At 70.4% G+C, this 51,391-nt stretch carries 50 protein-coding genes and 1 pseudogene; 33 read left to right on the top strand and 18 right to left on the bottom strand.

The genetic code is table 11. The features are described from left to right. The coding region (locus ON30_RS14120; protein WP_040707352.1) for an ATP-binding protein at positions 1-2,570 on the bottom strand (2,570 nt) is incomplete at its 3' end. A gap of 50 nt (positions 2,571-2,620) precedes the next feature. On the opposite strand from ON30_RS14120, the gene ON30_RS14115 reads away from it, so the two are divergent. The 9 genes from ON30_RS14115 to rox all read left to right on the top strand — a co-directional run bounded on the left by ON30_RS14115 (position 2,621) and on the right by rox (position 11,686). Further along, positions 2,621-3,235, top strand: coding sequence for a TetR/AcrR family transcriptional regulator (locus ON30_RS14115; protein ID WP_157183725.1), 615 nt, complete (start codon positions 2,621-2,623; stop codon positions 3,233-3,235). A 110-nt stretch (positions 3,236-3,345) separates the two neighbouring features. After that, positions 3,346-4,491 (top strand): LLM class flavin-dependent oxidoreductase, encoded by a 1,146-nt coding sequence (locus ON30_RS14110; RefSeq protein ID WP_040707348.1) that lies wholly within the window; start codon positions 3,346-3,348, stop codon positions 4,489-4,491. Positions 4,492-4,645: 154 nt separating this feature from the next. Further along, positions 4,646-5,053 (top strand): nuclear transport factor 2 family protein, encoded by a 408-nt coding sequence (locus tag ON30_RS14105; protein WP_040707347.1) that lies wholly within the window; start codon positions 4,646-4,648, stop codon positions 5,051-5,053. A gap of 576 nt (positions 5,054-5,629) precedes the next feature. Beyond that, positions 5,630-5,803: a hypothetical protein gene (locus ON30_RS40125; protein WP_169334913.1), complete on the top strand. Its 174-nt coding sequence runs from the start codon at positions 5,630-5,632 to the stop codon at positions 5,801-5,803. An 82-nt stretch (positions 5,804-5,885) separates the two neighbouring features. Continuing rightward, positions 5,886-7,535, top strand: a complete 1,650-nt coding sequence (locus ON30_RS14100; RefSeq protein ID WP_051029311.1) for an alkaline phosphatase D family protein — start codon at positions 5,886-5,888, stop codon at positions 7,533-7,535. Between the two features lie 26 nt (positions 7,536-7,561). After that, positions 7,562-8,179 (top strand): HAD family hydrolase, encoded by a 618-nt coding sequence (locus ON30_RS14095; RefSeq protein WP_040707345.1) that lies wholly within the window; start codon positions 7,562-7,564, stop codon positions 8,177-8,179. Between the two features lie 72 nt (positions 8,180-8,251). Further along, a complete protein-coding gene (locus ON30_RS14090; protein WP_051029310.1) occupies positions 8,252-8,917 on the top strand; it encodes a hypothetical protein in 666 nt (221 codons plus the stop codon). Further along, entirely contained in the window at positions 8,914-10,110 is a 1,197-nt protein-coding gene (locus ON30_RS14085) for a PrsW family intramembrane metalloprotease (RefSeq protein ID WP_040707343.1), read from the top strand. Before ON30_RS14090 ends, ON30_RS14085 begins: the two co-directional genes overlap by 4 nt. A 157-nt stretch (positions 10,111-10,267) precedes the next feature. Continuing rightward, positions 10,268-11,686 carry a rifampin monooxygenase gene (gene rox / locus ON30_RS14080; protein WP_040707341.1) on the top strand — a complete coding sequence of 473 codons (1,419 nt, stop codon included), beginning with the start codon at positions 10,268-10,270 and terminating at the stop codon, positions 11,684-11,686. A 54-nt stretch (positions 11,687-11,740) separates the two neighbouring features. On the opposite strand, the gene ON30_RS14075 is transcribed toward rox, so the two are convergent. Next, positions 11,741-12,994: an FAD-dependent oxidoreductase gene (locus ON30_RS14075; RefSeq protein ID WP_051029309.1), complete on the bottom strand. Its 1,254-nt coding sequence runs from the start codon at positions 12,992-12,994 to the stop codon at positions 11,741-11,743. Between the two features lie 60 nt (positions 12,995-13,054). On the opposite strand from ON30_RS14075, the gene ON30_RS14070 reads away from it, so the two are divergent. Further along, complete coding sequence (locus tag ON30_RS14070) at positions 13,055-13,663, top strand: TetR/AcrR family transcriptional regulator (protein ID WP_040707395.1); 609 nt, start codon at positions 13,055-13,057, stop codon at positions 13,661-13,663. Here the strand turns inward: ON30_RS14070 and ON30_RS14065 are convergent. The 5 genes and pseudogenes from ON30_RS14065 to ON30_RS14045 form a co-directional block, all read right to left on the bottom strand. Continuing rightward, positions 13,660-15,972 carry an ATP-binding cassette domain-containing protein gene (locus ON30_RS14065; RefSeq protein WP_051029307.1) on the bottom strand — a complete coding sequence of 771 codons (2,313 nt, stop codon included), beginning with the start codon at positions 15,970-15,972 and terminating at the stop codon, positions 13,660-13,662. The two genes, ON30_RS14070 and ON30_RS14065, sit on opposite strands and share 4 nt — an antisense overlap. A 136-nt stretch (positions 15,973-16,108) precedes the next feature. After that, a complete protein-coding gene (locus tag ON30_RS14060; RefSeq protein WP_051029321.1) occupies positions 16,109-17,620 on the bottom strand; it encodes a long-chain-fatty-acid--CoA ligase in 1,512 nt (503 codons plus the stop codon). A 220-nt stretch (positions 17,621-17,840) separates the two neighbouring features. Continuing rightward, entirely contained in the window at positions 17,841-19,121 is a 1,281-nt protein-coding gene (locus ON30_RS39150) for a GDSL-type esterase/lipase family protein (RefSeq protein WP_040707390.1), read from the bottom strand. 441 nt (positions 19,122-19,562) lie between these two features. Continuing rightward, a pseudogene (locus ON30_RS40120) lies at positions 19,563-19,963 on the bottom strand (SDR family NAD(P)-dependent oxidoreductase); the annotation flags it as partial. A gap of 279 nt (positions 19,964-20,242) precedes the next feature. Next, the gene (locus ON30_RS14045; RefSeq protein ID WP_040707340.1) at positions 20,243-21,124 is read right to left on the bottom strand and encodes a TIGR03621 family F420-dependent LLM class oxidoreductase; all 882 of its coding nucleotides are present in this window, start codon (positions 21,122-21,124) and stop codon (positions 20,243-20,245) included. Between the two features lie 89 nt (positions 21,125-21,213). On the opposite strand from ON30_RS14045, the gene ON30_RS14040 reads away from it, so the two are divergent. Further along, positions 21,214-21,936 (top strand): bleomycin resistance protein, encoded by a 723-nt coding sequence (locus ON30_RS14040; protein WP_040707338.1) that lies wholly within the window; start codon positions 21,214-21,216, stop codon positions 21,934-21,936. Between the two features lie 92 nt (positions 21,937-22,028). Here the strand turns inward: ON30_RS14040 and ON30_RS14035 are convergent, their stop codons facing one another. Beyond that, positions 22,029-23,084, bottom strand: coding sequence for an SDR family oxidoreductase (locus tag ON30_RS14035; protein ID WP_040707336.1), 1,056 nt, complete (start codon positions 23,082-23,084; stop codon positions 22,029-22,031). A gap of 98 nt (positions 23,085-23,182) precedes the next feature. Here ON30_RS14035 and ON30_RS14030 point away from each other — a divergent pair, with 98 nt between their 5' ends. The 10 genes from ON30_RS14030 to ON30_RS13985 all read left to right on the top strand — a co-directional run bounded on the left by ON30_RS14030 (position 23,183) and on the right by ON30_RS13985 (position 31,647). Beyond that, positions 23,183-23,824, top strand: a complete 642-nt coding sequence (locus ON30_RS14030) for a TetR/AcrR family transcriptional regulator (protein WP_040707335.1) — start codon at positions 23,183-23,185, stop codon at positions 23,822-23,824. A 97-nt stretch (positions 23,825-23,921) separates the two neighbouring features. Further along, on the top strand, positions 23,922-24,233 hold the full coding sequence (locus ON30_RS14025) for a nuclear transport factor 2 family protein (RefSeq protein WP_040707334.1): 312 nt from the start codon (positions 23,922-23,924) through the stop codon (positions 24,231-24,233). A 40-nt stretch (positions 24,234-24,273) separates the two neighbouring features. After that, complete coding sequence (locus ON30_RS14020) at positions 24,274-25,416, top strand: alkaline phosphatase family protein (RefSeq protein WP_174387491.1); 1,143 nt, start codon at positions 24,274-24,276, stop codon at positions 25,414-25,416. 91 nt (positions 25,417-25,507) lie between these two features. Continuing rightward, on the top strand, positions 25,508-25,822 hold the full coding sequence (locus ON30_RS14015) for a hypothetical protein (RefSeq protein ID WP_040707332.1): 315 nt from the start codon (positions 25,508-25,510) through the stop codon (positions 25,820-25,822). A gap of 80 nt (positions 25,823-25,902) precedes the next feature. After that, positions 25,903-27,126 (top strand): sigma-54-dependent transcriptional regulator family protein, encoded by a 1,224-nt coding sequence (locus tag ON30_RS14010; protein ID WP_174387490.1) that lies wholly within the window; start codon positions 25,903-25,905, stop codon positions 27,124-27,126. A 184-nt stretch (positions 27,127-27,310) separates the two neighbouring features. Next, entirely contained in the window at positions 27,311-27,715 is a 405-nt protein-coding gene (locus ON30_RS14005; protein ID WP_040707331.1) for a DUF779 domain-containing protein, read from the top strand. A 250-nt stretch (positions 27,716-27,965) separates the two neighbouring features. After that, positions 27,966-30,314 carry a sensor histidine kinase gene (locus ON30_RS14000; protein ID WP_245554039.1) on the top strand — a complete coding sequence of 783 codons (2,349 nt, stop codon included), beginning with the start codon at positions 27,966-27,968 and terminating at the stop codon, positions 30,312-30,314. Continuing rightward, positions 30,292-30,687, top strand: a complete 396-nt coding sequence (locus ON30_RS13995) for a roadblock/LC7 domain-containing protein (protein WP_040707329.1) — start codon at positions 30,292-30,294, stop codon at positions 30,685-30,687. Before ON30_RS14000 ends, ON30_RS13995 begins: the two co-directional genes overlap by 23 nt. Then, positions 30,684-31,058: a DUF742 domain-containing protein gene (locus ON30_RS13990; RefSeq protein ID WP_040707327.1), complete on the top strand. Its 375-nt coding sequence runs from the start codon at positions 30,684-30,686 to the stop codon at positions 31,056-31,058. Before ON30_RS13995 ends, ON30_RS13990 begins: the two co-directional genes overlap by 4 nt. Further along, entirely contained in the window at positions 31,039-31,647 is a 609-nt protein-coding gene (locus ON30_RS13985) for a GTP-binding protein (RefSeq protein WP_040707325.1), read from the top strand. Before ON30_RS13990 ends, ON30_RS13985 begins: the two co-directional genes overlap by 20 nt. 67 nt (positions 31,648-31,714) lie before the next feature. Here the strand turns inward: ON30_RS13985 and ON30_RS13980 are convergent, their stop codons facing one another. Genes ON30_RS13980 through ON30_RS13970 form a run of 3 tightly spaced genes read right to left on the bottom strand, consistent with a single transcriptional unit; the run spans position 31,715 to position 33,937 of the window. Next, positions 31,715-32,098 carry an NUDIX hydrolase gene (locus tag ON30_RS13980; protein WP_040707323.1) on the bottom strand — a complete coding sequence of 128 codons (384 nt, stop codon included), beginning with the start codon at positions 32,096-32,098 and terminating at the stop codon, positions 31,715-31,717. A 58-nt stretch (positions 32,099-32,156) separates the two neighbouring features. Beyond that, positions 32,157-32,975: an ABC transporter permease gene (locus ON30_RS13975; RefSeq protein ID WP_040707320.1), complete on the bottom strand. Its 819-nt coding sequence runs from the start codon at positions 32,973-32,975 to the stop codon at positions 32,157-32,159. Next, positions 32,975-33,937: a daunorubicin resistance protein DrrA family ABC transporter ATP-binding protein gene (locus tag ON30_RS13970; protein WP_040707317.1), complete on the bottom strand. Its 963-nt coding sequence runs from the start codon at positions 33,935-33,937 to the stop codon at positions 32,975-32,977. Before ON30_RS13970 ends, ON30_RS13975 begins: the two co-directional genes overlap by 1 nt. 92 nt (positions 33,938-34,029) lie before the next feature. Here ON30_RS13970 and ON30_RS13965 point away from each other — a divergent pair, with 92 nt between their 5' ends. Continuing rightward, a complete protein-coding gene (locus ON30_RS13965) occupies positions 34,030-34,782 on the top strand; it encodes a TetR/AcrR family transcriptional regulator (RefSeq protein ID WP_040707315.1) in 753 nt (250 codons plus the stop codon). 53 nt (positions 34,783-34,835) lie between these two features. Next, complete coding sequence (locus tag ON30_RS13960; protein ID WP_083911386.1) at positions 34,836-35,213, top strand: glyoxalase superfamily protein; 378 nt, start codon at positions 34,836-34,838, stop codon at positions 35,211-35,213. Between the two features lie 2 nt (positions 35,214-35,215). Here the strand turns inward: ON30_RS13960 and ON30_RS13955 are convergent, their stop codons facing one another. The 4 genes from ON30_RS13955 to ON30_RS13940 form a co-directional block, all read right to left on the bottom strand. After that, a complete protein-coding gene (locus ON30_RS13955; protein ID WP_218006264.1) occupies positions 35,216-36,751 on the bottom strand; it encodes a DUF8426 domain-containing protein in 1,536 nt (511 codons plus the stop codon). A gap of 204 nt (positions 36,752-36,955) precedes the next feature. Continuing rightward, positions 36,956-38,080, bottom strand: coding sequence for a winged helix DNA-binding domain-containing protein (locus ON30_RS13950; protein WP_040707313.1), 1,125 nt, complete (start codon positions 38,078-38,080; stop codon positions 36,956-36,958). A 15-nt stretch (positions 38,081-38,095) separates the two neighbouring features. After that, the gene (locus ON30_RS13945) at positions 38,096-39,049 is read right to left on the bottom strand and encodes a M56 family metallopeptidase (protein WP_040707311.1); all 954 of its coding nucleotides are present in this window, start codon (positions 39,047-39,049) and stop codon (positions 38,096-38,098) included. Then, the gene (locus ON30_RS13940) at positions 39,046-39,426 is read right to left on the bottom strand and encodes a BlaI/MecI/CopY family transcriptional regulator (RefSeq protein WP_040707310.1); all 381 of its coding nucleotides are present in this window, start codon (positions 39,424-39,426) and stop codon (positions 39,046-39,048) included. The genes ON30_RS13945 and ON30_RS13940 overlap by 4 nt, the downstream gene beginning before the upstream one ends. Before the next feature lie 126 nt (positions 39,427-39,552). Between ON30_RS13940 and dinB the strand changes: the two genes are divergently transcribed. Together dinB and ON30_RS13930 are read left to right on the top strand one after the other, a co-directional pair. Continuing rightward, entirely contained in the window at positions 39,553-40,827 is a 1,275-nt protein-coding gene (gene dinB, locus ON30_RS13935; RefSeq protein WP_083911385.1) for a DNA polymerase IV, read from the top strand. Positions 40,828-40,891: 64 nt separating this feature from the next. Continuing rightward, on the top strand, positions 40,892-41,881 hold the full coding sequence (locus ON30_RS13930; RefSeq protein WP_040707308.1) for an aldo/keto reductase: 990 nt from the start codon (positions 40,892-40,894) through the stop codon (positions 41,879-41,881). 27 nt (positions 41,882-41,908) lie between these two features. On the opposite strand, the gene ON30_RS13925 is transcribed toward ON30_RS13930, so the two are convergent. Both ON30_RS13925 and ON30_RS13920 read right to left on the bottom strand, forming a co-directional pair. After that, positions 41,909-42,670 (bottom strand): IclR family transcriptional regulator, encoded by a 762-nt coding sequence (locus ON30_RS13925; RefSeq protein ID WP_040707384.1) that lies wholly within the window; start codon positions 42,668-42,670, stop codon positions 41,909-41,911. A gap of 5 nt (positions 42,671-42,675) precedes the next feature. Then, positions 42,676-44,160 carry an APC family permease gene (locus tag ON30_RS13920; protein WP_083911384.1) on the bottom strand — a complete coding sequence of 495 codons (1,485 nt, stop codon included), beginning with the start codon at positions 44,158-44,160 and terminating at the stop codon, positions 42,676-42,678. Positions 44,161-44,460: 300 nt separating this feature from the next. On the opposite strand from ON30_RS13920, the gene ON30_RS13915 reads away from it, so the two are divergent. Genes ON30_RS13915 through ON30_RS13880 form a run of 8 tightly spaced genes read left to right on the top strand, consistent with a single transcriptional unit; the run spans position 44,461 to position 50,750 of the window. After that, positions 44,461-45,054, top strand: a complete 594-nt coding sequence (locus ON30_RS13915) for a MauE/DoxX family redox-associated membrane protein (RefSeq protein ID WP_306307384.1) — start codon at positions 44,461-44,463, stop codon at positions 45,052-45,054. Between the two features lie 17 nt (positions 45,055-45,071). After that, entirely contained in the window at positions 45,072-45,680 is a 609-nt protein-coding gene (locus tag ON30_RS13910) for a thioredoxin domain-containing protein (RefSeq protein ID WP_040707296.1), read from the top strand. A gap of 29 nt (positions 45,681-45,709) precedes the next feature. After that, a complete protein-coding gene (locus ON30_RS13905; RefSeq protein WP_040707294.1) occupies positions 45,710-46,390 on the top strand; it encodes a methylamine dehydrogenase light chain in 681 nt (226 codons plus the stop codon). Continuing rightward, positions 46,387-47,691 carry a hypothetical protein gene (locus ON30_RS13900; protein WP_040707292.1) on the top strand — a complete coding sequence of 435 codons (1,305 nt, stop codon included), beginning with the start codon at positions 46,387-46,389 and terminating at the stop codon, positions 47,689-47,691. The genes ON30_RS13905 and ON30_RS13900 overlap by 4 nt, the downstream gene beginning before the upstream one ends. After that, positions 47,688-49,247 carry a multicopper oxidase family protein gene (locus tag ON30_RS13895; RefSeq protein ID WP_040707290.1) on the top strand — a complete coding sequence of 520 codons (1,560 nt, stop codon included), beginning with the start codon at positions 47,688-47,690 and terminating at the stop codon, positions 49,245-49,247. Before ON30_RS13900 ends, ON30_RS13895 begins: the two co-directional genes overlap by 4 nt. A gap of 9 nt (positions 49,248-49,256) precedes the next feature. Then, complete coding sequence (locus tag ON30_RS13890; protein ID WP_040707288.1) at positions 49,257-49,589, top strand: plastocyanin/azurin family copper-binding protein; 333 nt, start codon at positions 49,257-49,259, stop codon at positions 49,587-49,589. Between the two features lie 2 nt (positions 49,590-49,591). Continuing rightward, on the top strand, positions 49,592-49,891 hold the full coding sequence (locus ON30_RS13885; protein WP_040707286.1) for a cupredoxin domain-containing protein: 300 nt from the start codon (positions 49,592-49,594) through the stop codon (positions 49,889-49,891). Positions 49,892-49,916: 25 nt separating this feature from the next. Further along, positions 49,917-50,750 carry a hypothetical protein gene (locus ON30_RS13880; protein WP_040707284.1) on the top strand — a complete coding sequence of 278 codons (834 nt, stop codon included), beginning with the start codon at positions 49,917-49,919 and terminating at the stop codon, positions 50,748-50,750. A gap of 133 nt (positions 50,751-50,883) precedes the next feature. Here ON30_RS13880 and ON30_RS13875 read toward each other — a convergent pair whose 3' ends face one another. Next, positions 50,884-51,285 carry an Rv0313 family protein gene (locus tag ON30_RS13875; protein ID WP_040707283.1) on the bottom strand — a complete coding sequence of 134 codons (402 nt, stop codon included), beginning with the start codon at positions 51,283-51,285 and terminating at the stop codon, positions 50,884-50,886. Positions 51,286-51,391: the final 106 nt, after the last annotated feature.

The raw sequence follows: 51,391 nt of genomic DNA, 5'->3' as shown, positions 1-51,391 counted from the left end.
AGCACCGAGTCGAGGTCGACCACGGACTCGATCGCGGCGCGGATGTCGAAGGCGCGCAACCGGTCCTCGGGCACCACGTGCCGGGCCAGACGCGGATCGGGGGCCTCCCACCGCGCGGCCTCGCCCTGGAAATAGGTCAGGTAGCGGCGCGCCAGAGCCACCGCGTCGGCTTCGTCGGCGGCCGCGAGGTGCACCACGCCGTTGCGGCGCTGCACCTGGATCGGGCCGATGTCCTCGGGACGGAAGACGCCGAGTCCGCCGCCTTCGATCATCGCCGGACCACCCATGCCGATAGTGGCCTCCGGGGTCGCGATGACCACGTCGCACATGCCCAGCAGCGCGGCGTTGCCCGCGAAACAGCGGCCCGAGGCGATCCCGATCAGCGGGACCCGGCCGGAGAGTTCGGCCATCGCACGGAAGGTGGTGATGTCCAGACCGGAGATGCCGCCGTGGTCGGTGTCGCCCGGTCGGCCGCCGCCGCCCTCGGTGAAGAACACCACCGGCAGTCGCTGCTCGCGGGCCAGGTGCAGCATGCGGTCGGTCTTGACGTGGTTGCGCATGCCCTGTGTGCCCGCCAGCACCGAATAGTCGTAGGACAGCACCACCGCGCGGGTCGCCTCCGCGCCGAAGCGGTCGGCGTTGATCGTGGCCACGCCCGCGATCAGACCGTCGGCGGGCGTGTTGGCGATCAGGTCGTCCAGGCCGCGGCGCGAACGCTGGGCGGCCACGGCCAGCCGCCCGTATTCGACGAAACTGTCCGCGTCGATCAGGTCCTCGACGTTCTCGCGGGCCGTGCGCCGACCCAGGCGGTGGCGTTTGGCGACCGCTTCCGGGCGCGCCGCGTCGGCGGCCAACCCCTGCCTGCGCAGCACCTCGGTCAGGTCGGGGCGCAGCGCGTCGAGGTCGACCGCCGTGACGTCGACCTCGACGTTCTCGGTGTCGGCGGGCTCCCAGATCAGCACCGGCTGCCGGGGATCGACGGTGTCACCGGGACCGACCAGGGTCCGCCTCACCCGCAGCGACCGCTCGGCGCGCAGTACGTGCTGCATCTTCATCGCCTCGAGCACCGCGAGTTCCGCGCCCGCCGCGATCACCGCGCCCGCCGCGGCGACGGTGACGACCGTGCCGCCCATCGGGGACCGGTGCGCGTATTCGTCCTCGGCGAGATCGACCGACGGGGCGGGCGCGGGCGCCGGGAGTTCGTCGCTGTCACGTTCGGCGGCGGCCACCAACTCGCCCACCCGGGACTCGAACCAGTCGGTGGTGACGAACTCGACGTCCGCCAGTTCGCGCACCAGCGCCCGCAGCACTCCGAGATTGGTGTCCACCCCGGCCACGACGGTCTCGGCGAGTGCGTCCGAACATCGGCGCAGCGCCGCGGCGTGCGTCGGCCCCGAGGCGATCACCTTGGCCAGCAGCGAGTCGAACCCGCTGCCCTGGCGCACGCCCGGCGCGGCCGCGGTGTCGACTCGCACCCCGACCCCGGTCGGCGCCGCGAACTGGGTCAGCGTGCCGCTGCCGGGCACGACATCGCCCGCGGCGGTGAGGATCTCGGCGTTCACGCGGGCCTGGACCGCGCACCGGCCCGTCGGCACGAGGTAGGTGTCCAGGTCGAGGGCGGCCAGATCCGCGCCGCCCGCCAGCGCGAATTGCAGGCCCACCAGATCCAGTCCGGTGACCTCCTCGGTGACGGTGTGTTCGACCTGCAACCGCGGATTGACCTCGAGGAACCACGCGTTCGCGCCGCTGACCAGGAACTCCACCGTGATCACGCCCCGGCAGCGCACCGATTCGGCCACGGCCACCGCGTCGCGGTGCAACCGTTCGCGCAGCGCGGCCTCGAGTGCGGGCGCGGGGGCGACCTCGAGGAGTTTCTGGTGGCGGCGCTGCACGCTGCAATCCCGGTCGCCGACCGCGACCGCGGCCGTGCCGTCGGCCACGATCTGCACCTCGATGTGGCGGGCCGCGGGGACCAACGCCTCGGCGTAGACGGTGTCCTCGCCGAATCCCGCCGCCGCCTCGGCGCGGCAGCGGTCGTAGCTCTCGCGCAGCAGGGCCGGATCGCGCACCACCCGCATCCCGCGTCCGCCGCCGCCCGCGGCCGCCTTGACCATCACCCCGTCGGGATAGCGCGCGAGCAGCGCGGCCACGGCGTCGAAACCGCCGCCCGCCGCGCTGGCCGGAACCACCGGCACCCCGGCCAGTTCGGCGGCGGCGCGCGCCGCGACCTTGTCGCCGAACACCCGCAGCACCGCGGGCCCCGGGCCGAGGAAGGTCAGGTCGGCCGCGGCGCACGCGCTCGCGAATTCGGCGCTCTCGCTGAGGAATCCGTAACCGGGATGGACCAGCGCGCCCGGGCCCGCCTTGCGCGCGGCCGCGACCACGCCCGCCACGTCGAGGTAGGCGGCCGGGCCGCGACCCGACAGTTGCACGGTGTCGTCGGCCAACCGCAGGTGCGCGGCGTCGGGTTCGTCCTCGGTGTGCACCGCCAGGGTCTCGTAACCCCATTCCCGGGCCGCCCGGAGGACCCGGACGGCGATCTCTCCCCGGTTCACCACTGCCACGCGCATAGCAGCCAGTCTCGTTGACATTGACGTCAACGTCAACCACGATGGGCGGGGTGACCCACTCCACCTGGGCGGTACGTGCCGCGCGCGAACGGTCCGACACCGACCGCCACCGCGCCCTGCTCGACGCCGCGGCGCGGGTCTTCGTCCAACGCGGCTACACCGCCACCACCGTCGCCGCCATCACCGCCGCTGCCGGGGTCTCGCGGGCCACCCTGTACGTGTACTTCGCCTCCAAGGAGGAGATCTTCCAGGCGCTGGCCCTGCGCGTCCGCGACGATTTCCTCGCCGCCCAGGAACCCGGAGACGCCGTCGAGGACCCGCGCGACATGCTGCGCGCCACCATCGAGTCCTTCGCCGAGGCCGTACGCGCCGCTGGCCCCCTGCTGCGGCTGATCGAGGAACGCGGCGCGGTCGACCCGGCGCTGACCCCGCTGGCCGAGGAGATCGCCGAGCGCCCCATCCGCCGCTTCGCCCGCTACCTCGAGCGCCAACTCGAGCGCGGCGCGGTCACCGCGCCGGTACCCGTGCGCGTGGTCGCCGAGACCGTCGGCCACACCCTGACCCGCGGCGCGCTGGACCGCTCGCACGCCTCCCCCGCCGCGTTCGCCGAATACCTCGACCACATCCGCATCGTCGCCGAAACCCTGCTCGGCCTGCGCCGATAACGTACCCGCGGGTTGGAATCACGCTGGTCGCAACCGGTGACAGCCGGTAGTCGGGGACGCAGCATGGAAAATCGCTGTCCCCCCGGCCCTCCTGAGAGGAGCGCACCGCGATGAGTCTGTCGTTCCACTGGTTCCTGCCCACCTACGGTGATTCCCGCGGTCTGATCGCGGGCGGTCACGGCACCTTCATGTCCGGTGACCGTCCCGCCTCGCTGCGCTATCTCAACCAGATCGGGGCGGCCGCGGAGGACAACGGATTCGAAGCGGTGCTGACCCCCACCGGGGCTTGGTGCGAGGACGCCTGGCTGACCACCGCGATGATGGTCGAGACCACCGAGACGCTGAAATACCTGGTCGCCTTCCGCCCCGGCCTGGTGTCACCGACCCTGGCCGCGCAGATGTCGGCCACCTTCCAGCGACATTCGCGCGGACGGTTGCTGCTCAACGTCGTCACCGGCGGCGAACCCCACGAACAGCAGGCCTACGGCGACTTCCTCGACAAAGAGCAGCGCTACGCGCGCACCGGGGAATTCCTGCACGTGGTCCGCGAACTGTGGACCCGCACCGACCCGGTCGACTTCGAGGGCGAGCACCTGCGGGTGCGCGGGGCGCTGCTGGCCAACCGTCCCGACCCGCTGCCGCCCGTCTTCTTCGGCGGGTCCTCGGCCGCGGCGCTCCCCGTCGCGGCCCGCTACGCCGACACCTACCTGACCTGGGGCGAACCGGTCCCCGCCGTCACCGCGAAACTGGACGCGGTGCGTTCGCAGGCCGTGGACCACGGCCGGGTCCTCGACTACGGTCTGCGCGTGCACGTCATCAGCCGCGACACCGCCGAGCAGGCGTGGGCCGAGGCCGATCGCCTGCTGGCCGGCATCGATCCCGCCGACATCGCCCGCGTGCAGGCGAATCTGGCGCGCAGCGAATCCGAGGGACAGCGGCGCATGCTGGAGTTGCACGGCGGCCGCACCGACAGCCTCGAGATCGCCCCGAACCTGTGGGCCGGGGTCGGCCTGGTGCGCGGCGGCGCGGGCACCGCCCTGGTCGGCTCGCACGAAGAGGTGGCCGACCGACTGGTGGAATATGCCGAAGCGGGCGTCAGCCATTTCATCCTGTCGGGCTACCCGCACCTCGAGGAGGCGTACTGGTTCGGTGAGGGCGTCCTGCCGATCCTTGAACGCCGCGGACTGTGGCGCCACCCGCACCGCCGGGGCGCGGTCGCCGTGGGCACCCCCTTCGCCACCGCGTCGAGCAGTTGAGTCTCGTAGCGGATCACCGAGTCCGGTTGGGATTCGACACCGAATTCGTTCCGAACCGGCCGTTTCCGTTGCGCCCCGGTCGCCTTTTCGGCACTCTCGTCGGATAGTCACGGCCCGCACCTCTCGGCGGCCGTGCGGAAAGGGGACGGCCGCGGTGTCGCAGGACGAGAAGCAGATCCGAATTCTGATCGAGCGATGGGCCGCGGCGGTCCACGCGGGCGATATCGAGGCAACCGTCGCCGACCACGCCGAGGACATCGTCATGTTCGATGTGCCGCCGCCGCACGAAGGCGTACGCGGAATAGACGCCTACCGCGCGGTCTGGCCGGAATTCTTCGAATGGCAGTCGCGCGGGGCGAATTTCGAGATCGTCTCCCTGGACGTGGAGGTCGGCGGCGATATCGCCTTCGCCTACGCGCTGCTGTTGTGCGGCACCGCCGAGGATTTCGCCGCCGACCCCGCCGCCCGACTGCGCCTGAGCTTCGGCCTGCGCCGCGAACACGGGCGCTGGGTCATCGCCCACGAACACCACTCGTTCCCGATTCCGCCGGTCCAGGGCTGAGATTCGCCCGCCGCCGCATCCGCCGCGATCGCGCACACGATGCAACGAACGCGCGGATGCGGTGACGGGCAACACCTTCCGGCAATTCAGCCGAAGCGGCATCGAGTGCACCGGGGGTTCCACGTGAATCACCGACGAAGGGCTCCCTCCCCGCCCGCCCGAGCGACACCCGGCGTTCACACCCCCGGATAATCCGACATTCGAGACAGCGGTTCTCCCGGGGAGCCGACGCGGAGGAATCGGCGATTGTGTCCGACTCGATCGCGCGACGCCACCGATTTCCCGAGATCCCTCGATTCCGAAATCGTCAACCATCGCGGTGACCATCGCCCGTACGATCGCGATTCGGAAACGCTCGCGATCGACGCCGGGACGGGCCCCTTCATTCCGTTCGCGCGATATCGAGACCATTCGACAATGCCATTCCGATAACGTCGCGCGCCCGCAGACGAGACCGCATCGGAATTCCGCCCACGCGCCCGTGACCTTTTCTTGTCTGGAATCTCGCCGAGCCACAGCGAACACTGAGAAACGCAAGATTCCGGAGAACGAGTCGATCGACACGAAGGATGCGCCATGTCCAGCAAAGCCAAGAGAGCGGCCGCCGTGGCCGCCATCGCCCTGTCGCTGGGCGCGATCGCCGCGCCCGCCGCCTCCGCGGCCACCCCCTCGGCACAACTGCCCGGAGTGACCCAGACCGGTTCCATCGCCATCTGCGTGCCTCTGGGCAGCGTGGTGGTCTGCCTGTGAGCCCGACCACCCCTACCTCGGGATAAACCCCCGGTCAGCGGCATAGTCGGAGGCAAGATCTCCGCCTGATCTAGGCTGGGTCATGGTCTTGTCTCGCCGGCATCTCCTGCGTCTGGGCACCGCCGCGTCGGCGGCGGTGCTCGCGGGCGCCGTCACCGGCGCGAGCGCACCCCACCCCGCGCCCCGCCGGTTGGGCGACCCGTTCTCCCTGGGCGTGGCCTCCGGTGACCCCGCCGCCGACGGCGTGGTGCTGTGGACCCGACTGGCCCCCGATCCCCTGGCACCCGACGGTCTCGGCGGCATGCCCCTGGCGCCCGTCAGCGTCGACTACGAACTCGCCCACGACGAGGCGTTCCGCCACGTCGTCACCCGCGGCAGCGTCCTGGCCACCCGCGAACTCGGCCACAGCGTGCACCCCGAGATCCACGGCCTGCAACCCGACCGCTGGTACTTCTACCGCTTCCGCGCGGGCACGGCGGTGTCCCCGGTCGGACGCACCCGCACCGCGCCCGCCCTCGGCGCGGCCACCGAACGACTGCGCTTCGCCTTCGCCTCCTGCCAGTCCTGGAATTCGGGCTACTTCACCGCCTACGACCATCTGGCCGCCGAGGACCTCGACCTGGTCGTGCACCTGGGCGACTACATCTACGAGAAAGCCTGGATGCGCGGCCGACAGGACGGGCCGCTGCCGCGCAAACTGACCGACGAGGCCGTCGACCTGCCCGGTTACCGCCTGCTCTACGCCCTGGCCAAAGCCGAAGCCCCACTGCGCGCCGCGCACGCCGCGTTCCCGTGGGTGGTCACCCTCGACGACCACGAACTCGACAACAACTGGGCCGGTGACCGACCCGGCACCGGATTCGACGTCCACCGCCTGCCGTGGCTGTACCGACGCCGCCGCGCCGCCGCGTTCCAGGCCATGTACGAACATCAACCACTGCGCCTGGCGCAACTGCCCGCGGGCCCCGCGATGCGCTTGCACCGCCGCCTCCCCTTCGGGAACCTGGCCGAACTCACCATGCTCGACACACGTCAGCACCGCACCGCCCAGGCGTGCGGCGACGGCAACCTGGTGCGCGACTGCGCCGAGCGCCTGTCCGCCGACCGCACGATCCTCGGCGCGCCCCAACGGGACTGGCTCGTCGAGGGCCTCACCCGATCCGCCGCGCGCTGGCAGATCATCGGCAACCAGGTCTCGATGGGGCAGACCGACTACGACCCCGGCGCGGGAACGGTGGTCGGCACCGACGCGTGGGACGGCTACGTCGCCGACCGCGACGCCGTCCTCGGCGCGGCCGCCGAGCGCGGCGTGGACGACCTCGTCGTCATCACCGGCGACCGCCACCAGAACTGCGCGCTCGACCTGCGCCGCGACACCCCCGATTCCCCGGTCGTGGGCGCGGAGTTCATCGGCACCTCCATCACCACCGGTCGCGACGGCGCGGACATGAACGCCACCGGACGCACCCTGCTCGCCGCCAACCCCGACCTGAAATTCTTCAACGCCCAACGCGGCTACGTCCGCGTCGAACTCGATCATCGACTGTGGCGCACCGACTTCCGGGTCGTGCCGTACGTGTCGCGTCCCGGCGCGCCGATCACCACCCGCGCCAGTTACGTGGTGGAGAGCGGGGTTCCCGGCGTGCGAGCGGCGTGGCGGCCCGACGAACCCGTCGACGACGCGAGCGAGAACCTCGACGCCCGCGCACCTGTTCCGCCGGGCGGACGCTGAACCGCGCACCGGGATAGAGTCGATCGGTGAGCTTCACGGTGGGTTTCGACCTGGATATGACGCTGATCGATTCGCGACCCGGCGTCGCGCGCGCCATCGACATCCTCGGCGCCGAATTCGGGATCGACCTGCACGGCGCGCGATTCGCCACCCGCCTCGGCCCGCCGCTGGCCCAGATGCTCGCCGAGGCGGGCGCACCCACCGACCTGATCCCGGCGATGGTCACCCGCTACCGCGAGATGTATCCCTCGGTCGTCCCCGAGATCCTGCCGATGGCGGGCGCGGGCGAGGCGTTGGCGGCCGTGCGCGCACTGGGCGGACAGATCCTGGTCGTCACCGGCAAACACCAACCGCACGCCGAACTGCACGTCGCGGCGCTGCGCTGGCAGGTCGACACCGTCATCGGCGACCTGTGGTCGGCGGGCAAGGCCGAGGCGCTGAGCGCCCACGCCGCCACCGTCTTCGTCGGCGACCACACCGGGGACATGATCGGCGCGCGCGCCGCCGAGGTCCGCGCCGTCGGCGTCACCACCGGACCGTGCACGGCCGAACAACTGTGGCGGGCCGGCGCCCACGTCGTGCTGGCCGATCTCACCGAATTCCCCGAGTGGTTGACCGCCGAATACTCGCGCGCCTCCCGCTGATCTCCGTAGCCCGAACTCGGCCCGCCGGCGAATCTCAGGCTATCGTGACCCCATCCAAGATCGGAGGGTGGCGTGGGCACGCACACACGGGACGACGAGACGAGGATCTCGGCAGAGTATTTCGATCCCGGTGACCGCTGGGTTCCAGCCGACCGCCGTTGGCTGGGCATGGACAAGCGGACCCTGCTGCCCGCGTTGGTGGTGTTGGCACTGGCCCTTCTGCAAGGGGTGCTGCTGCCCGATCTCGACGGCGCGATCTCCGAGACCGACGTCACCTCGGCCGGTGAGGTCATCGCGGTGCAGGGTGGGATCGGATTCACCGCCGCGGAGGGTTGGTCGCTGGTCAGCGGCGAGCGCCGCGATGACGAACCCACCGGCAAGGGCTACCCGCCCGGGGCGGTCCTGGCCCGCGGCGGCATCCAATTCGTCGTGCGCACGGGAGAATTCAGCGGTGACCCGGCCGCGTTGCTGGATCGCATCGAACGCACCGACGCGGCCCTCCGAGCCCCGTTCACCGCGACCGGCGACCCGGCGCCGATCACCGCGCGGACCGGGGAACCGGGACTGCTCACCAAATACGGGGCCACGGGCGCGGACGGCGTGTTGGCCGCGTACGTGATCGACGGAACCGGTGTCGAGATCGTCGCCGTCGGTCCACCCGAGCCCGCACAGGACCTGCTCACCGAAGTCGGTCGGATGATCGCGAGCGTCGGCGAACTCCCGCAGGAGGCCGGATGAGCACCACAGATCCGGCGGAGGCGCGCTTTCTCGCCATCGAGGATTCCGGGTGGGGGCGTACGTTCACCTTCTACCAACCCCGCAACCTCGCGTTCTGGGTCTACGCGCTGCTCACCGGGTCCGGCGCGCTGCTGTTCTTCGACCGGATCGGTAGCACCTACCACGCCTACTCGAGGGCCATCCTGGTCACCGCGCTGGTGTTCGCCGTCTACGGCGCGATCTTCTGGTGGTTCACCCAGCACATCGACCGCTATGCCCGCCAGCCGATCAAACTGCTCGCCACGGCGTTCCTCTGGGGCGGTTTCGCGGCCACCTGGTCGATGGCCGCCTACGCCAACGACGCCCTGATCAGCATCTACGGCAAGCTTTTCGGCCATGCCTGGGCCCAGGACTGGGGTGCGGGCCTGGCCGCACCGTTCACCGAGGAGACCGCCAAGGGATTCGGGCTGTTGCTGTTGATCGCCCTGGCCCCGCGTCTGGTGCGAACGGCCTTCGACGGCTTCATTCTCGGCGCGTTCCTCGGCCTGGGCTTCGAGATCATCGAGGACATCTCCTACGGCATGAACTCCGGCGCTGCGCGCTTCGGCGCCGACCAGGTCGAGGCGGCCTTGTCGACGGTGATACTGCGCGTCGCCACCGGCACCGCGGGACACATCCTCTACACCGCGCTGTTCTGCGTCGGCCTGGTCTATCTGCTCGGCCGCCCGGCCGAACCTCGCCGCGTCGGGCGCGGACTGCTGCTGATCGCGGTGCCCATGCTGCTGCACGGATTGTGGGATTCGATGGCCAACTTCGCCGGCGAAAGCAACATCGCCGTTCTGGGATTCATCGTGGGGATCACCGTGGTGGCCCTGGTGGTGGCCGTGCGCGTCTTCGCGCTGACCGTTCCGCGTGAACGCCGTTTTCTCGCCGAGATCCTCGCACCCGAGGTGGCGGCCGGATTCGTGACCAGCGAAGAGTCCGCGGCCGCGTGCGGAAACGCCAAAGCGCGGCGCGCGTTTCGGCGCGCGGGCCGCGATCGCGCCGAACGCGGGCGACACGGCTACGTGCTGGAGGCGGTCTGCGATCTGGCCGACGCGCTCGCCACCGATCGAGGCGCTGAGACTCCCCGGGTGGCATTCGCTCGCGCCGAGGTATCTCGGCTGCGCGATGGGCGTCCTGTCACCGAGGCCCTGTTGCCGGTGCGGCTGTGAATCGTGTGCTTCGCCCTCGGCGCGATCCGCCGAACACGTGGGCGCGTAGCTTTCCCCTCTTCAACGTATAACGCACCCGGGGCCTTGCCGCAAGACCCCGGGTGCGTTGCAGAATCTCCCACCTCAGGGCAAACAGCCCGCGGAACAGGGAGTGTGAATGACCGAGGTGATCATCGCCGGCGGTGGACCGACCGGGTTGATGTTGGCCGCCGAACTGCGGTTGCACGGTGTCGAGGTGCTGATCCTGGAACGCGACGCCGAACCGACCGAGCAGGTGCGCGCGCTCGGACTGCACGCGCGCAGCATCGAGGTGCTCGACCAGCGCGGGCTGCTCGAACGGTTCCTGGCCGAGGGCACCCGGCATCCGCTGGGCGGCTTCTTCGCCGCGATCGAGAAACCGGCCCCGGAACTGGACAGCGCCCACGGCTACGTCCTGGGCATCCCGCAGCCCGTCACCGACCGATTGCTGGCCGAACACGCCCTGGAACTGGGCGCGCGGATCGCGCGCGGACGCGAACTCGTCGGACTGGACCAGGACGCGGCCGGTGTGCGGGTCGAACTGGCCGACGGCGACGTGCTGCGCGCCCGCTACCTCGTCGGCTGCGACGGCGGCCGCAGCATGGTGCGCAAACTGTCGGGCGTGGGGTTCCCGGGCCGGTCGGCCACCGTCGAGACCCTGCTCGGGGAGATGCGGATGACCGAATCACCCGAAACCATCGTGGCCGCGATGAGCGAGATCCGGCGCACCCAGAAACGTTTCGGGATCGGCCCCGCCGGCGACGGCTACTACCGGGTCGTCGTGCCCGCCGCGGGATTGTCCACCGACCGCACCCCGCCGAGTTTCGAGGATTTCCGCACCCAGTTGCGCGCCCACGCGGGCACCGATTTCGGCGCGCACGACCCGCGCCGACTCACCCGCTTCGGCGACGCGACTCGCCAAGCCGACCGCTACCGCGTCGGCCGCGTGCTGCTGGCGGGCGACGCCGCCCACGTCCACCCGCCGACCGGTGGTCAGGGCCTCAATCTGGGCATCCAGGACGCGTTCAACCTCGGCTGGAAACTGGCCGCGGCCATCGCGGGCCGGGCGCCCGCCGACCTGCTCGACACCTACCACGCCGAACGTCACCCGGTCGCCGCCGACGTCCTGCGCAACACCCGCGCGCAGATGGCGCTGATGGCCACCGACCCCGGCTCGGTCGCGGTCCGCGACCTGGTCTCGGAACTGATGGACCTCGACGGCGTCAACCGGTACCTGATCGAGAAGATCACCGCGCTGAACGTCCGCTACGACTTCGGCGACCCCGCCCCGCTCGTGGGCGCGCGCCTGCGAGACCTACCCCTCGACAACGGTCGCCTCTACGAATTGACCCGCCGCGGGCGCGGCCTGCTGGTCGACCGGACCGGGCGGCTCTCGGTCGACGGCTGGGCCGACCGCGTCGACCACGTCGTGGACCACGGCGAGCACCTGCCCGCCCCGGCCGTCCTGCTGCGCCCCGACGGCCACGTCGCCTGGGCCGGTGACCAGCACTCCGACCTGCCCGCGGCACTGTCCCGCTGGTTCGGGCCGGCCGCCTGAATCCGGCTCTGCGTCGGAGCCAGCGGCCGATCCGACCCGCCGCCGTGCGGAGGCTCAACTGTCCGAAACGGTGTCGGGTTCGGGTCGGCGAGCGAAATCCGGGGCGCGCTCGGGGCGTACCCCGATGCCGCCGAGGTAGGCGCTGACTCCGCGCAGCATCGGCACGCGTCGCAGCGCCCGCACCGGGACAGGTAGGCGGTCCTCGTCCAAGGTGCGGGCCAGCGCGGGGCGCAGGAGCATGTCGTGTTCGCCGAGTTGCGAACGCTGGGTCACGGCGGTCGGCCACGCGCGACGTCGCTGGACGCGGGCCAGGTCCGCGGTCCGCACCCGGCCGCGGCGCAGCGGTTCCGCCAGGATCCGGGCGGCGGCGACGGCGTCCTGGATGGCGAGGTTCACCCCGACCCCGCCGACCGGTGACATGGTGTGCGCGGCGTCGCCCAGACACAGCAGCCCGTCGGCATACCAGCGTCGCAGACGGTTCATCTCGGTGCGCAGCAACTTCACCTCGTCCCAGGACCGCGGGTATTCCGTTGTCCCGCCGGGCAATCGCAGCAGCTCGGCCAGATCGGCGCGCAGGTCGGCGAGCGGTTGGGCCCGGCGCGCGGTGTCGCTGCCCTTCTCGATGAGGTAGGCGGTCTGGAAGTAGTCGCCGCGATCCATGGTGACCGCCACCCGACCTCGACCGAAGCAGCCGACCACCTCGCCGCTGTAGGCGGCGTGGGTCTTCGGGATGCGGATCTGCCACACGTCCATCGGAATGTCGAAGCAGATCACGGGCAGGTCGGCCGCCCGTCGCACCACCGACCAGCGCCCGTCGCAGCCCACCGTCAGATCGGCGGTGAGTTCGCGGGCGGTGTCGTCGGCGTCGCGGTAGCGCACGCCGGTGACGCGTCCGTCCTCGGCGCGCAGCAGGCCGGTGACGGCGCACCCGGTGCGCAACGTGAACGCGGGTTCCTCGGCGGCGGCGCGCGCGAGCAGGTCGAGGAACTCCCACTGCGGCACCATCGCGAGGTATTTGTGCGGGCCGGGGATGCGGCGGAAGTCGGCCATCACGACGGTGCTCGACCCGATGCGCACCCGCATCTGCTCGAGCCGCGAGATCGGCAGGGCCGCGAAGCGCGCACCGAGGCCCAGATCGTCCAGCAGGCGCAGCGTCGACGGGTGCACGGTGTCGCCGCGGAAATCGCGCAGGAAGTCGGTGTGCTTCTCCAGCACCGTCACCTCGACACCGGCGCGGGCCAGCAGCAGCCCGAGCACGATGCCCGCCGGTCCGCCGCCCACCACGACGCACCGCGTTCGTTCGCTCATGCTGCCACCGTAACAAACTTGTAGTGACTCTAAAAATAGATGCTATGCAACAATTGCGCGATGGAGCCGACAGGACTGCGGGAGCAGAAGAAGCAGCGCACCCGGCGCGCGCTGATCGAAGCCGCCTTGCGACTGTTCGACGACAAGGGCTACGAAGGCGCCACGGTGGCCGAGATCGCCGCCGCCGCAGAGGTCTCCCCCGCCACCTTTTTCAACTATTTCCCGGCCAAGGACGCGGTCGTCTTCGCCGACGACGACCTCTACGATCCCTTGGTCCGCGAAGCCTTCGACGCCACCGAGGCCGGACAGACCCCCGTCGAGACCCTGCTGCGCGTCGTGGACCACCTCACCCGCGCACCGAGATGGAGCTTCCCGCTCGACCACGACCTCACCGCGGTCCGCGCCCGCCTGCTGGCCGAGGTCCCCGCCTTGCAGGCCGGGGCGCTGCGGCGGCGAGCCGATCTGCAACGCCGACTCGCCGCCGAACTGGGGTGCGCCCACCCGGATCTCACCCCGCTGCACGCCGCCGCGCTCACCGGCGCGGTCCTGGGAGCGGTCGACGCCGTCCTGACCGCGCTGTCGCGGACCTCCGAGCCGACACCGCCCGAGGAGATCCCCGACGTCGTCGCCGCCGCGGCGCGTCTCGCCGTGGGCGGGTACCCGTCCTAGCCGGCCTTGTAGCGGCGCAGGTATTCGCCGGTCAGGGAGGTCGGGTGGTCGAGCAGGTCGGCGGGGGTGCCGGTGAAGACGATCTCGCCGCCGTCCTTGCCGCCGTCGGGGCCCAGATCGATCACCCAGTCGCTGTGGGCGACCACGTCGAGGTTGTGTTCGATGACCACCACGGTGTTGCCCCGCTCGACCAAGCCGTCGAGCAACGCCAGCAGGGTGTCCACGTCGGACATGTGCAGGCCGGTGGTGGGCTCGTCGAGCACGTACACCGCCGCGGTGTTGTGCAGTTGGGTGGCGAGTTTGATGCGTTGACGTTCACCGCCGGACAGGGTGCTCATCGCCTGCCCGAGGCTCAGGTAGTCCAGGCCCACCTCGTTCATGGCGCGCAGTTTGGTCAGCAGCGCCTTCTCGGTGAAGAACTCGAGCGCTTCTTCGGCCGACATCGCCAGCACCTGCGCGATCGACCGGCCGCGCAGGGTGTGCTCGAGGACGGCTTCGGAGAAGCGGCGGCCGTCGCAGGCGTCGCAGTGGGTGGTGACCGGGTCCATGTAGGCGATCTCGGTGATGATCACCCCGCGCCCTTCGCACTGGGCGCACGCGCCGTCGGAGTTGAAGCTGAACAGGCCCGCGGGCTGACCGGTCGCCTTGGCGAAGATCTTGCGGATCGGGTCCATCAATCCCAGGTAGGTGGCCGGGGTGGAGCGCGAGGACGCGCCGATCGGCGACTGGTCGACGAAGATCGCCTCGGGATGACTGCGCACGAACACGTCCCGGATCAGACTGCTCTTGCCCGACCCCGCGACACCGGTCACCGAGGTGAGCACCCCGGTCGGAATCCCCACCGAGACGTCTTTGAGGTTGTGCACCCGCGCGTGCTCGATCCGCAGTTCCCCGGTGGGCGCGCGGAAGACGTCCTTGACCCGGAACGTGCGGCGCAGTCCCGCGCCCGTCGGGGTGTCGGCCTCGAGCAACCGCGCGAAATCGCCCTGGAACACCACCTGCCCGCCGTGCGCGCCCGCGCGCGGGCCGACGTCGACGACGTGGTCGGCGATCCGGATGACGTCGGGATCGTGTTCGACCACCAACACCGTGTTGCCTTTGTCGCGCAACGCCCGCAGCAGCGCGTTGAGCCTGCCGACGTCGCGCGGATGCAGGCCGACGCTGGGTTCGTCGAAGATGTAGGTCAACCCGATCAGCGTGCTGGACAGATGCTTGATCATCTTCAGGCGCTGCCCCTCGCCGCCGGACAGCGTGGAGGTCGCCCGGTCCAGGCTCAGATATCCGAGCCCGATGTCGGCGACGCGGCGCAACGCCACCCGCAGCGCCTCGGCCAGGCCCAGCGCGGCGGGATCGGTGATCTCCTCCAGCACCGCGATCAGGTCGGTGATCTGCATGCCGGACCAGTCCGCGATACTGCGGCCGCCGATCTTCGTCGCCAGCGCCGCCGCGTTGAGCCGTGCGCCGCCGCAGCTCTCGCAGATGCCCTCGGTGAGGAACTTGCGGATCTGCTCGCGGGTCTTCTCGCTCAGGGTCGAGGTGTCGCGTTGCAGGCGGGTGCGGGTGAATTTCGCGGCCAGACCTTCGTAGTCGGCCTTCCAGGTGCCCTTGGCGAAGGTGATCTCGACCTTGTCCCCGCCCGACCCGTACATCAGGTCGTCGAATTCGGCCGCGGTGTAGTCGAGCAGCGCTTTGTCCGGATCGAAACGCCCGGAGCGGCCGTAGAGTTGCCAGTCGCCGCTGCCCGCCGCGTAGCCGGGCAGCAGGATCGCGCCCTCGTTGAGCGATTTCGTCCGGTCGACCAGCCGGTCCGGATCGGCGCGCACCGCCACGCCGAGCCCGTCGCAGTCCGGGCACATGCCCTGCGGGACGTTGAAGGAGTAGTTGTAGACGAATCCGGCCGAGGGGGAACCGAATCGGGCGAACATCGCGCGCACCATCGAATAGATGTCGGTCATGGTGCCCACCGTCGAGCGCGGCCCGCCGCCCACCGGTTGCTGGTCGATGATCACCGGCGCGTTGAGTCCTTCGATCGCCTCGGCGTGCGGGCGTTCGTAGCGCGGCAGGAAGTTCAGGATGAACGCGGGGAAGGTGGCGTAGAGCTGGCGTTGGGATTCGACCGCGATGGTGTCGAACACGATCGAGGACTTCCCCGACCCGGACACCCCCGTGAACACGGTGATCCGGTTCTTGGGGATCTCCAACGACACGTTGCGCAGATTGTGTTCACGGGCACCGAGCACCCGGATCACCGAATCCCCCTGCGCGGCGGCGGGGGATTCGGTGACGGCGACGGTTTCGGTTGATGACATGGGGACACCATGCCAGGCGGCACCGACAAAACACCCACGGTGATGTGATGTAAATCACACCTTCCGGGAAGCCTGACCCGACGGCGGAATTCGGCGAATGCGCTTGCGCCGCAACCTGTTCAGAGAAACCGGCGGCTCAAGGCCGCAGTTCTCGCAAGGTGTTCTTCAGGACCTTGCCCGAGGCGTTGCGTGGCAGCGCGTCGACACGGTGCAACGCGGTGGGGAGTTTGTATTTCGCCAGTGCGGCCGCCGCCCACCCACGCAGCGCGTCGATGTCCAGATCGCCCGCGCCACCGAGCACCGCGAACGCGACCGGCGTCTCCCCCCACACCTCGTGCGGACGGCCGATCAGCGCGACCTCCACGATGTCGGGATGTCCGGCCAGCACGTTCTCGACCTCGGCGCAGTAGATGTTCTCCCCGCCCGAGATGATCATGTCCTTGGCCCGGTCGACCACGTAGACGAAACCGTCCTCGTCCACGCGCACCAGATCGCCGGAGTGGAACCAGCCGCCGCGGAACGCCTCGGCCGTCGCCTCCGGTTTGTTCCAGTAACCCAGCATCATTCCCGGACCGCGGTAGACGATCTCGCCCACCTCGCCCGGCGCGACATCGGCCATCTCGGCGTCGACCACCCGCGTCGTCACCGTCGTGACGGGCCTGCCGACCGAACCGAGCTTGCGGATCGCGTCCCGGCCGTGCAGCACGCAGGTGATCGGCGACATCTCCGTCTGACCGAACATCGCCACGTTCATCGCCTCCGGGAAGGTCGCGGCCATCTGCCGCAACAACGTGTCGGTGGCGGGCGCGGCGCCCCAGCCCATCGCCCGCAGGCTCGCCAGATCCCGATGCGCGGCATCGGGTTCCGCGCACACCGCCTGCCACTGGGTCGGCACCAGGAAGACGTTGGTGACCGCTTCGGCGGCGAGGGTGTCCAGGATCTCGCCCGCCACGAACGGCTTGGTCGGATGGATGACGATCACACCGCCCACGTACAGCATCGGCGCGATCGTGCCGACGGCGGCGATGTGGAACATCGGCGAGGCGATCAGCGCGATCTCGTCCTCGTCGACGTACTGCATGCAGCGCATCACCGTCGAACTCTGCGCTTGCAGGTTCAGGTGGGTCAGCACCGCGCCCTTGGGCCTGCCGGTGGTGCCCGAGGTGTACATGATGAGCGCGGGCGTGTCCTCCGGGATGTCCGGTGTCGGTGTGTCGCCCGGTCCGGCCTCGCCCAGCGCGGCGTAGTCCTCGAAACCCTCGGCCGCGTCGCCGACGGTGACCGTGCGGGGAGGGTGCGCGAGTTCGCGCACAGCGTCGGCGACGATCGGGGTGCCCAGCACGTCGCCGACGACGACCTGCGCGCCGGAGTCGGCGAGGATGTAGGCCACCTCGGGGCCCGTGAGCCGGAAGTTGACCGGCACCGCGATCGCCCCGAGCAGATTCGCGGCCAGCACGACCTCGACGAATTCCGGCCGGTTGCCCATGACCAGCGCGACGCGGTCGCCGAAGCCGACGCCCCGATCCGCCAACCCCCGCGCGACGGCGTGGATCCGGTCGCGCAACCGCGTCCACGTCGTCGTCTCGCCGTCGAAGCGCAGCGCGGCGCGTTCGCCCAGCACCGCAGCGTGCCGCTCGACGGAGTTCATCCAGTGCGACCGTCGGGCCAGGTGGGGTTGTCCGGCGGAGCGGTCTTCGGTATTCACGTCGATCACCTCTCGAAGGCGCCGACCGGTGGCGTCGGCACCGCGTTCACCCGGCGCCGGTCGGCACCTCACCCGCACGGGGACGTGCGCGGCGGGCGAGTGGAACCACCGCTGGGAGCGTAACTGACGGCACCTGCCCTCGGGAGCGGAATCCGGCCCGCCCTCAGTCGCAGCGCGGACCGGCCTCGGCCAGCAACGCGAGGTCGACCGCGTCGGCCATCGCCCGGTAGCCCGCCGGGTTCGGGTGCAGGCGGTCGGGACCGCCGAACGCCGGATTCAACACGGCGGGATTCGCCGGGTCGCGCAGCGCCGCGTCGAAGTCGATCACGCCGTCGGCCACGTCCTGCGTGCGGATCCACTCGTTGATCCGCTGCCGGTCCCCCTCGCTGCGCGGCGCGATCGCCACGCCGTTCACCAGCGCGTCAGACGCGGGCAGGATGGTGCCCAGCCACACTTTGACGCCGCGTTCGTGGGCCATCGCCACCACCTGCCGGAAACCAGCGATCATCCGGTCGGCGTCGACACCGGGCGGCAAACCGAGATCGTTGATGCCCTCCTGCACGATCACCCCGGCGACACCGGCCTGCGCCAAGGCGTCCACCGGAAAGCGCTCGATCCCGCTGGGCCCCATCATGATCGGCTGACCGTTCACCACGAGACGATTGCTGCCGATCCCCGCGTTCACCACCGACAGCGGCAGTCCGGCCCGATCGATCCGACGTTGCAGCGCGTCCGGGTAGCGGCTGTCGGTGTCGGCCAGACGGGTGTCGGCGGGCACCCCCACCACCGAATCCGACACCATCCCGTCGGTGATCGAATCGCCGAACGCCACGATCGACCGGGTCGCGGCGGGGGCCTCGACGTCGATCCCGTGCACGTAGGACCAGGCATAGGTGACCTGGTCGAACCCCTCCCCGCCCGAACGTCCCGTCAGATCGCCGCTGCCCGCGGCCGAATAGAAGGACGTGGCGTTGGCGTTCCAATGCTTGGTCGGCGGCCCCGCCGACCCGGGCACATGGATACTCACCGCGAGCGGCGTGAATGCCGAGAACACCAACCCGATCGGATCGGTGACGACCTCGCCGCCGGCGGGAACCGTCACCGACGTTCGCCCGTCGAAGGTCACCGGCCGCGGATCGAGGACCCCGGCCCCGTCGGACCGCACCCCGACGGTGACCCGACCGAACGTCACCGGCGTGACCCCGAAACGGTTCGACAGCCGCAGACGCATCGTCGAACCGCCCAGATGCGGCGTCACGATCATCCGGAAGGTCTGGTCCGTGACCGTCAGGGGCACCGGGTGACCGGAAGCGTCCAGGGGCGTCACCGCATCCGTGGGCGAGGCCGCCCAACTGGCGACGAAATGATCACCCGCGCAATCGTTCGCCGCCGCGTTCGGAGCCCCCAGGAATCCCGGTACCGCGGCGAGTACGACACCGACCATGACCAAGCGTCGGGACCGAGCGTGCCCCGTCCCCCTACGCGCCGGACCGGCTTGCTGATGTGGATGTCCAGTTCCCACGTTCATATCCTTCGGTGACATCGTCGTCGCCGCGCAACAGCGGTTCCGCGGTCCCGCTTGTCTAGCATCGGCGCCGGACGGCACGGGCGAGTTCGACATCGCCCGGCGACCAACGGCCCCTTCGGGTAGCCGAACGGCCGTTCCCGCGCGACGAGCGGCACACGGCGACGGCGGTCCACACCCGCGATTTCCGGACCGCCGACGACGCTCGGGACCTGCCGACCGATCACCGTCCCCGTCGTCGCCGAACGGCAGGCGGTCAGATGAGGGCGTGTCCGCGAAATCCAGCGCGGCGTTGCGGCGACGATGCGTGAGACTGTTGACCGTCACCACCCGCGCCGCCTCGGCGGCCTCCAACACCTCGAAAAGCTGGGCGGTCAGGGCGAATTGGCCCAGCGCGTTGACCGCGAGATCGGTCTCGAAGCCGTCGACGGTGCGGGTGCGGTGGCGGGCCATGATCCCGGCGTTGTGGATCAGCAAGTGCACCGCGGGCCACCGCTCGCGCAGGCGGCGATGGACGCGCCGTCCGCCAGATCCAAGGCCACGGTGTGCAGATCGTCCTCGGGCACCGTCTCCCGGATGCGCGCGACCGCGGCCTCGGCGGCAGTCGGGTTGCGGCAGGCCAACACCACCGTCGCGCCGAGTCCGGCCAGCGCCAGCGCGACGGCCAGTCCGATGCCGGTGTTCGCGCCGGTGACCACCGCGACCCGGCCGCGCTGGTCCGCGGCCCGCTCGAGCGTCCATTCGGGTGCGGAAGCAGACATTCGTGTCCTCCGGTCGGCGATCCACCCGCGCACGGCCGTTGCCGGCGGTCACTCGCCGCGACGATGCGCGCTTCACTCGGACAGTAGAACGGACACCTGTTCAACTCAAGGGGGTGCGCGCGAGTCCCGACTCCCGATCCCGCTCTTTCGGGCGCATCGGGGACATCTCGGTGCGTGCGCGGCCTTCGGCCCGGGCGAAACTGTTTCGACTGCGCAGGGGTGCGCCACCGGTGCTCGCGCGGCCTTCTGCCCGGGCGACCCTGCTTCGGATGAACGGACTCAGCGCAGCAGGGCGAGCGCGGGGGCGAGCGCTTCCATGAACGGTTCGATGACGGTGATGTAGGTGATTCCGTGGCGGGCACGCAGGTCGCGGATCTGCGCGGCGATCGCCTCGGGGTCACCGACGAGCACCGTGGGCAGCGCCGCGAGATCGCCCGCGGTGTGCGGCGGCAACGAGTCGCCATAGCGTTCGAGGAACGCGGGAACCTCGGCCTCGCCGAGGACCTGCTGCACCAACAGGTTGAACTCGACCTGGTCGGCGCGCGCCCCGAGTCGATCACGGACGAAGGCGACCCGTTCGGCGAGTTCGTCGCCGTCGGCGGCGCGCAGGCCGCCGTCGGCCGTGGTGGACGCGCCGGTGAAGGCGACGATGTCGGCGTGTTCGGCGGCGATCGACAGCAGTCGGTCGCCCCAGCCCGCCACCAGCAGCGGCGGTCCGGGGCGCTGGACGGTACTCGGCCGGTGGTCCGGGTCGGCGAAGAGTCGTCGCAGGGTCGCGACCGTCGTCCCGAGGTGGTCCACGCGGCGGCCCCCGCTCTCGAAAGCGATGCCCGCGGCCTCGAATTCGGCTTTCACGTAGCCCGCGCCGAGCCCCAGTTCGACTCGGCCGTCGGTGAACTGGTCGGCGGTGGCGACTTCGCGAGCCAACAGGACCGGGTTGTAGAACGGCGTGTTGAGGACGAAGGTGTTGAGCCGGACTCGCTCGGTGGCCTCGGCCGCCAGGACCATCGCCGGGAACGGGGCCGGCATGCCCAGGTGATCCGCGACACCAAGGACGTCGAACCCCAGTTCCTCTGCCCTGCGGCACTTCTCGATCCAGTCGGCGCGGGAACTCGGGACCACCATGTTGACGCCGAATCGGAAGTCGCGCTGTGTCGTCACCGCTCCTGTCTACCGAATCCGGACCCATCGTCGCCACTCGCCGCCGAAACTGAGTACAATGTACTCATAATTCGACAGAGAGGGCGGATATGGCAGGCGAGATCACGGTGCCGTTGCTGCCGTGCGGATCCATCGACGACATCGCGGAGTTCTACCGCACACTGGGTTTCGAGCAGACCTACCGCCAGACCCGACCCAACCCGTACGTCGCGTTGCGCCGGGAAGACCTACACCTGCACTTCTTCGGCCTGCCGAACTTCGACCCCGAGCAGTCCTACGGGTCCTGCCTGGTCCAGGTGCCCGACATCGAAGCGCTGTACGAGGCGTTCGCCGCCGGAATGCGCGCGGCCCACGGCAAACTGCTGGTCGCCGGAATCCCGCGGATGACCCGGCCACGCAGGCGCAAGAACGCCGACGGGCACTCCGGGTTCGCGCTCGTGGACCCGGGCGGCAACTGGATCCGCATCTCCTCGCTGCCGCGAACGTCCGCTACGCCGACGCGGGCGGCGGGCAAGTTGGCCGTGGCGCTGGAGAACGCGATCGCGCTCGGCGATTCCAAGGGCGATGAAGCGCAAGCGGCGAAGATCCTGGACGCCACCCTGGCCCGCGAGCAGGACCGCGCCGCCGCCACCGATCTGGTGGAGGCGCTGGTCTACCGCGCGGAGTTGGCGCTGCGCCTGGCGGACGTCCCGGGAGCGCGGGCCACCCTCGCCCGCGTCCACGAGATCCCGCTGGACGAGCGGGACCGCGCGACGCTCGCCACCACCCTCGCCACCGTGCACGACCTGGAAGCCGCCGCCCGCGAAACCTGAACGGCAGCACGGCCGCTCGACAGCGCGACCCGCACCCGATCCGATCAGCCCGCCGCGCACGACCCTGATTCGACGCCGCCTGCCGAAATCGCTCAGGCGCGCACCGGCGTCTTCGCCCGGCGCGGTGTCGCCACCACGTCGTGCGCGAGCAGGCTCTCGGCCGTGTCGAGCACCGCTTCCCGGACCGGCCGCATGGTCCACCCCAGTTCCGCGCGGGCTTTGTCGGCGCTGACGTGTTCGGCTCGGCCGAGGGTGGGCACCAGCAGCCGTATCCCCTTGTCTCCCAGCGCGACCGCGCGCACCAACCAGTCGGGCAGCCGTCGGGTGGGCACGCGGAATCCGCGCGGGTTGTATTCGGCGGCGAGCAGGTCGGCCAACTCGCCCATCCACAGCGGATCGCCCGCGCAGATGTAGCGGTTGCCCGCGGCGGCGGGGTTCTCCATCGCCAGGCGGTGGGCCACGGCGAGGTCGCGCACGTCGACCGGAGCCCAGGCCGTGCGCGGGGAACCGGGCGTTTCACGGCCGAGCAGGCGACGGATCGGTTCGTGGGAGGTGCTGGCGGCGACGGCGCTCTGGAGGGGGCCCAGCACCATGCCGGGGTTGACCACGGCCAGTTCCAGCGACTGCCCCTCGGGCAGTTCGGCGACGAAGTCCCACGCGGCGCGTTCGGCGAGGGTCTTGCTCTTCTGGTAGGCGGCGGCCCGCTCGAGCACGGTCCAGTCCGCTTCGGTGCGCACGTCGTCGTTGTCGTGACCGTAGGCGACGGCGGCGACCGAGGAGGTCAGCACCACGCGACGGACCTCGGGCGCGGCCGCGGCGGCCCGCAGCACCCGCAGGGTGCCCTGGACGGCGGGGGTGATGAGTTCGTTCTCGTCGGCGGGCGGCGCGCTGGGGAACGGCGAGGCCACGTGCAGGACGTACGCGCAGTCCGCGACGGCGGCCGACCATCCGGTGTCGCGTTCGAGGTCGGCGGCGACGAATTCCAACTCGCCGCCGGTCCGTTCGGCCAATGCGACCAGGTGCGCGACACGGTCGGCGGCGGTGTCGCGCACCGTGGCGCGCACCGCGTAGCCGTGGTCGAGGAGTTCGGCGATGCAGTGTCCGGCGACGAATCCGGTCGCGCCGGTGACAAGTACCCGGGTGCTCATATCTGCGCTCGATTCGGGAGAAGGATGCGACACTTGGATGTGAGCGCCGCTCAGATAATCTAAGCACCGCATAGATGATCTGTCGAGGAGGAGGCCCGATGCTGTTCGCATACGCTCGGTCGGTGAAGCGGACCACCTATCACCACGGCGATCTGCGCGAGGCGTTGCTCGACGCCTGTCTGCGCCTGCTCGAGACCGAGGGCCTGGCCGCGGTCAGCCTGCGCCGGGTGGCCCGCGAAGCCGGCGTCAGCACGGGCGCGCCCTACCACCACTTCGCCGACCGGGCCGCGCTGCTCGCCGCACTGTCCACCCGCGGGTTCGAGATGCTGCACGAGCGACTCGCGGCCGCGCGCGCCACCGCGCCGGACGCCCCGTTGGACGCCTTGGCCGCGATGGCCGCCGCCTACGTCGGCTTCGCCCGCGACCACGGCGCGCACTTCCGGTTGATGTTCCGCCCGGAACTGTCGCAACCGGAGAAACACCCCGACACCGTCGTCGCCGCCGACGCGGCTTTCGCCGTCCTCACCGAAGCCATCGCCGATTCGGTTGCCGCCGGATCGCTGCCCGCCGCGAAAGCCGACATTCTCGGGCTGACCTGGTGGAGCATCGGCCACGGGCTGGCCTCGCTGTGGGTCGACGGTCACCTCGACAAGCGCAGCGCACAACTCGGAACGACCACCCCCGACCTGGTCGAAGACATCTTGCGCACACTCAACGGACTCATCGCCCCCGACGCCTGACGCGTCGCGCCACCGGCCCCGCTCGCCGGGCACCTAGAGTGGATGCCGCACAGTCGCTCACCGTTCGCGCCCATCCACCCGAGAGAGGTGAACCACGATGACCGCACCCCTGGATCCCGTGGTCGAACAGTTCGTGACCGCCCTCAACGACCACGACCGCGACCGCTTCTACGGCCTGCTCACCGACGACGCCACCATGTCCGACGACGGCGTGGAACGCAATCTCGCGCAGTGGACCGACGCCGAGGTCTTCGCCGCCAACGGCCGCATGCAGGTCGACTCGGTCACCGAGACAGGCACCGAATTCGTCGCCGACTACACCAACTCCCGGTGGGGTTCGATGCGCACCACATGGCGCTTCCACGTCCGCGACGGCAAGATCACCAGATTCGAGACCGGTCAGGCGTGAGGGCTTGCCCGCACCGCGTCGAGCCAGGCAGTCTGGGTCCGTGTTCGACGCGCCCCGCTACGGTTCGGGATCTCTCGCCGATGTGTTGCCCTCCGTCCTGGCCTGCCTCGGCGTCCCCGGCGAACAGGACCGGCTCGGCCTGGGACTGACGGCCCGTCGGGTCTGCGTCCTGCTCATCGACGGACTCGGGGCCGCGGCGTTGGCCGCCAACGCCGAGATCGCCCCCTTCCTGACGAGTCTGCCCCCGGTGACGATCACCGCCGGATTCCCCAGCACCACCGCCACGAGCCTCAGTTCACTGGGCGTCGGTCTGCCGCCGGGGCAGCACGGCATCGTCGGCTACCTGACCACCGTGCCCGGCCAGGACCGGTTGGTGAACATGCTGCGCTGGCGACTGCACGGCGAGGGACCGCAGGTCGACCTGCTGCGCGAGCTGAGTCCCGAACAGTTCCAACCGAATCCGACCGCCTTCGAACGCGCCGCGGCCGACGGGATCGCCGTCACCCAGGTCGCGCCCACCTATCAGGCGGCCTCGGGGCTGACACGCGCGGTGCTGCGCGGCAACGTGTTCCGCCCGAGCCTGTCGGTGGGCGACATGATCGACGGCGTCGCCACCGCCCTGCGCGCGGGCGACCGGTCACTGGTCTACGCCTACCACGGGGATCTGGACAGCACCGGACACGTGCGCGGTCCGTCCTCGGAGGCGTGGCTGCTGGAACTGGCGCACGTGGACCGACTGGCCGCCGCGATCGCCGCGCACCTGCCGCCCGATTCGGCGCTGCTGGTCACCGCCGACCACGGCATGGTGGAACTGACCTCGACCGTCGACTACGACCGCACACCGACGCTGCGCGAGGGCGTGCAGCGCTTGGGCGGCGAACCGCGCGCCCGCCACGTCTACACCCGCGAAGGCGCCGCCGAGGACGTCGCGCGGGCCTGGCGCGAACAACTCGGCGCGGATTTCGCGGTGCTCACCCGCGCCGAGGCGATCGGGCGCGGGTGGTTCGGTCCCGTCGTCACTCCCGAGATCGCCCACCGCATCGGCGATCTCGTCGTCGCGGCGGGCGGCACGCGCGGGATCGTGCGCAGCGGCGACGAACCGTTGCAGGCCGCGCTGATCGGCCACCACGGGTCGTTGACCACCGACGAACTCGACATCCCGTTGCGCACCTTCCGCGGCTGAGCCGACCGGCCGCGAGCGCCGCGCCGCCTGCCCTTACAGTTCGTGACGATCGGCGGTGACGGCGATCCCAGGGACACGGAGGAACAGCAGCATGAACGCCACGCAAGCACGGACCGGACTCGTCGCGGTGGCGGCCGCGATCGCGCTGACCGGGTGCACCGACATCGAGCGCGCCCTCAACCAGGGCGGCGACACCCCGTGCAGCGAGTACATCACCCAGGACCCCGACACCAAGCGCACGACCATCACCAAATTCGTCAAACAGCGGACCGGCAACGACGCCGAACCGGCGGGCACGGTGGTGGACGCGACCATCGTCACCGTCGACGTGATGTGCGGTGCGCAGCTGAATCGGGAGACCCCGATCAAGAACGCCGACGTCGCGGGTATCTTCGTCGCGAAGTGACCGCACCGCCCGCCGCGGTCGGCCATGATGGGGGTGACGCATCCACTACCGGAAAGCGCGACACGACGGGGACTTTCGAGGTGGCACCGATCCGCACCCTCAGCGAGCGACGCGAAGAGCTGGAACGGGAGTGGGTGCGCTGGGCCCACACCGCGCACACCGCCCCCGACCGGGACGGCGCGGATTCGCCGCTGCGCGGTGAGGTCGTGCGGTCCTGGCAGCGCTCGCTCGGCTCGGTCGATCCCGAATCCACCACCGCCGCACCGGCCGCCGACGACGTCGCCGACCGCTGGGCCGAATCGCCGCTGCGCGCGCCGATCACCCGCCTGAGCGACCAGTTGCGGGCGGTCGCCGAGGACTCCGGCTACATCGCGGCGGTCACCGACGAGGCGGGCACGATCGTGTGGACCGGCGGAGACCGCGGGATTCGCCGTGCCGCGGAGGCGGTGAACTTCGCGCCGGGCGGGCGCTGGGACGAATCGCACATGGGCACCAACGCGCTGGCGCTGGCGTTGCACTCCGACAAGCCCGCGACCGTGTTCTCCGCCGAACATCTCGTGGCCGCCCTGCACAGTTGGGTCTGCTACTCGGTTCCGGTGCACGGGCCGGACGGGCGACGCGTCGGCGTGCTGGACCTGTCGAGCCGCTGGGACCGGTCACATCCCGCCGTGCTGGGTTCGGTGCGCGCGATGGCCACCGCCGTGGAGACGCTGCTGCACACCGCGGCCCCCGAGACCCCGCCCGGCATCCGGTTGGAATGCCTCGGCGGCGGGCGACTGTTACGTGACGGACGCGCGGTGGCGGTCCCGCCCCGCCAACTCGAGATCCTGGCGCTGCTGGCCCTCGACCCCGGCGGCTATACCCCCGACCGGTTGCACGCCGCGATCTACGGTGATCGGCCGGTGTCCTCGAGCACGCTCAAAGCCGATGTCTCGCATCTGCGCCGGGCCACCGGGGGGGAGATCACCAATCGCCGCTACGCGTTGCGCGCGCCGATGGCCTGCGACGCGGTGGACCTGCTGGCGGCCGTGGAATCCGGGGACACCAGTTCGGCTCTGCGCCTGTACCGGGGTCCGCTGCTGCCCGGTTCGGACACGCCCGGGATCACCGCCTGGCGCGACTACCTCGACGTCGGGGTGCGCACGGCGGTGCTGGCCAGCACCCGGCCCGAGCACGCGCTGTCGTTCGGGGAGAAGGCGCCCGCCGACGTCCAGGTCCACGAGCACGCCCTGCGGTTGCTGGCCCCGCGGGATTCCCGGCGCGCGGTGGTGACCGCGCGACTGCACACGGCACTGCGGGCATAACGCGCCAAACTCACCAACCACGCGCCAACCTCGCCCGACAATAGTGGGTCCGACAGCACCGTCGACCGGGAGCGAGCCGAGCCATCACGAGCACACAGATATTCCGGAAGGGGTTATTCCGCGCGGTTCGGCAGGCGCGGGGATTCGTCGTGGGCAATTCGGACACCGGCCGCGGAGCGCGCCGATGACGGCCCGAATCCGCCGGGTCGCGATGACCGAGCCCGCCCGGGATGTCCTGCGTCGCATGATCGAACAGCACGGCCCTGTGCTGCTTCACAGGGCCGGTCCGTGCGAGGAGGGCAGTTCGCCCGTATGCCTACCGGTTCGAGGATTTCAAGCCGAGCCATCGGACGTGTTGTTGGGCTATCTGCCCTGGCACACCGAGTTCTGGATCGGCGGCGAACGCACCGCGCGCTGGAAGCACACCCATTTCACCGTCGACGTGGCGGCGGGACGCGGCGCGGATTCCTCGCTGGAATCCGGTGACGGCGTGCGTTTCGTGCTGCGCGCGCGTCCGCTGACCGAGGAGGAGAACACCGTGCTCGCGGCGGCCCCGCCTCCGCGCACCGGAGCCGATCCGGCGGGCTAGCCGTCTCCGGACGCCGCATTCGCATCTGGTCGATCGACCACCCCGGTGATGCACAAACCGTACTGCGGCATTCACTTTCCGAACCTCGCGGACTACATATTCAACGCTTCGGTGTCAATTCGGAACTCTTCCCCGAATCTATGCCGCAAACGGCGAGTGGGTAGGTTATTTTGGCACGATGTTCATAGCGAGGCCCGGTGTTCGAGCCCGAATACTCGCGATCGCGGTGGTTCCGAGCCTCGTACTCCTGGTGGTGGGAGTGGGTACCTCGGGCTATCTGGTCGCACGCGGCAACCATGCCGAGGACTGGGCCTCGGCCATGCAAGGGCTCATCGAGCCCTCCACCCAGATGGTGCGAACCCTCCAGGTCGAACGACAGCTGACCCTGGCCCGATACGCCGGTGACGACACGGTCGGCCCCGCCCTCCAGCGCGCCCGCGCCGGCGTGGACTCCGCCCTGGTCGCGATCACCGCCGCGTCCCAACCACTGCTCGAACTCGGCTGGCTCGAACTGGACAGCGAATTCGACGTCGACGTGGACATTCCCGGTGAGATGGCCAAGGCGCGCGGAGCCATCGACGCGGGCGCCGTCGACGCCCTCACCGCCTACGGAATCTTCAACCGCATCACCGACATCGCCATCAGCGGCGGCCGGATGACCGAGCGCAGCGCCCCCGACGCCGAGACCGCCGTCCAACTCGGCGACGCCCGCATGCTGCTCTACGCCAGCGAAGCCCTCTCGCGCAGCAACGCCATCGGCGTGGCGATGGCCTCGGCCAACACCCCGTTCACCGTGCCGCCGCAGGAGTTCGGCCACCAGGTCGGGTTCTGGCACACCCAGATCGCCAATCTGGTGGGCGACACCGAGTTCGCCCAGCGCGAGCGGCTGGAAACCCTGATGGGCAGCACCGCCTGGCAGCAGGTCAGCATGGTGGAACCCATGGTCATCGTGCGCGCGGTCGACCTGGCGCGCGGCGCCACCTCGCCCCTGCCGCTGCCGATCCCCGAGAACGACTGGCAGTTGGCGGTCACCGCGATCAACGACACCGTCCTCGACGCCTACGTCGTGCAGAACCGCAACGCCCACAGCCGCGCCCAGGAGATCGGCGCCACCGACGCGGCCAACTCGGCGTGGGCCGGCGCCGGCGTGCTGGTGGTCAGCCTCAGCGCGATCGCCTTGGCCGTGCTCATGGCCAACCGTGTCATCCGCAGGCTCAAGCGTCTGCGCGGTCAGACCCTCGCCCTCGCCGACGAACGCCTGCCCGACATGATGCGTCGACTCCAGGCGGGCGAGATCGTCGACCCCGCCGAGGAATCGCCGGAACTCGACTACGGCAGCGACGAGATCGGCGAAGTGGCGCTGGCCTTCCAGCACGCCCACACCGCGGCCGTGGAAGGCGCGGTCCGCGAGGCCAGGACCCGCGAAGGCGTCAAGGCGGTGTTCCTCAACATCGCCCACCGCAGCCAGATCGTCGTGCACCGACAGCTCGAGATCCTCGACGAGGCCGAGAGCACCCAGGAAGACCCGGCCCTGCTGGAAACCCTGTTCCGCCTGGACCACCTGGCCACCCGCGAACGCCGCAACGCCGAGAACCTCATCATCCTCGGCGGTGGCCGCCCCGGCAGGCAGTGGCGCTACCCGGTGCCGCTGGTCGACCTGGTGCGCTCGGCGGTCGGCGAGACCCTCGACTACGCCCGGGTGCGGGTCGGACGCGTCCCCGAGGCGTATATCGTCGGAACCGTCGTGGCCGACGTCGTCCACCTGCTCGCCGAACTGGTCGACAACGCCACGTCGTTCTCGCCGCCGCAGTCGCGCGTCGAGATCGCGGGAACCGTCGTAGGCAAGGGTGTGGTCATCGAAATCACCGACCAGGGCATGGGCATGTCCGCCGACGAACTCGCGCGCACCAACCAGATCCTGCACAACCCGCCGGACTTCGGCGTCGCGACCCTGTCCGAGGACTCGCGCCTGGGCCTGTTCGTGGTCGCCCAGTTGTGCGTGCGCAACGGCGTCGCGGTCCGCCTGGCCGAATCCGACTACGGCGGCGTGCGCGCGATCGTGCTGCTGCCGACCTCGCTGCTGGCCGACGACATCTCCGCCGCGGTGCGCGCCGAGGCCGCGGGCCTGACCCGCCGCGTGCACCGCAGGCCCGAAGCGGTCACCGCCGAGGAGAGCGAGCCGGTCCACGAGCCCGCCTCGACGGTGCTGACCGCCGAGATCCCGCGTGCCCCCGCCCGGCTGCCCACCCCCGCCGAGATCACCGGTTCGCTACCGGTGGTGCGCGAGGCCGAACCGCAGCGCACCGGCCCCGACGGTCGCCCGCTGCTGCCCAAGCGCACCCGGCAGGCCAACCTCGCCCCCGAACTGGCTCGCGAACCCGCCACCGGCGGCGGAGCCTTCGGGGCGGGAGCGATCGCCGGCGCCGCCGCCGTGTCCAACGGCAACGGCGTCGCGGCCACCGCCGAGCGCGAACGCTCCGCCGAACAGGCACGAGACTTGATGTCCGCCATCGAGAACGGAACCCGGCAGGGCCGCCGCTGGCAGCCCACCGACGAACAGGAACAGGAAGGCGACGGTGACCGCTCCCAAAACCGGTGATCTCAACTGGCTACTGGACGACCTGGTGGACCGGCTCGCCGGGGTGCGCCACGCCGTGGTGTTGTCCACCGACGGGCTGCTGCTCGGCAGATCCACCGCGATGAGCCGCGAAGACGCCGAACATTTCTCGGCCATGGCCTCCACGCTCTACGGCTTGGCGCGCAGCGCGGGCAGTCGCTTCGACGGCGGCAAGGTCAGACAGGCGGTGATCGAACTCGATCGTGCCGTACTGTTCGTGACCTCGGCGGGCGACAACGCCTGCCTGGCCCTACAGGCCTCGGAGAACGCCAATCTGGGCATGGTGGCCTACGAGATGAACGTCACCGTCCAACGCGTCGGCCCGTACCTGTCCACACCCGCTCGACTGCCATGACACGCAAGGGTGAGCCATGGTTCGACGAAGCGGCCGGACCGCTGGTACGGCCGTACGCGCTGACTCGGGGCCGCACCATGGGTGCCGGGCAGGACCTGGACATCCTCACGGTCGTCGTCGTCGCGGACAACGCTCCGCGACTGCGGCGGGTGGAACCCGAATACGCCCAGATCGTGCGGCTGTGTACCGTACCCCACACGGTGGCCGAGGTAGCCGCCAACATGAAACTTCCCTTGGCAGTGACCAAGATCCTCGTCGGAGACCTGATCGGCGAGGGACATTTGATCTTCCGGTCACCGGTTCAACCGGAGTCCGGACCCGGTGATCTCAACGTATTGCGAGCGGTACTGGATGGCATCCGAAAACTTTGACCCGAACAACGCCGAGAACACGCCGAACCTGGCGGCCTCGGTCAAGATCCTCATCGCGGGCGGCTTCGGCGTCGGCAAGACCACCATGGTCTCGGCGATCAGCGAGATCACGCCGCTACGCACCGAGGAACTGATCACCGAGGTCAGCACGGGCGTGGACGACCTGTCGGGCGTGGAACAGAAGCACACCACCACGGTGGCGCTGGACTTCGGCCGCATCACCATCGACAAGGAGTTGGTGCTCTACCTGTTCGGCACGCCCGGCCAGGACCGCTTCTGGTTCCTGTGGGACGAACTCTCCCGCGGCGCGCTGGGCGCGGTGGTACTCGCCGACACCAGACGGCTGAGCAACTCCTTCGCGGCGGTCGACTTCTTCGAACGGCGCGGTCTGCCGTTCATGGTCGGCGTCAACTGTTTCGAGGGCGCACCGCACTACACCGTGGACGAGGTGCGCGACGCGCTCGACCTCGACCCGATCACCCCGGTGCTGCTGTGTGACGCGCGCAGCCGTGATTCGGCCAAGAACGTGCTGCTCGTCCTGGTCCAGCACCTGATCGAGCGCGCGGGACGCGAACCCGTCACCACCTGAGACGCCCGGCGGGGTGGTCGGTCGAAGCGGAGCCCCCGCCTCGGTCGACCACCGCGCCGGTCGCTTTCTAGCGCAGCAACCCGGCCGCGGCCAGATCGTCGAACAGCAACTGGTCCACCGGCGGCACCGCCTCGCGGTCGCCGTAGCCGAACCAGGCCATCTCCTCGATCTCGCTGCTGGCGCTGAGGGTTCCGGTGTACTCGGCGGTGTAGCAGCTCATGCGCACCGTCACCGCGTCGTCGCGGGCTTCGTAGGTGCCGACGTGGGCGACCGTGTCCGGGCGCAGCGCGACGGTCAATTCCTCCGCGATCTCCCGCACCAAGGTCTGCAGGTCCGTCTCGGCCCCTTCGCGTTTGCCGCCGGGAATGTAGAAGACGTCCTTGCCGCGCGGGCGCGCGCACAGGATGCGGCCCGCCTCGACGCGCACCCAGGCGACGGTGTCTATCAGCATCGGCGCAGCCTATCGCGCGCGGCGACCCCCGACCCCGGCCGGGAGCCGCCGCGAGAACTCAGCGACTCAACCGCTGGAACCGGCGCACCGCCAACGGCAGGAACACCGCGCTCAGCAGCAGCGGCCACACCAGCGCCATCAGCAGCGCGTGCTGTTCGACCCACGAATCACCGCTGCCCACCGGGGTTCCGAACAGTTCGCGACTGGCCGCGACCGTGGAGGAGATCGGATTCCAGGCGGCCACGAAACCCAGCCAGTCCGGCATGAGCTGCGGGGCGACGAAGATGCTCGAGATCATCGTCAGCGGGAAAGCGACCGCGAACAGTCCGCCCGCCGCCTCGGGATTCGGCACCAGCAGGCCCAACCACACCCCCAGCCAGATCAGCGAGAACCGCAGCCACAGCAGCAGACCGAAGGCCGCCGCCGCCCCGAGCACGCCGCCGTCAGGACGCCATCCCATCACCAGCGCGGTCAGCATCAGGATGCCCAGTTCCGCGCAGGCCACCAGCAGATCGGTCACCCCGCGACCCGACACCACCGCCGAGGAGGCCATCGGCATCGACCGGAACCGGTCGATGACCCCGTTGGTGGCGTCGTAGACGACCACCGTCGCGGTGTTGATGAAACCGAAGGCCATCGTCATCGCGAACATGCCCGGCATCAGGAAATCCCGGTAGTCGCCGCCGCCGGGCACCGTCATCGCGCTGCCGAACACGTACCCGTAGAGCAGCACCGACAGGATCGGGAACCCCAACTGCCAGGCGATGTTCACCGGTTGGCGCTGGTAGTGGGTCAGCCCGCGCCGCACCACGTTCCAGCAGTCCACCACCGCCCAGTAGGCACGCGGGCGGGCGCGGATCATCTCGACAGTGCTCATCAGGCGACCTCCTCGACGACGCTGCGGTGTCCGGTGAGCTGGAGGAACACATCGTCCAGGCTCGGTCGGCGCAACCCGATGTCCTGCACCGCGATCGCTTCGTCGCGCAGGATGCGGACCACCTCGGTCAGCGCGCCTACCCGATCGTCCACCGCGACATGCACCCGACGCTCGGCCACGTCGATGATCGGCTCGCCGCCGTCGCCCGCCTTGGCCAGCACCGCCGCGACCGCGGGCAGATCCGCCGCCTCCACGGCGACGACCTCGATCAGGTCGCCACCCGCCCGGTTCTTGAGCCCGTCGGGCGTGTCGTCGGCGATCGCCCGGCCGCCGTCGATCACGGTGATCCGCGAGGCCAACCGGTCGGCCTCCTCCAGGTACTGGGTGGTGAGCAGCACTGTGGTGCCGTCGGCGACCAACGCGCGCACCGCCTCCCACACCTCGCCGCGACTGCGCGGGTCCAGGCCGGTGGTGGGTTCGTCCAGGAACAGCACCCGCGGGGCCAGGATCATCGACGCGGCCAGATCGAGTCGCCGCCGCATACCGCCGCTGTACTTGCCGACCCCCTTGTCGGCGGCCTCGACCAGATCGAAGCGCGCCAGCAGTTCTTCGGCGCGTCGCGCGGCCCGCCGGCCACCCAGATGGAACAGTCGCCCGAACATCTCCAGGTTCTGCCGCCCGGTCAGCACCTCGTCCACGGCCGCGTACTGACCCGTCAGCCCGATGCGGGCGCGCACCTCGCGCGGATCGCGGGCCAGGTCGACACCCGCGACCCGCGCGTGGCCGCCGTCCATCCGGATCAGCGTCGACAGGATCCGCACGGCGGTGGTCTTGCCCGCGCCGTTCGGGCCGAGCAATCCGTGCACCGTCCCCGAGCGCACCGCGAGGTCGAAGCCGTCGAGCGCTGATTTGTCCTTGTATCTCTTGCGGAGCCCTTCGGCGATCACCGCGTGTTCGGTCATCCTCGTTCCTCCCGTTCGAGTAATAACTGGGTACAGCGTACCCCATTGTGAGTACAACGTACCCAGTTATTTTCGGCGATAGGCTGACACCCATGACAGGTACCGAGACCAGCGGCAGCGGCGACATCGCCCGCACCATGGACCTGCTGTGGCAGACCGGCCCTCGGCCCAGTCGCGGCCCCAAACCCGCACTGTCGCTGGACCGCATCATCGAAGCCGCCGTCACGATCGCCGACGCCGAAGGACTCGCCGCCGTCACCATGCGCCGGGTCGCCACCGAACTCGGCATCGGCACCATGTCGCTCTACCGCTACCTGCCCGGCAAAGGCGAACTGCTCGACCTCATGCTCGACCGCGTCCAACACCCCGGCGAAGACATCAGCATGGGGCCCGACTGGCGCAGCGCCCTGGAACACCTCGCGCACGGCACCCTCGCGCTCTACCAACGACATCCGTGGTTGGTCCAGGTCAACCAGACCCGGCCCGTTCTCGGCCCCGGAGCCCTCGAGGGCATGGAACGGATCATGCGCCACATCCGACCGATGGGCCTGACCGACCCGGAACTCGTCTCGGTGGTCGTCTTGGTCGACGGATACGTCCTCGGCGCGGCCCGCAACCGCCTCTACGGCGAACAAGCCGAACGCGAAACCGGCCTCACCGACGCCGAATTCTGGCAAGCCCAGGCCCCGGTCCTCGAACAAGCCATGAACTCCGGCCGCTTCCCCGTCATGGCGAGCCTGTCCGAAGAAGCCTTCGGCCCCGACTTCGACCACTTCGCCTTCGGCCTGGCCCGCATCCTCGACGGACTCGAGGTGTTCGTGGCCCGCCGCGCCCGCAACAACTGACCGGGGAAACTCGTGGGGACGACCTGTCCGAGCGGTGCGGCACAATCGCGGACATGACCAACGAGGGAATCGGCCTGTCCGCCGGGATACCCGTCCTGCGAATCTTCGATGTCGACCGAGCCTACGAGTTCTACCGCGACTACCTCGGATGCGCGGTCGACTGGGAACACCGCTTCGGCCCCGACTTCCCCCTCTACGCCCAGGTCTCCCGCGCGAACCTCCGCCTGCACCTGAGCGAACACCACGGCGACGGCACCCCCGGCACCGTCGTCTGGATCCCCGTCGACGACATCCACGCCTTCCAAGCCGAACTGGCCGCCAAACCCTACCGCTACGCCGAACCCGGCCCACCCGAACCAGGCCCCGGCGGCCCGGGTTTCGCCCTCACCGACCCCTTCGCCAACACCCTCCGCTTTGCCCAACCGGACTAGATCTACGGACTGGGTTCGGCGGTGCGCAGGAGTTGCAACAGCCCGTGCACCGCCGCGAACTGCTTGTCCGAGAGCGGATCGGTGGCGAAATGCATCAATTCGTTGCGCAGTTTGCCGACCTGCCGGACCAACTCCACCACCTGCACCCGGTCGAGCCGCCAGCCCACCTTGCGCCACCGCGCGGGATCCTCCAACACGAATTTGTACTCGCCGAAAGTCAGGTCCGCGGCGCTCTTGATCCGTGCTTTCCGATGCGGCCGCACCGCATCATGCAGGTCCGGCAGGTCGAGGCTGCTCTGGACAGCCCGGCGCAGCCTGTTCTCGGCTTCCTCGATCAGCACGAACGGCCGGGCGAGAGTGCCGAACTGGCGGGTCAGATCCGCGGCGGTGAGGATTCCGGTGACACGGCGTTCGGCGCTGTAGACGAAGATGAACCCTCGGTCGTAGATGCCATCGATCTGGTCGAGCAACAGGGCGTCGTGGTCGACTACCAACGCCGCGACGGTGGCGTCCGCCAGCGTGGGTTCGGCGCGCGAGATGTGTGCCTGCCCGATCGACTCCCAGGTGATCGCACCGTGATAGGTGCCGTCGGCATCGATCACCGCGAGCTGGGAGAACTGGTGACGCAGCATCGTGGTCTTGGCCGCGGTCAGATCCGTCGATGACTCGACCGACACCAGGTCCGCGGGCAGATCGCCGAGCCTACGGGTCATGGGTTCCGGTTCGGCGACGTTCTCGACATCGTCGGATCCGTCGGTCACCTCGTCGGCCCCCGGTTCGGAGGCAAGCGGAACCAGCGCCACTATCTCGCTGATCCCGCCCTCGGTGAAGGGAGGTCGGGTCGTCAGACCGTTGGCCGCGAGATCGGCTTTCACCGCAGAGATGACAGTGGCGGTGCGGCGTTCCTCACCCCAGTGCTCCAACAGACTGCGGATCGTGAGTTCGCGCGGCGTGGACGGGTCGGCGGAAACGGCCTCGGCGAGCAGTTCGGCAGAACTTCGCACTTCCTCGTCCCCGTCGAACCCGGGATCGGTGCCGTGTTCGGACAGGTGCCGGATGCGCGCGGCCGCGTCGTGGCGCGTGATTCCGCAGACAGTGAGCAGTGAGCGCAAACTCGCGCGCAGGTCGGGCCGGAGCGCGTCCCAAGCGACGTCGGTGCGGACCCAGTCGACTTTACGAACCTGTCGGAAGCCCGCGGGCTCATCGGGTCGGAACTCGTACGGACCGCTGATCCTGCCGATCGCCACCGTATCGGCACGGGTCTTGAGCGGCATCACCACGAGGTCGCCGAACTGGATCTCGGTGCCGAATTTCCACAACTGGCCCGTGTAGTTGCTGACCACGGTCGCGCTCACCTCCGGATACGCGTTACGCACCGCGGATTTGAGCTCGTTCCAGGTGTGATAGCGACTGATGTCGCCGACTTCGTCCCAGCCGAGGATCGCCGCACCGTCGCGTAGTGCGCGCGGTTCCCGTTCCCCGTTGCGCCCCGCGCGGATCAACCACGCCTTGGGACCTCGCGACGATTCCACAGACACCACTCGGCCTCCCACCCGGAACTCGGGCCGCTCGCGCCTGGGCTCCCACCCGTTCGAGGGGCCGAGGTCGGTGACGGCTGACGGAAACTGTAGCTGAGACCGGGCGGGCTCGCGGAGTGCTCGCCGAACTCGACAGAATGTCCTCCGCCAGCGAGACGAGTACCCGGCGAACGGCTTTCACCGTGTGTGGCGAGTCGGTGCAGCCTACTTCGAGGTGTCCTGGCGGCTGAGGCGGATGGGGAGATCTTCGTGGCCGATGGATGTAGCGACGTGGGAGGCCGCTTTCGCCAAGGCGTCGGCCGGGATGGTGGTGTCGGCGAATGGGGTCACGACGATTTCGGTGTCGGTGGATTCCCAGGTGCCGGTTATGCGGCCGTCGACCACGACGATGGGGGCTATCCAGCCGGCGGTCTTGCTCACCGCGGCGCGGTGGGGTTTGGGGAGGATGGCTTCGTCGCCCGTGCCGGGGCCGAGGATGTATTGGTCGAAGGGGCCGAGGAGGTGGACCGAAGGGGTGGGTTCGGTGGCCGCGAGATCGTCGGCGTGCTCGGCGGTGAGGTAGGCGCGGCGGCCTTCGACGTCGAGTTCCACCAAGTCCTCGCCCAGGTCGGCGAACCAGCCGCGGACCACGGTCTTGCGCAGGGCGCCGCGGGTGAGCCAGGCGTCGAAGGCTTCCGGGCTCGCGGGACCGTGGGCGTTCAGGTAGGCGGTGATCGCCGCCGGGGCGGCTTCCTCGGGGTCGGGCAGCGCGCGCCAGGTGGGGACCAGTCGCGCGGGGCTGGTGAAGGTCACCCGGTTGCCCTGGGCGGGGCCGTGGCAGAGCACGCCCTGCCAGGCCAGCGGTTTGAGCAGTGCGCCCCAGCCCGAGCGGAGTTGTTCGCCCATCCGGTGGAAGGCCGCGTCGGCCAGCAGCGCGTCCACGAGTTCCTCGCGGGTCAGCGCCTTGTCGGCGAGCAGGGCCGACACCGCCTCGCCGAGGGCGGCGACCTCCTGTGGCGTCGCGCCGAAATTGCGCTGCCAGACCGGTTTCTCCCAGGTTCGGGCCGCGGCGACGAGCGGGAGGAACGCGGCGGCCGACTCGGGGGTGAGCGCGTGCAAGGTGCCGCGCATGGACCAGGTCTTGACCAGCGCGCCCGAGGCGAGTTCGCGGGCCAGCGCGCCGGATTCCGGGGTGGCCGACCGCAGCGCCACCGCGGTCTCGGCGGAGGAACCGACCTGCGCTTGCACCCCGCACAGCCGTCCGACGATTCCGGTGACCGAATCACCGGGTTCGCTGATGTGCTGGCGGGCGAGTCGCCACGCGAAGACCTGATCCCAGGTGACTCGCACCGGATGCCCCTCCTGTCAGTCGAACAGGATGCTACAGAACAGCACACCCAGGGTGATATCGGTCAGCCCGATGACCGTGGCGGCGATCACGCCGAGCAGCGCCGTGCGGTTGGTGGCGCGTTCCATCGGCCCGACCGGTTCGACCAGTCGCTCCGCCCGGGCCAGCACCGCCGTCCCGGCCGCGCCCAACGCACCCGCGGGGGCTTGCGCCCCCATACCGAGCAACGCGAGCAGTCCGCCGAGCAACGGTGCGGGACCGTGGGTGCGCGCGGCGCGGTCGTCGGCGCACATCTCGAGCAGTCGGCCGATCTCCACCGAACCTTCGGTGAGCAGTCGCACGCCGGGCAGCGCGGTCGCGAGACTGCGCAGCATGCCGGTCAGCATCGCGTGCCGTCCGCGCAGGTGCGCGCGTTCGTGGGCGAGGACCGCGGCCAACTGTTCGTCGGTGAGCGCGTCGAGGGCGGCGCTGGTGACCACGATGGTGTCGGGCCGTCCGGACACGCAGTACGCCTGTGGTTCGGGTGAGTCCAGCAGCACCGCGCCGCCCAGTTCGGGCAGGTGACGCCCGACCATGCGCACCGCGCGGCCGTGGGCGTGGGTGTGGCGGCGCAGGTGCACCGCGACGCCGGCCACATGGGCCACGACGGCGAGCGCGCCGACCGTGACCAGCGCCGAGATGACGAAGGTGACGACTTTGGTCGCCAGACCGCTGTGCGGATGCACGGGGGTGGACAGCACCGCGTAGCAGGCTTGCAGCGCTTCGCTGGGATGTCGCCAGATGGTGGCGAACTCGACCACCAGCAGGCCCGCGGCCAACGCCCACCCGCCCAGTGTGCCCGCGATGGCGACCAGCCAGGCCGTCACCCCGAGTCGTGGGGCGACCCCGCGCCGGGTGAGTCCGCGCAGCACCGGCGGGCCGACGAGGGCCAGGGCGGTGCCGTAGATCATCAGGCACAGGGCGACGTTCACGGCGCCTCGGGGGTTTTCCGCGCCGTGAGCCTGCGCAGCGCGGCGCGCAGTCCCGCGGATTCCTCGGCGGTGATCCGGTCGACGAAGTGGCTGAGCACCAGATCGGAGCGTCCGCCGGAGCCCAGCGCCTCGAGCATCAGGCGGGCGCTGTGTTCCTCGCGGGTCAGCGTGGGCCAGTAGCGGTAGGCCTTGCCCGAGCGTTCGCGGGCCAGCCAGCCCTTGCGGTGCAGGTTGTCCATGGTGGACATGACGGTGGTGTAGGCGATGCCGCGCTCCCCCGACAATTCCTCGAAGATCTCGCGGACCGATGTGCTCTCCGCGTCCCGATCCCAGATGCGGTCCATGATGACCGCCTCCAGGTCGCCGAATCCACGCACCGTCCGAACTCCCTCACCACTGGACCTACTTCTGGGGTCTCAGGGTACCGGGTCCGGGCGATTGCTACGGACCGGTGTCGTAGGTTTTCCGACCGCGCGGTATCTTTCGGTGGTTCATGCGAACATATGTTCGTGTCCGAATTCCGCCGTGAGGACGACGGCCCACCCCCGCCCGAGACCGGCGCGCGCACGTCCCGGCCGCGCATCACCGCGCGCGAGGACGCCTCGATCCTGCACGCCGATCTGGACTCCTTCTACGCCTCGGTCGAGCAGCGCGACGACCCGCGCCTACGCGGCAGGCCCGTGATCGTCGGCGGCGGCGTGGTGCTGGCGGCCAGTTATGAGGCCAAGGCATACGGCATCCGTACCCCGATGAACGGGGCGCGCGCCCGCCGGATGTGTCCGCGAGCGATCGTGGTGCCCCCGCGCATGTCCGCCTACGCCGAGGCGAGCAAAGCCGTGTTCGAGGTGTTCCGCGACACCACGCCCGTGGTCGAGGGCATCTCCATCGACGAGGCGTTCCTCGACGTCGGCGGCTTGCGTCGACTCGCGGGCGAACCGATCGAGATCGGCATGCGGTTGCGCGCGCAGGTCCGCGACCGGGTCGGACTGCCGATCTCGGTCGGCATCGCCCGGACCAAATTCCTGGCCAAGGTCGCCAGCGCGGTCGCCAAACCGGACGGCTTGCGCTTGGTCGAACCGGCGGCCGAACTCGAATTCCTGCACCCGCTGCCGGTCGAACGCCTGTGGGGCGTCGGCGAGGTCACCGCGGCGGCGCTGCGCGAGCGCGGCATCACCCGCATCGGCCAACTCGCCCAGCACGGCGAAGCCGGACTGCGCCCCATCCTCGGCCCCGCCGCCGCCCGCCATCTCTCGGCCCTGTCGATGGCCCGCGACCCGCGCCGCGTCGAAACCGGCGTACGCCGTCGTTCGATCGGCGCGCAACGCGCCCTCGGTCGCCGCTCCCGCGAACCGGAAGAGATCGAAGCCTACTTACACGGTCTCACCGACCGCCTGGGCCGACGATTGCGCGCCGCCCACCGGGTCTGTCGCACGGTGGTGCTGCGCATGCGATTCGACGACTTCGCCCGCGCCACCCGCTCGCACACCCTCGCCGAGGCCAGCGACCACACCGAAACCCTGCTCACCGCCGCCCGCGGCCTGCTCACCGCCGCCATGCCGATGATCCAGGAACGCGGCCTGACCCTGATCGGTCTGGCCTTGACCAACCTCGACGACGCCGACGCGATCCAACTCACCCTCCCGTTCGAACCCCGCGCCGCCAACACCCTGGACGCCACCCTGGACGACCTGCGCCGCCGCTTCGGGTCCGGCGCGGTCACCCGCGCGGCCCTCATCAACCGCGGCGAAGGACTGTCGGTACCGCTGCTGCCCGACTGAATCCCTCCGATACAGCCCGGTAGCGTCGGTGAGGACGTCTGCCGACTTCGGAACGGAGCATTCGATGCACACACGCACGCTCGGCCAAGGACTGGAAGTCTCGGCCGTCGGACTCGGCGCGATGGGGATGTCGCACGGGTACGGCCCGAATCCCGGGGATCGCGCGGACATGATCGCGGTGCTGCGTTACGCCGTCGAGCAGGCGGGGGTCACCTTCGTGGACACCGCCGAGGTGTACGGACCCTACGTGAACGAGGAACTCGTCGGCGAAGCGCTCGCGCCGTTGCGCGAACAGGTGGTGATCGCGACCAAATTCGGGTGGGACATCCGCGAGGGGAAGATGGCGGGCACCGATTCGCGGCCCGAGCAGATCAGGCGGGTGGCCGACGCTTCGCTGAAGCGACTCGGGGTGGACGCGATCGACCTGTTCTATCAGCATCGCGTCGATCCGGACGTCTCGATCGAGGAGGTGGCGGGGACGGTCGCCGAACTCGTCACGGCGGGCAAGGTGCGCCATTTTGGGCTCTCCGAGGCGGGCGCGGACACCATCCGCCGCGCCCACGCCGTGCATCCGGTGACGGCCGTGCAGAGCGAATACTCGCTGTGGACGCGCGATCCCGAACCCGCCGTCCTGCCGACCTGCGCCGAACTCGGCATCGGGTTCGTCCCGTTCAGTCCGCTCGGTCGCGGCTACCTCACCGGAACACTGGACACGACCACCGAATTCGGCGCGGGCGACCTGCGGGCCGGACTCCCCCGTTTCGCCGCCGCGAACCTCGACGCCAATCAGGCCCTGGTGGCGCGGGTCCGGGAGATCGCCGAGGATCGCGGCGCGACGCCGGGGCAGATCGCCCTCGCCTGGCTGCTGGCCCAGCACCCGTGGATAGTGCCCATCCCCGGCACCCGACGCCGCGAACGCCTGGACGAGAACACCGCCGCCACCCGCGTGGCCCTGTCCGCCGACGACATCGCCGACCTGGACACCCTCGCCGCGCGTGTCGGCATCCACGGCGACCGTTACACCGAGGCAGGCATGGCCATGGTCGGCCTCTGACCGATCCACCCCCGCTCCGGGACCGGGCTACATCAGGCCGAACAGTTCGCGGGCGCCGTCGCGCAGGAAGTCGACCAGGTCGGTGTTGTCGGCCGAGACGCGTCCGACCACGCCCTGCACGCACAGGCCGCCGACCACGTCCGAGCCCTGTTCGCGCACCGGGACCGCCAGGGCCGCGCGGCCGATGCGGGATTCCTCGTTCTCGAAGGAGACCTCGGTGGCCAGGATCCGGGTCAGCTGGGCCTGTAACGCGCGCGGGTCGACCACGGTGTGCGCGGTGACGGCGCGCAGTGCGACGGTGCGGAACGCGGTGGGGCGGTAGGCGAGCAGGAGTTTGCCGACCGCGTGCGCGTGCGGGTTGCGGGTGATGGTGGAGGCGGGCACCACCTCGTGGTCGGGGTCGGTGTCGATCATGCGCAGCGCGCCGCCGCGGAAGGAGGCGACGTAGAGACCGTGGCGGGTGCGGGCGCGCAAGCCCTCGAGCACGTCGGCGACGGTGCGCACGGGTTCGGTGGCGGCCGCGGCGTAGGCGAGTTCGGTGGTGCGCCTGCCGAGGGCGAAACCGGACAGGTCGGGGGTGCGGACCAGGAAACCGTCGGCGACCAGCAGATTGAGCATGCGGTAGGCGGTGGCGGGCGGTACGCCGGTGTGGTCGGAGATCTGCCGGGCGGTGGCCCCCGCGCCGAGGTGCGCCACGGCTTCGAGCATGGCCAGCGCCTTCTGCACGGCCCTGGGTTGGTGGCCGCCGAAGCCGGGTTCGTCGCGGCGCACGGGCGGTCGTTCGGTCACCACGGCTACCGTCCGGGGCGGGTGAGCACCGGACGGCCGCCCGCGTCGACGCGCAGGGACGCCGCCCCCGGCAGCAGGTCCGCGGTCTCGACACTGTCGAACACGCCGATCGAGTCGAGGCTGTGCGGTCGGTAGCGGCGCAGCGCCGCGTGCCAGACGATCCCGGATATCGCCAGTGCCGCGCACCAGGTCAGGTAGGTCCACGCGCCGGATCGCACGGCGTCGACGGAGGCCAGCGCCAGCAGTCCGCCGCCCGCGGGCACCGCCGCGAGTCCGACGATCCGCGTCCGGGCGGTGTGTTCGCCGATGCGGTGCAGGAACCGCAGCGCCGCGCAGGCGACCAGGACGTAACCGAGCAGCAGCGTCACTTCGGTGACGGCGTCGTAGCTGCCGGGCGTGTGGCCGGGTTCGTGCCAGAGCGTGCCGAGGAAGGTGATCGCGGCGAACGCGGTGACCGCCGCGTACGGGGTGCGCCAGCGCGGGTGCACGCGTTGCAGCGCGACCGGGATGATCCGTTCCAGGCTCATCGAATACAGCAGTCGCGACCCGGCCTGGGCGAAGCCGAGGGTGGAGGCGATCCACGACGAGCACACGCCGATCTCGACCACCAGCACCAGCAGCGGACTCGCCCCGGAGGCCGTGCCGCCGAAGTAGGCGTTGAGCAGGGTGCCCGCGTGGCCGGTCATCCCGGCCCACCCGGCGACGATGTAGAGCGCGCCGACCAGCACCGGCGTCACCAGCACCGTGCGGGTGACGGTGCGCAGCGGACGCCGTGCCTCCGGGCCGAAGAACGCCGCGCTCTCGAAACCCGCCAGGTTCAGCACGGTCTGCATGGCCAGGAAGGCGAGCAGCCCGAAGGGGGCGGTGGACATCGTGAGGTCGGGGGCAAGCGGTTCCGGGGTGCGGACGAGCAGCGCGAGGATGACCACGATCGTGCACACCTCGACGACCAGGATGAGCCGGGTCGCGAAACGGACGCCGCGGATCGCCACCAGCGCCACCACGACCGCGATCCCGGCGCAGACCGCGACGCCGGGGATCGCGGGCAGCCCGAAGGAGCGGGCCACGGCGGACAGGTCCGCGCCCGCGTTGGACAGCACCGAGATCGACACCGCCAGATAGCCGACCAGCAGCGCGGCGCCCGCGGTGAGGGTGGCGCGTTTGCCGAGTCCGTGCGCGACGAAGCTGTAGAGCGATCCGGAGGCGGCCAGGCGGACGGTGAACTGGCGGATGCACAGCGCCACCAACGCCATCACCGCGGTCGCGGCCACGATGGCGCAGAGGCCGGCGACGCCCGCGCCGAAGGACATCCACAGCGCGGTGTAGACCATGCAGGTCGCCGGAGCCATGGTCGACATGGATTGCCCGACCAGGTCGAACGGTGTCAGCGTCCGGCGACCGAGCGCGCGCAGCGGCGAGTACACCGGAGCCTGCGGCGCTTCGGCGACCGCGGCGTGCTGGAGGGCGGCGCGCAGCGCACTGGTGTTCATGGTCCTCCCGCGAGTCGATCAGGAATCGCAATCTACGAGCGTCGGATTGCGCGGATGTTTCCCGTGTGACGGCCGGGAGACCGCCGAGTGGGAATCGCCCGCCAAAATCGCCCCGCGCTTGCCGGGAGGTGTGACCGATCCCACCTGCCGGGCGCGGTGATCGTGGGTGACCTGCCGCGACAGCGTCTTCCGCCGACTCACTCGGCGAACCGCGACGGGTAACTCCGCGGACCCGGCGACGACGCATCGCCCGCGCATTCTCGTTCCACCACCCCGGAGGTCCGGGGTTCGTCGAAGGAGGTGAGCGTGCCGATGCTGTGGGCAGCTCTGTCGAGTGCGCTGGGCGCGACGCTGTTGTGGGCGGGTGTCCCGAAGGTCGGCGACCGCGCCCGGCTGACCCGGGCGGTGCGCGGGTACCGGTTGCTGCCGGATGCCCTCGCGCCGTGGATCGCCACGGTGTTGCCGTGGGTGGAGATCGTGCTGGGCGCGGCGCTGGTGATCGGCGGCGCGCCGCGGCTCGCCGGGGCCGCGGCGGCGGCGTTGTTCGCCGTGTTCTTCGCGGCGCTCACGGTGAATCTCGCGCGGGGTCGCCGCGATCTGGACTGCGGATGCTTCGCCTTCGCGGCGGGCGGCGACGAGGTCGCGCGGATCGGCTGGTGGCACGCCGTCCGCGCCGCCGTCCTCGCGATCTCCGCCGCCGTACTCGTCACGACCCCGCCCTTGTCCGGATTCGACCGGGCCGCGGGGGCCGGGATCGGCCTGTTCGCCGTCGCGGTGCTCGGCGTGGGTCTGTACGCCCGCTCGGTGATGTCGTTGGGCCGCCGTCCGGTGGACGACTACCTCACCGACGCCGCCATCGAACTGCGCGCCGTCTCCGCGCTCAGCCGCTACTGATCGAAAGGTACTGTCCCATGACCTTTTTCCTGCTCACCATGGTCCTGCTGCTCACCGCGGCGGTCGGCGCGCTGCTGCTGATGATCCTCGGGTTGGCCCGGGAGATCGGCCGCGTGCAGGTCCGCCTCGGCCCGCTCGGGGCCCGGATGATGGACACCGGCCCGAAGATCGAGCAGGCCGGGCCCACCTTCCACGGTCTCACCGACCACCTCGGCCGCACCGTGAGCGTCGGCGGGCACCGTGAGCGCCCGCAACTGCTGCTGTTCACCGCGCCGGGGTGCTCGACCTGCAAATCGCTGCTGCCGGGCATGAAGGCGATGGCCAAGGGCGAGGGCGACCTCGACATCGTGCTGATCTCGGACGGCACCGCCCGCGAGCACGCCGAATTCCTGGCGGGCGCGGGCATCGGCCCCGAACTGAGCTACGTGGACGGCCGCGACGTCGGCATCGCCTACCAGGTGGGCACCACGCCGTTCGGGGTGATGCTCGACGAGCACGGCAAGATCCGCGCCAAGGGCCTGTGCAACCACATGGCCCAGGTCGAAAGCCTGCTCAACGCAGTGGAATCCGGCACTCCCTCGCTCCAGCACCTGCACACCGCGGCCGCCGCGCGCGGCGCCGCCTGAGAGTTCCCCTTCCGACGAACGGAGTGACCATGAACGAACACCCCCACGACCATCCCGCGAGCAGTGAGCAACGCTATCCGGTCGACGAGCAGACGGTGGCCGCGCAGGCCGAATGGATGGCGGGCGGCGGCGGTGGCCTGGTGAGCCGATCGAGCCGCAAACTCTCCGAACGGACCTCGCGGCGGTCGATGATCTCCCGGATCGGCCGCTGGACGCTGGGCGCGTCGGGTGTCGCGGTGATCGGCGCGCTGCCGGTCTCGCGGGCGGGCGCGCAGCCCCCGGTCCTGGCCGAACCGCAGGTGCCGGAGTACACGGGCGGCAATCCCGCCGAATGCGACTACTGGCGCTGGTGCAATATGGACGGCACCTCGTGCGCGGCCTGTCAGGGCGGCGGATTGACCACCTGCGCACCGGGTTCCAAGCCCGGCGCGGAGTTCTGGGTGGGCTGCTGCACCAACCCGGCCGACAACAAGACCTACCTCATCGCCTACTACGACTGCTGCGGCGCGCCCAGTTGTTCGGATGCCTTCTGCGGCGAACCGGATATGCAGGCCCGCATGTACAACCCGGTCAGCGGCAGCTACGACCAGGAGATCATCTGGTGCGTCTCCGACGAATCGCAGGCCTACACGTGCACGATGGCCCCGATCATCGGCGCCGACTGCCAGGCCCGTCCGGCCGCGCGCCCGAAGGTGGGTGCCGGGTCGTGAACGGATATCGTCGCGCGGCACTGGCCGCCGTACCCTTGGCCGCGGTCCTGGCCGTCACCTCCTGCGGGTCCTCCGATTCCGAGGACAGCGCGTCCTCGACCGAAGTCACCTATCCCACTGTCACTTTCAGCAAGCCGGGGCCTGGCATCGGCCTGGGCGACAAGGACCAGCCGATCGGCGGGCAGTTCCCCGAACCGCTGCACGTCGGCGAGATCCAACCCATCGCGAAGACCCAGATCCTGGGCGTGGAAGGCGATTTCGGGAAACTGGAGATGACGGTCAACGCCATCGACCCCGCCACCGGCAAGATCACCACCCGCGTCGTGGTCGGCCCCGGCATCTGGGACCCGGTGGTGCACGGCTTCGTGATGGACTCCGCCGACGACCCCGCGGTGCTCGCCGCCGAGGTGTGGCGTCCCCGCGGGTCGCGCGGCGCGGCGGACTTCACCGTCAGCACCTACTCCGGCAACCTGCTCGAGCCCGCCGAGGTCGCCCTGCCCGAGGTGGCGCGGGTGCATTCGCGGCCCGGCTCCAACGCGGTCACCTCGGACGGCAGATATTTCGTCACCTGGGACGACGGGCTCTACGGCATCCGGGTGATCGACCTCGAGGCGCGCAAGGAGAGCGGCGCCGTCCGGATCGTGGGCTGTGGCCCGTTCACCTGGCTGGTCGGCCACGACCTCTACAGCGTCTGCGAGGACACCCGCGAACTGCTGCACGTCGCCATCGGCGCGGACGGTGTGCCGAAGGAGGCGGGCCGGGCGAAAGTGCTGCCCGACGATTTCGTGAGCACCCGCACCACCACTTTCGCCGCCGCCGCGAAGAAGGCGCTGCTGGTCAGCGAGAACGGCGACGTGTTCGTCCTCGACTTCGCGCGGGGACTGCCCTCGGGGCCGGTGAAACCGATCGGCAACGCGGGCGATCCCTCGGGCCGGTTCGCGCACAACGTCATCAACGCGACCGGCACCCGCCTGGCCATCGCCTACACCGACACGCCCGTGCACCCCGACTCCGCGCGCGGGGGTTCGGTGGCCAAGGTCGTGGTGTTCGACGCGGCGAACCTCGCGCCGTTGCGCACCTACACCCTCGCCGATCTCGGGATCACGGCGTGGACCTCGATGACCTACAGCGTGGACGGGTCGACCTTCTACGTGCTGGGCGACGGGTCCGAGGCGGACGGCGAAGCCCCGCAACGGCTCCTCGGATTCGACGCGGCCACCGGGAACCAGGTCAGCGCGGTCGACCTGGACGGCAACGTCGAATCGGTCACCGAACTGATCACGCCGGAGGTCCTGGAATGAACGCCGTGCTGGGTCGACGCCGGTTCCTGTCGCTCGCGACAGCCGGCGTCGGCCTGGCCGGGCTCGGCGCGGTCGGGGTGAGCGGGTGCGGCACTTCCTCGGGCAGCGCCGGCTCGCCCCCGGACTACATCAAGCCCTCCGATCCGGAGGTGGCCGCCGCCGAGGCGGCGCGCACGGCCACCGGCCGGGTGGTCGGTCACGAGCTCACCGCCGGTCCGGCCACCGTCGACCTCGGCGGACGTCTGGTGGACACCTGGACCTACGGGGGCGCGGCGGTCGCGCCGCTGCTGCGACTGACCGCGGGCGACACCCTCGCGGCCCGGATCACCAACACCCTGCCGACCGACACCAGCGTCCACTGGCACGGCATCCGGATCCGCAACGACATGGACGGCGTGCCGCCGGTCACCCAGCCGCCGATCGCCCCCGGCGGCGCGTTCGAGTACCGTTTCGTCGCCCCCGATCCCGGAACCTACTGGTACCACTCGCATTCGGGACTGCAAGCCGACCGCGGCCTGTTCGGCGCGCTCGTGGTGGAGGACCCGGCCGACGCGAGCGGGGCCGACGCCGACGCCGTACTCGTCCTCGACGACTGGGTCGACGGACTGGGCGCCACCCCCGACGCCGTGATGGCCGCGCTCAACCCGAATCTGCACGGCGGGCACGCGGGGCACGGCGGCGCGACTCCCGCACCGGTGGGCGCGGACGCGGCGGCGGTGGCGGCGGCATTGACCGGCGCGGGCCACGGGGAGTCGACCGCGCTCGGCGGCATGACCCAGCACATCGGCTACCCGCTGCACCTGATCAACGGGCGACCCCCGAACGATCCGGCGGTGCTCGAGGCCGCGCCGGGCACCCGACTGCGGTTGCGGATCGTCAACGCGGGAGCCGAGACCCCGTACCGGTTCGCCGTCGCCGGGCACCGGCTCACGGTGATCGCCGTGGACGGCTACGACGTGATCCCGACCGAGGCCGACGCCCTCCTGATCGGCATGGCCCAGCGCTACGACGTGCTGGTCACCGTGGCCTCGGGCGCGTGGCCGGTGGTCGCCGCCGTGGAGGGCCGCCCCGGCTACGCCTCGACCGTGCTGCGCAGCACCGATGCCGCGCCGATGGCGAATCCCGATGTGGGCGGGACGATTCCGGAACTCGGCAGACAACTGGTCACCGAGAGCGCGTTGCGGCCCGCCGAGCGGGTGCGCCTCGCGCGGCGCCCGCTCGACCGCGACTACTCCGTGGATCTGCTGCAAGCGGGCGACCGCTACGTCTGGGCCATGGCCGGGCCGGACGCCGGTCGCCTGATCGTGAAAACCGGTGAGCGGGTGCGGATCACCCTGCGCAACCGGTCGACCATGTGGCACCCCATGCACACCCACGGCCACACCTTCGCCATCCCCGACTACGGCGGACTGCGCCGCGACACCGTCAACGTGCTGCCCGGCGCGTCGCTGGCGATCGAATTCGACGCCGACAACCCGGGCGAGTGGATGTTCCACTGCCACAACGCCTATCACTTCGAGGCCGGGATGACGGCCAACCTGATGTACGTCCGATGAGAGGTAACGATGCACAAGCTCCTGGTCCTGGCCGCCGCGACCACCGCACTGCTCGGGCTCACCGCGTGCGGCGGCGACTCCGGCGAAGCGCCCGCCGCGACCATCCACGTGCGCGACATGAGCTACAGCCCGGCCTCGGTGACGATCAGCAAGGGGCAGAGCGTGGAATGGGTCTTCGACGACAACGGCCTGCCGCACGACGTGGTGGACGACGCGGGCGGATTCCGCAGCGACCTGGTCACCGAGGGCAGCTACACGCACACCTTCGACGCCGCGGGCACTTTCGCCTACCACTGCACCCCGCATCCGATGATGGTCGGCACCGTCGTCGTGCGGGACTGAGCGTGCTGTTCGCTTCCGCCGCGCTCCTGCTCGCCGGATGCTCGTCCGCGCCGACACCCGACGCCGTGATCCGCGTCGACCAGGTCCGTTTCGCGCCCAGCGAGGTCCGTATCCCGGTGGGCGGCACCGTCGAATGGCGTTTCGAGGACGGCGGTCTGCTGCACGAGGTGCACGCCGACGGCGTCTTCGACAGCGGCGTGCACGGCGATTCGACCTACCGCTTCAGCTTCCCCGCTCCCGGTGACATCGAGTACCGATGCTCGATCCACCCCTACATGTCCGGAATCGTGCACTTCGGCTGACGTGCCGTCACCTCAGGAGATCACCATGACAACGCTGCTCGATCACGAAGCACTGCCCGACGACCTGCCGCAGTTGCGGCCCGAACTCCCGCGCTCGGTCGGCCTCGGGTCCCGACTGACGTTGCCCGCGCTGTCCGCGGCGGCGGGTGCGGGTGTGGCCTTCGCGCTCGCGCCCGCACCGCAGACCGGACTCACCGGCGCGGTCGTGGGCGCGGCACTGATCACCGCGTTGGCCGCCAACTGGTCCACCTGCGGCATGTCGGTCGCCGGCGTCGTGGTGGCCCCCAAGCAACCCGGCAGGCGCGGGTCGTCCACCCCCGTGCGACGCCTGGGCTGGCACGCACTGGGTTCGGTGGGCACCGGTGCGGTGACCGGCGCGCTGCTGGGCGCCTTCGGTGGACTCGCGCTCGGCTTCGTCCCGATCGGCCTGCTGCTCGGCGCCTGGGCGGTCCTCGCGGTGGCCTACGGCCTGCACGAACTCGGATTGCTGTCCCTGCCGACCCCGATGCGCCGACAGCAGTTGCCGCGGCACCTGCGCCGCAGCGCCGAACCGTGGAAGGTCTCGCTGCTGTTCGGCGCGATCATCGGCCCCGGATTTCTCATCTTCATCCGCTCCAGCGCCTACTACCTGCTGGTGCTGGGCGTCGCCGCGATCGGTTCGCCCGCCCTGGGCGCGGCCCTGTTCACCACGGTCTCGCTCGGCCGCTGCCTGCCCTCGGCGCTGGCTGTCCTGCACACCCGCCGCGGCGGGTCGATGCCCGGCTTCCTGTCGCTGATGTGCCTGGTTGACCGCCGCGTCCAAGTACTCACCGGCGCGGTCCTGGTCGGACTCGGCGCCTTCGCCGCCCTGGCCCTGTAAAGTTCTCGCGCCGGGATCACCGTGATCCCGGCGCGATTCAGCCGCGCGCGAATCACACACGATGCGCGGCCTCGGGCGGTGGGAAAGACCGCGCGCCGTCCGACGCCTCGGACCGTGACCCGGGCGCTACGGCTCAGGACGCGTCGAGGACGCTCGCCGGAACGCCGTACGGCAGGAAACGGACCCGACGGCTCGCGTCGGTGTTGTCGCGGTGGGCGCGCAACGCCTCGAGTTCACTCGGGAACACCTGGTCGACGCGGGCCGCGCCTTTCTCGTCCACGCTGTAGATGACCCAGACGCCGCTGCCGGTCTCGCCGGTGGTCTCGGGCTCGGGCTTGGCCGTCGTCGGGGACTGGGTTTGCCCGGACTGCACGAACTGACCGAACAGCGACGCGAGCGAACCGACACCCACGTTGTCCACCCGGTCCAGGTAGACCCCGGCCTTGCCGAGCAGGTCACGCAGTTCGCCGCCCGCCTCGCGCAGGGCGCGCTCGAAGTCTTCCGGATCGATGCCGAACGGCCCGTTGGTTGCCATCGCCTGTGCTCCTGGGTGTCGTCGGTCGGGTACGTCCTCAGTGTCCTCGCGAAACGCCGACTTCGCCACGCCGCTTCGCGTCGGTGCCCGAGAAGATCGATTCACG

Source organism: Nocardia takedensis NBRC 100417 (genome assembly GCF_000308695.1).
Classification (GTDB): Bacteria; Actinomycetota; Actinomycetes; order Mycobacteriales; family Mycobacteriaceae; genus Nocardia; species Nocardia takedensis.
Note: the sequence above shows the minus strand (reverse complement) of the source record. Positions and strands in the feature narration are given on the sequence as shown.

Excerpts from the sequence above, each read along its gene's own strand:
- ON30_RS13975 (WP_040707320.1), bottom strand. The coding sequence starts at position 32,975 with ATGAGCACTGTCGAGATGATCCGCGCCCGCCCGCGTGCCTACTGGGCG.
- ON30_RS14060 (WP_051029321.1), bottom strand. The coding sequence starts at position 17,620 with ATGAACTCCGTCGAGCGGCACGCTGCGGTGCTGGGCGAACGCGCCGCG.
- ON30_RS13980 (WP_040707323.1), bottom strand. The coding sequence starts at position 32,098 with ATGCTGATAGACACCGTCGCCTGGGTGCGCGTCGAGGCGGGCCGCATC.
- ON30_RS14075 (WP_051029309.1), bottom strand. The coding sequence starts at position 12,994 with ATGAGCGAACGAACGCGGTGCGTCGTGGTGGGCGGCGGACCGGCGGGC.
- ON30_RS14100 (WP_051029311.1), top strand. The coding sequence starts at position 5,886 with ATGGTCTTGTCTCGCCGGCATCTCCTGCGTCTGGGCACCGCCGCGTCG.
- ON30_RS14035 (WP_040707336.1), bottom strand. The coding sequence starts at position 23,084 with ATGAGCACCCGGGTACTTGTCACCGGCGCGACCGGATTCGTCGCCGGA.
- ON30_RS14110 (WP_040707348.1), top strand. The coding sequence starts at position 3,346 with ATGAGTCTGTCGTTCCACTGGTTCCTGCCCACCTACGGTGATTCCCGC.
- ON30_RS14070 (WP_040707395.1), top strand. The coding sequence starts at position 13,055 with ATGGAGCCGACAGGACTGCGGGAGCAGAAGAAGCAGCGCACCCGGCGC.
- ON30_RS13875 (WP_040707283.1), bottom strand. The coding sequence starts at position 51,285 with ATGGCAACCAACGGGCCGTTCGGCATCGATCCGGAAGACTTCGAGCGC.
- ON30_RS13880 (WP_040707284.1), top strand. The coding sequence starts at position 49,917 with ATGACAACGCTGCTCGATCACGAAGCACTGCCCGACGACCTGCCGCAG.
- ON30_RS14025 (WP_040707334.1), top strand. The coding sequence starts at position 23,922 with ATGACCGCACCCCTGGATCCCGTGGTCGAACAGTTCGTGACCGCCCTC.
- rox (WP_040707341.1), top strand. The coding sequence starts at position 10,268 with ATGACCGAGGTGATCATCGCCGGCGGTGGACCGACCGGGTTGATGTTG.
- ON30_RS14085 (WP_040707343.1), top strand. The coding sequence starts at position 8,914 with ATGAGCACCACAGATCCGGCGGAGGCGCGCTTTCTCGCCATCGAGGAT.
- ON30_RS14065 (WP_051029307.1), bottom strand. The coding sequence starts at position 15,972 with ATGTCATCAACCGAAACCGTCGCCGTCACCGAATCCCCCGCCGCCGCG.
- ON30_RS40125 (WP_169334913.1), top strand. The coding sequence starts at position 5,630 with ATGTCCAGCAAAGCCAAGAGAGCGGCCGCCGTGGCCGCCATCGCCCTG.
- ON30_RS13930 (WP_040707308.1), top strand. The coding sequence starts at position 40,892 with ATGCACACACGCACGCTCGGCCAAGGACTGGAAGTCTCGGCCGTCGGA.
- ON30_RS13970 (WP_040707317.1), bottom strand. The coding sequence starts at position 33,937 with ATGACCGAACACGCGGTGATCGCCGAAGGGCTCCGCAAGAGATACAAG.
- dinB (WP_083911385.1), top strand. The coding sequence starts at position 39,553 with ATGTTCGTGTCCGAATTCCGCCGTGAGGACGACGGCCCACCCCCGCCC.
- ON30_RS13990 (WP_040707327.1), top strand. The coding sequence starts at position 30,684 with ATGACACGCAAGGGTGAGCCATGGTTCGACGAAGCGGCCGGACCGCTG.
- ON30_RS13920 (WP_083911384.1), bottom strand. The coding sequence starts at position 44,160 with ATGAACACCAGTGCGCTGCGCGCCGCCCTCCAGCACGCCGCGGTCGCC.
- ON30_RS13905 (WP_040707294.1), top strand. The coding sequence starts at position 45,710 with ATGAACGAACACCCCCACGACCATCCCGCGAGCAGTGAGCAACGCTAT.
- ON30_RS13960 (WP_083911386.1), top strand. The coding sequence starts at position 34,836 with ATGACCAACGAGGGAATCGGCCTGTCCGCCGGGATACCCGTCCTGCGA.
- ON30_RS13965 (WP_040707315.1), top strand. The coding sequence starts at position 34,030 with ATGACAGGTACCGAGACCAGCGGCAGCGGCGACATCGCCCGCACCATG.
- ON30_RS13910 (WP_040707296.1), top strand. The coding sequence starts at position 45,072 with ATGACCTTTTTCCTGCTCACCATGGTCCTGCTGCTCACCGCGGCGGTC.
- ON30_RS39150 (WP_040707390.1), bottom strand. The coding sequence starts at position 19,121 with ATGGTCGGTGTCGTACTCGCCGCGGTACCGGGATTCCTGGGGGCTCCG.
- ON30_RS14015 (WP_040707332.1), top strand. The coding sequence starts at position 25,508 with ATGAACGCCACGCAAGCACGGACCGGACTCGTCGCGGTGGCGGCCGCG.
- ON30_RS13890 (WP_040707288.1), top strand. The coding sequence starts at position 49,257 with ATGCACAAGCTCCTGGTCCTGGCCGCCGCGACCACCGCACTGCTCGGG.
- ON30_RS14030 (WP_040707335.1), top strand. The coding sequence starts at position 23,183 with ATGCTGTTCGCATACGCTCGGTCGGTGAAGCGGACCACCTATCACCAC.
- ON30_RS14005 (WP_040707331.1), top strand. The coding sequence starts at position 27,311 with ATGACGGCCCGAATCCGCCGGGTCGCGATGACCGAGCCCGCCCGGGAT.
- ON30_RS14040 (WP_040707338.1), top strand. The coding sequence starts at position 21,214 with ATGGCAGGCGAGATCACGGTGCCGTTGCTGCCGTGCGGATCCATCGAC.
- ON30_RS13895 (WP_040707290.1), top strand. The coding sequence starts at position 47,688 with ATGAACGCCGTGCTGGGTCGACGCCGGTTCCTGTCGCTCGCGACAGCC.
- ON30_RS13985 (WP_040707325.1), top strand. The coding sequence starts at position 31,039 with ATGGCATCCGAAAACTTTGACCCGAACAACGCCGAGAACACGCCGAAC.